Source organism: Candidatus Accumulibacter sp. ACC003 (assembly GCF_907163085.1).
GTDB lineage: Bacteria > Pseudomonadota > Gammaproteobacteria > Burkholderiales > Rhodocyclaceae > Accumulibacter.
In genome coordinates this window covers 229,152-286,822 of record NZ_CAJQTX010000007.1, presented here as the reverse complement: position 1 = coordinate 286,822, position 57,671 = coordinate 229,152, and the positions used below count along the sequence as shown (strand labels likewise).

Annotated in this window: 46 protein-coding genes (2 of these 46 cut by a window edge); 13 read left to right on the top strand and 33 right to left on the bottom strand. The window is 63.9% G+C overall.

The genetic code is table 11. The annotated features are described in order from the left end of the window. The 15 genes from QZ656_RS16690 to QZ656_RS16620 form a co-directional block, all read right to left on the bottom strand. Positions 1-352: the beginning of a nucleotide sugar dehydrogenase gene (locus QZ656_RS16690; protein WP_291994450.1), read on the bottom strand. Its footprint begins 965 nt before the window's first position; only the first 352 of its 1,317 coding nucleotides appear in the window; its start codon is at positions 350-352; its stop codon lies off the left edge, out of view. Between the two features lie 5 nt (positions 353-357). Beyond that, the gene (locus QZ656_RS16685; RefSeq protein WP_291994449.1) at positions 358-1,563 is read right to left on the bottom strand and encodes a TIGR03087 family PEP-CTERM/XrtA system glycosyltransferase; all 1,206 of its coding nucleotides are present in this window, start codon (positions 1,561-1,563) and stop codon (positions 358-360) included. Beyond that, on the bottom strand, positions 1,560-3,485 hold the full coding sequence (gene asnB / locus QZ656_RS16680) for an asparagine synthase (glutamine-hydrolyzing) (RefSeq protein ID WP_291994448.1): 1,926 nt from the start codon (positions 3,483-3,485) through the stop codon (positions 1,560-1,562). The genes QZ656_RS16685 and asnB overlap by 4 nt, the downstream gene beginning before the upstream one ends. Positions 3,486-3,500: 15 nt before the next feature. Further along, a complete protein-coding gene (locus QZ656_RS16675) occupies positions 3,501-4,718 on the bottom strand; it encodes a TIGR04063 family PEP-CTERM/XrtA system glycosyltransferase (RefSeq protein ID WP_291994447.1) in 1,218 nt (405 codons plus the stop codon). Beyond that, entirely contained in the window at positions 4,715-6,655 is a 1,941-nt protein-coding gene (locus QZ656_RS16670; protein WP_291994446.1) for an XrtA/PEP-CTERM system amidotransferase, read from the bottom strand. The genes QZ656_RS16675 and QZ656_RS16670 overlap by 4 nt, the downstream gene beginning before the upstream one ends. Before the next feature lie 21 nt (positions 6,656-6,676). Continuing rightward, positions 6,677-7,864 carry a TIGR03088 family PEP-CTERM/XrtA system glycosyltransferase gene (locus tag QZ656_RS16665; protein WP_291994445.1) on the bottom strand — a complete coding sequence of 396 codons (1,188 nt, stop codon included), beginning with the start codon at positions 7,862-7,864 and terminating at the stop codon, positions 6,677-6,679. Continuing rightward, a complete protein-coding gene (xrtA, locus tag QZ656_RS16660; protein WP_291994444.1) occupies positions 7,861-9,411 on the bottom strand; it encodes an exosortase A in 1,551 nt (516 codons plus the stop codon). Before xrtA ends, QZ656_RS16665 begins: the two co-directional genes overlap by 4 nt. A gap of 86 nt (positions 9,412-9,497) precedes the next feature. Next, positions 9,498-10,526, bottom strand: a complete 1,029-nt coding sequence (locus QZ656_RS16655; RefSeq protein WP_291994696.1) for a FemAB family XrtA/PEP-CTERM system-associated protein — start codon at positions 10,524-10,526, stop codon at positions 9,498-9,500. Positions 10,527-10,588: 62 nt separating this feature from the next. Continuing rightward, entirely contained in the window at positions 10,589-11,452 is an 864-nt protein-coding gene (locus QZ656_RS16650) for an XrtA system polysaccharide deacetylase (RefSeq protein WP_291994443.1), read from the bottom strand. A gap of 5 nt (positions 11,453-11,457) precedes the next feature. Next, the gene (locus QZ656_RS16645) at positions 11,458-11,736 is read right to left on the bottom strand and encodes a hypothetical protein (RefSeq protein WP_291994442.1); all 279 of its coding nucleotides are present in this window, start codon (positions 11,734-11,736) and stop codon (positions 11,458-11,460) included. Then, positions 11,733-12,836 (bottom strand): XrtA/PEP-CTERM system-associated ATPase, encoded by a 1,104-nt coding sequence (locus QZ656_RS16640; RefSeq protein ID WP_291994441.1) that lies wholly within the window; start codon positions 12,834-12,836, stop codon positions 11,733-11,735. The genes QZ656_RS16645 and QZ656_RS16640 overlap by 4 nt, the downstream gene beginning before the upstream one ends. Before the next feature lie 9 nt (positions 12,837-12,845). Further along, positions 12,846-14,501: a TIGR03016 family PEP-CTERM system-associated outer membrane protein gene (locus QZ656_RS16635; protein ID WP_291994440.1), complete on the bottom strand. Its 1,656-nt coding sequence runs from the start codon at positions 14,499-14,501 to the stop codon at positions 12,846-12,848. After that, positions 14,449-15,420 carry an XrtA-associated tyrosine autokinase gene (locus tag QZ656_RS16630; protein WP_291994439.1) on the bottom strand — a complete coding sequence of 324 codons (972 nt, stop codon included), beginning with the start codon at positions 15,418-15,420 and terminating at the stop codon, positions 14,449-14,451. Before QZ656_RS16630 ends, QZ656_RS16635 begins: the two co-directional genes overlap by 53 nt. Positions 15,421-15,429: 9 nt before the next feature. Further along, entirely contained in the window at positions 15,430-16,989 is a 1,560-nt protein-coding gene (locus QZ656_RS16625; protein ID WP_291994438.1) for an XrtA system polysaccharide chain length determinant, read from the bottom strand. A gap of 103 nt (positions 16,990-17,092) precedes the next feature. Next, a complete protein-coding gene (locus QZ656_RS16620) occupies positions 17,093-17,722 on the bottom strand; it encodes an XrtA/PEP-CTERM system exopolysaccharide export protein (protein WP_291994437.1) in 630 nt (209 codons plus the stop codon). A 507-nt stretch (positions 17,723-18,229) separates the two neighbouring features. On the opposite strand from QZ656_RS16620, the gene QZ656_RS16615 reads away from it, so the two are divergent. Then, positions 18,230-19,042, top strand: a complete 813-nt coding sequence (locus QZ656_RS16615) for a protein-glutamate O-methyltransferase CheR (RefSeq protein WP_291994436.1) — start codon at positions 18,230-18,232, stop codon at positions 19,040-19,042. Positions 19,043-19,096: 54 nt separating this feature from the next. Here QZ656_RS16615 and QZ656_RS16610 read toward each other — a convergent pair whose 3' ends face one another. From QZ656_RS16610 to QZ656_RS16570, 9 genes are all read right to left on the bottom strand, one after another. After that, positions 19,097-20,395, bottom strand: coding sequence for a TRAP transporter large permease subunit (locus QZ656_RS16610; protein WP_291994435.1), 1,299 nt, complete (start codon positions 20,393-20,395; stop codon positions 19,097-19,099). A gap of 13 nt (positions 20,396-20,408) precedes the next feature. Then, the gene (locus QZ656_RS16605; protein WP_291994434.1) at positions 20,409-20,927 is read right to left on the bottom strand and encodes a TRAP transporter small permease; all 519 of its coding nucleotides are present in this window, start codon (positions 20,925-20,927) and stop codon (positions 20,409-20,411) included. A 56-nt stretch (positions 20,928-20,983) separates the two neighbouring features. Then, positions 20,984-21,976: a TRAP transporter substrate-binding protein gene (locus QZ656_RS16600; RefSeq protein ID WP_291994433.1), complete on the bottom strand. Its 993-nt coding sequence runs from the start codon at positions 21,974-21,976 to the stop codon at positions 20,984-20,986. A 241-nt stretch (positions 21,977-22,217) separates the two neighbouring features. Further along, positions 22,218-22,904, bottom strand: coding sequence for a response regulator (locus tag QZ656_RS16595; protein WP_291994432.1), 687 nt, complete (start codon positions 22,902-22,904; stop codon positions 22,218-22,220). Then, positions 22,901-24,442, bottom strand: coding sequence for an ATP-binding protein (locus QZ656_RS16590; protein ID WP_291994431.1), 1,542 nt, complete (start codon positions 24,440-24,442; stop codon positions 22,901-22,903). The genes QZ656_RS16595 and QZ656_RS16590 overlap by 4 nt, the downstream gene beginning before the upstream one ends. Beyond that, positions 24,439-26,598 (bottom strand): urea transporter, encoded by a 2,160-nt coding sequence (locus QZ656_RS16585; protein ID WP_291994430.1) that lies wholly within the window; start codon positions 26,596-26,598, stop codon positions 24,439-24,441. The genes QZ656_RS16590 and QZ656_RS16585 overlap by 4 nt, the downstream gene beginning before the upstream one ends. Before the next feature lies 1 nt (position 26,599). Further along, positions 26,600-28,003 (bottom strand): alanine racemase, encoded by a 1,404-nt coding sequence (locus QZ656_RS16580; protein WP_291994429.1) that lies wholly within the window; start codon positions 28,001-28,003, stop codon positions 26,600-26,602. Positions 28,004-28,022: 19 nt separating this feature from the next. Beyond that, complete coding sequence (locus QZ656_RS16575) at positions 28,023-29,144, bottom strand: ATP-grasp domain-containing protein (protein ID WP_291994428.1); 1,122 nt, start codon at positions 29,142-29,144, stop codon at positions 28,023-28,025. Continuing rightward, on the bottom strand, positions 29,132-29,347 hold the full coding sequence (locus tag QZ656_RS16570; RefSeq protein WP_291994427.1) for a PqqD family protein: 216 nt from the start codon (positions 29,345-29,347) through the stop codon (positions 29,132-29,134). The genes QZ656_RS16575 and QZ656_RS16570 overlap by 13 nt, the downstream gene beginning before the upstream one ends. Before the next feature lie 341 nt (positions 29,348-29,688). Between QZ656_RS16570 and nirB the strand changes: the two genes are divergently transcribed. The 4 genes from nirB to QZ656_RS16550 all read left to right on the top strand — a co-directional run bounded on the left by nirB (position 29,689) and on the right by QZ656_RS16550 (position 35,486). Continuing rightward, positions 29,689-32,118 carry a nitrite reductase large subunit NirB gene (gene nirB, locus QZ656_RS16565; RefSeq protein WP_291994426.1) on the top strand — a complete coding sequence of 810 codons (2,430 nt, stop codon included), beginning with the start codon at positions 29,689-29,691 and terminating at the stop codon, positions 32,116-32,118. A gap of 17 nt (positions 32,119-32,135) precedes the next feature. Continuing rightward, on the top strand, positions 32,136-32,444 hold the full coding sequence (gene nirD, locus QZ656_RS16560) for a nitrite reductase small subunit NirD (protein WP_291994425.1): 309 nt from the start codon (positions 32,136-32,138) through the stop codon (positions 32,442-32,444). Between the two features lie 42 nt (positions 32,445-32,486). Beyond that, entirely contained in the window at positions 32,487-33,698 is a 1,212-nt protein-coding gene (locus tag QZ656_RS16555; RefSeq protein WP_291994424.1) for a nitrate/nitrite transporter, read from the top strand. Between the two features lie 105 nt (positions 33,699-33,803). Then, the gene (locus tag QZ656_RS16550; protein WP_291994423.1) at positions 33,804-35,486 is read left to right on the top strand and encodes a bifunctional protein-serine/threonine kinase/phosphatase; all 1,683 of its coding nucleotides are present in this window, start codon (positions 33,804-33,806) and stop codon (positions 35,484-35,486) included. Between the two features lie 29 nt (positions 35,487-35,515). Here QZ656_RS16550 and QZ656_RS16545 read toward each other — a convergent pair whose 3' ends face one another. From QZ656_RS16545 to QZ656_RS16515, 6 genes are all read right to left on the bottom strand, one after another. Then, a complete protein-coding gene (locus tag QZ656_RS16545; RefSeq protein ID WP_291994422.1) occupies positions 35,516-36,058 on the bottom strand; it encodes a hypothetical protein in 543 nt (180 codons plus the stop codon). Next, the gene (locus tag QZ656_RS16540) at positions 36,055-37,413 is read right to left on the bottom strand and encodes an AAA family ATPase (protein ID WP_291994421.1); all 1,359 of its coding nucleotides are present in this window, start codon (positions 37,411-37,413) and stop codon (positions 36,055-36,057) included. The genes QZ656_RS16545 and QZ656_RS16540 overlap by 4 nt, the downstream gene beginning before the upstream one ends. A gap of 38 nt (positions 37,414-37,451) precedes the next feature. Next, positions 37,452-40,754: a type I restriction endonuclease subunit R gene (locus QZ656_RS16535; protein ID WP_291994420.1), complete on the bottom strand. Its 3,303-nt coding sequence runs from the start codon at positions 40,752-40,754 to the stop codon at positions 37,452-37,454. Positions 40,755-40,777: 23 nt separating this feature from the next. Continuing rightward, a complete protein-coding gene (locus QZ656_RS16530) occupies positions 40,778-41,842 on the bottom strand; it encodes a restriction endonuclease subunit S (protein ID WP_291994419.1) in 1,065 nt (354 codons plus the stop codon). Further along, the gene (locus QZ656_RS16525; protein ID WP_291994418.1) at positions 41,839-44,094 is read right to left on the bottom strand and encodes an N-6 DNA methylase; all 2,256 of its coding nucleotides are present in this window, start codon (positions 44,092-44,094) and stop codon (positions 41,839-41,841) included. The genes QZ656_RS16530 and QZ656_RS16525 overlap by 4 nt, the downstream gene beginning before the upstream one ends. A 256-nt stretch (positions 44,095-44,350) precedes the next feature. Further along, the gene (locus QZ656_RS16515) at positions 44,351-44,602 is read right to left on the bottom strand and encodes a prevent-host-death protein (protein ID WP_291994417.1); all 252 of its coding nucleotides are present in this window, start codon (positions 44,600-44,602) and stop codon (positions 44,351-44,353) included. 392 nt (positions 44,603-44,994) lie between these two features. Between QZ656_RS16515 and QZ656_RS16510 the strand changes: the two genes are divergently transcribed. Both QZ656_RS16510 and QZ656_RS16505 read left to right on the top strand, forming a co-directional pair. Then, positions 44,995-45,165, top strand: coding sequence for a hypothetical protein (locus QZ656_RS16510; RefSeq protein WP_291994416.1), 171 nt, complete (start codon positions 44,995-44,997; stop codon positions 45,163-45,165). A 241-nt stretch (positions 45,166-45,406) separates the two neighbouring features. Continuing rightward, on the top strand, positions 45,407-46,744 hold the full coding sequence (locus QZ656_RS16505; RefSeq protein WP_291994415.1) for a dicarboxylate/amino acid:cation symporter: 1,338 nt from the start codon (positions 45,407-45,409) through the stop codon (positions 46,742-46,744). Between the two features lie 199 nt (positions 46,745-46,943). Here QZ656_RS16505 and QZ656_RS16500 read toward each other — a convergent pair whose 3' ends face one another. Continuing rightward, positions 46,944-47,045, bottom strand: coding sequence for a BBE domain-containing protein (locus tag QZ656_RS16500; protein ID WP_291994414.1), 102 nt, complete (start codon positions 47,043-47,045; stop codon positions 46,944-46,946). A gap of 238 nt (positions 47,046-47,283) precedes the next feature. After that, a complete protein-coding gene (locus QZ656_RS16495; RefSeq protein ID WP_291994413.1) occupies positions 47,284-48,636 on the bottom strand; it encodes an FAD-binding oxidoreductase in 1,353 nt (450 codons plus the stop codon). Between the two features lie 832 nt (positions 48,637-49,468). Between QZ656_RS16495 and QZ656_RS16490 the strand changes: the two genes are divergently transcribed. The 6 genes from QZ656_RS16490 (at position 49,469) to QZ656_RS16465 (ending at position 56,554) form a co-directional block, all read left to right on the top strand. Next, entirely contained in the window at positions 49,469-50,137 is a 669-nt protein-coding gene (locus QZ656_RS16490) for a response regulator (RefSeq protein ID WP_291994412.1), read from the top strand. Beyond that, positions 50,134-51,462 (top strand): ATP-binding protein, encoded by a 1,329-nt coding sequence (locus QZ656_RS16485; RefSeq protein ID WP_291994411.1) that lies wholly within the window; start codon positions 50,134-50,136, stop codon positions 51,460-51,462. The genes QZ656_RS16490 and QZ656_RS16485 overlap by 4 nt, the downstream gene beginning before the upstream one ends. A gap of 82 nt (positions 51,463-51,544) precedes the next feature. Next, the gene (locus QZ656_RS16480) at positions 51,545-53,017 is read left to right on the top strand and encodes a DegQ family serine endoprotease (protein WP_291994410.1); all 1,473 of its coding nucleotides are present in this window, start codon (positions 51,545-51,547) and stop codon (positions 53,015-53,017) included. 84 nt (positions 53,018-53,101) lie between these two features. Beyond that, the gene (locus tag QZ656_RS16475; protein ID WP_291994409.1) at positions 53,102-53,551 is read left to right on the top strand and encodes a tetratricopeptide repeat protein; all 450 of its coding nucleotides are present in this window, start codon (positions 53,102-53,104) and stop codon (positions 53,549-53,551) included. A gap of 154 nt (positions 53,552-53,705) precedes the next feature. Next, positions 53,706-54,830, top strand: a complete 1,125-nt coding sequence (locus tag QZ656_RS16470) for a chemotaxis response regulator protein-glutamate methylesterase (RefSeq protein ID WP_291994408.1) — start codon at positions 53,706-53,708, stop codon at positions 54,828-54,830. A gap of 140 nt (positions 54,831-54,970) precedes the next feature. Next, on the top strand, positions 54,971-56,554 hold the full coding sequence (locus QZ656_RS16465; protein ID WP_291994407.1) for a gamma-glutamyltransferase: 1,584 nt from the start codon (positions 54,971-54,973) through the stop codon (positions 56,552-56,554). Positions 56,555-56,641: 87 nt separating this feature from the next. Here the strand turns inward: QZ656_RS16465 and QZ656_RS16460 are convergent, their stop codons facing one another. Further along, positions 56,642-57,671, bottom strand: partial view of a DUF1302 family protein gene (locus QZ656_RS16460; RefSeq protein ID WP_291994406.1) — the 3' portion only. The gene runs 752 nt beyond the window's last position; only the last 1,030 of its 1,782 coding nucleotides appear in the window; the start codon falls outside the window, past its right edge; it ends in the stop codon at positions 56,642-56,644.

Genomic DNA, 57,671 nt, shown 5'->3' with positions numbered 1-57,671 from the left:
TGTGCGGCGCGCTCTTGGCGGCAATCGCCCGGCCCATTTCTTCGGCCAGGCGCAGGATCGCTCCCTGGTCCTGGCTACCGTTGGCCGCCGACGGCGTACCGACGCAGACCAGCGAAATCTCGCTGTCGAGGACCGCGCGCTGCGCGTCGGTGGTCACCGAGACGCGACCGCTGCTGGCCGCCGCGGCCATCAGATCAACCATCCCCTCCTCGACCACCGGCGTCTTGCCGGCCATGATCAGATCAAGCTTGGTGGCGTCGATATCGACGCCGATCACCTCGTGGCCGTCGCGCGTCAGACACGCCAGCGACACCGCCCCAACATAGCCCAAACCGAAAATGCTGATCTTCATGCGAGTTATCCTTTGCTTTCCCTAAAGTTCGTGATGCAGCGATCGATGATCCCATCCAGCCGCGCCATCGAGTGTGGCCAGGCGTGGTTGCTGAGCATCCGCTGTCGCCCGGCGAGCGCCAATCGCCGCCGTTCCGCTGGATCATCCAGGATCCGCAGGATGGCCTCAGAATATTCCTGTGGTGTATCGGCGACAAGGAAGTGCGTCACGGATTCGGCATCGACACCACCGGCGGCGACGCGGCTGGTGACCACCGGCACGCCCATCGCCATCGCCTCGAGGATCTTGTTCTGCGTGCCGCGGGCGATGTTCAGCGGCGCCACCATCAGTGCCGACTGGCGAATGAACGGCCGCACATCGGGCACCGAGCCGGTGACCGTCACGCCCGGCAGCTCGCCAAGCTTGCGCATCTCGGGTGAAGGATCGGCACCGACGATCAGCAGCTTGAGCGACGGTCGGCGCTCTTTCAGCAGGGGCCAGATCTGCTCGCAGAAGCGCGCCATACATTCCTGATTCGGGTAATAGTCCATGCGCCCGATGAAGCTGAGCGTCTCCGGGTCATAGGGCTCGTCGACCGGGCAGAAGAAGTCGGCGTCGACGCCGTTCGGGAACCAGTCGGTCGGCACGCCTGTGCGATAGCCTTCGAGGGTCTCCCACTCGGCGCGCGTGGTCGCCGTACATAGGTCGAAAAGTCGCGCCAGGCGTTTCTCGGCGGCGAGCATCTTGGTCCCTTCGAGGCGATAGCCGAGCGACAGCGGAAAAGGCTTGTAGTTGGCGTACTCGAGCCATTTTTGCGAGTCCATGTCGCCGAAATCAAGAATCTTCGGCACGTCGCGAACGTCCTCCACGTACTGCGCAACCGACGAGCAATGCACGAAAATCAGGTCCCATTTCTCGGCGCCCAGCAAGCGACGTACGCGCTGGCGCAACGATGGCGAGTAGAAGTAACCCATCGACGAAGGCGTCGTCAGCGGCAGACGCGTAATCATGCGCAGGGTCTGCACCCGGTCGCTGACCTGCGCCACTTCGAAGCTGGCGCAATGCGCGGCAATCCCCTGCCCCTCGGCGGCCTCTTCCGGTGAGCGGGCGAGCGAGCAGACCGTCACCCGATGGCCGCTGGCCGAGAGATGGCGAATCATGTTGAAAGGCCGAATCTTGCCGCCACGCTTGGGTGGGAACGGAAAACGGTGGCAGACGTAAAGAATGTTCATCGCACGTAGCCCTGCAGTTCTTCGGCCACATCGGCCGGGTCGCGGCAATCAAGAAAAATGCGGCTCCAGATCTCGAGGTTCATCATCGCCAGCAGGATGTCGGTGCCGTCGATCCGGTTGGCCTGGTGATCGGCCATCAGCCGATCGACCACCGCGTGCCGGTACAGGCCGCGCGCCTGCACGACCTCGGCAGACAGCAGTCGCTGCAGCAGCGGTGCCAGCTCGCGCTTGAGCCAGGCGCCCATCGGCGTGCCGAAACCGCGCTTCTTGCGGTTCAGGATGTCGTCGGGCAGGAGGTCGCTCAGCGACGCCTTCAGCAGGTGCTTGAGGCGACCGTCACGGACCTTGATCGACGCCGGCATGGCCGCCGCCAGTTCAACCAGTTGATGATCGAGCAGCGGCACCCGGCATTCGAGCGAGACCGCCATGCTCATCTTGTCGGTGAGCAACAGCAGGTCGTCGGGCAGCTGCGTTTCGGCGTCGACGGCGAACATCCGGTTCAATTCGTCGTCGTTGCCAGCGGCGGCAAAGGCCCGCTCCAGCGAGTCCGATCCGCTCGCCGGCGGCTCGAGCAGCAAAGCCGCGACGCCCTGACGATCGAGCACCTGCAGGTAGCTCCGATAACGATCGTCGTCGCTCATTTCGGCGCTGGCCAGGAAACCCTTCGCCAGCCGCAGGCGATTGAGCAAGCCGGAATGGCGGTCGGCGGGCAAATGCCGTGCGACGAAGCTGGCGGAATTCCGCAACCACCCCGGCCAGCGGCGATAGCGCTGCGCGTAGTGGCCGCCGAGGTAGCGCCGGTAACCACCGAAAAGCTCGTCACCGCCGACCCCCGAAAGGATCACCTTGACGTCCTGGCGAGCGAATTCCGAAACCAGATAGGTGGTAATGAAGGCGGTGTCCGACAAGGGCTCGTCCATATGCCAGAGCAGCTTCGGCAACAGCGCGACGACGTCTGGGCGGACGAGAATTTCGCGATGCTCGGTGCCAAACAGCTCGGCGACGCGGCGCGCGTACGGTAGCTCGTTGTACAGCGCCTCGGCTTCGCCGCCGGAAAAGCCGATGGCGTAGGTGCGTATCGGCTGCTGCGAGTGCCGCGCCATCAAGCCGACGACGGCACTCGAATCGACGCCGCCGGAGAGAAAGGCGCCGATCGGCACGTCGCTGACCATCTGCATGCGTACCGACTCCTCGAGCTGCGCACGCACGCGTTCGGTCCACTCGCGCTCCGAAACGTCGGGCGTGATCTGCGCCGGCAAGCGCCAGTAGCGCCACTCGCGCACCTGCCCGTTTTCGACCGCCAGCAGGGTCGCCGGCGGCAGCTTGCGGATGCCCTTGAAGATGCACCCCGGCGCCGCCACGTAGCCCAGGTGTAGATAGTCGGCAACCACCTGTCGATCGAGTTCGGCGCTGACCCCGGGCAGCGCCAGCAAGGCTTTGGCCTCACTGGCGAAAGCCAGCCGCTGCCAGTCCTGCAAGACGTACAGCGGCTTGACGCCGAGCCGGTCGCGACCGATCAGCAGGCGATGACGGCGCGCGTCCCACAGGGCAAAGTCGAACATCCCGTTCAAGCGCTTGACGAAATCATCGCCCTCGGCGTCGTAGAGGTGCAGCATCACCTCGCTGTCGGAGCCGGTCTTGAAGTGATAGCCCTTGCCCTGCAGTTCGCTACGCAATTCGCGGAAGTTGTAGATCTCGCCGTTGCACACCAACCACAGGCTCTGGTCGGCGTTCGACAGCGGCTGGTGGCCACCGGCGAGGTCGATGATCGACAGCCGACGCATGGCGATCCCGCAGGGGCCATCGACATGGCTGCCTTCGTCGTCCGGACCGCGGTGCCTGGTGCGATCGCCCATGGCAGACAGGATCCGGGGCTCGACACTGACCCCGTCAAAACGATAGATACCGTGGATACCACACACAATGGCGCCTCAGGGTCAAATGGATGGATTACGGTTACCGGCAAAGCCGGCCAGCGCCCGCCGATAGACGTCCCGATAGCGCGCCACACTGCTCGTCCAGGTACGCTCGACCTCGACGAAGCGGCGCGCCTGCGCGGCAATCTGTGGCCACTGCGAACGCCTGGCCAGGACGTCGTCGAGCGCTGTCGCCAGCGCCCCCGGGTCGCCGGCGGGAAAGAGGAAGCCGGTCTCGCCGTGCCGAACCAGCTCGCGGTGACCGCCGACGTCGGAAGCGACGAACATCCGTCCCTGCGCCATCGCCTCCAGAGGCTTCAGCGGGGTGACCAGTTCGGTCAAGCGGATCGGCAGGCGCGGATACGCCAGCACGTCGATCAGTTCGTAATAGCGCTGTACATCGGCGTGCGGCACCCGGCCGGTGAAAATGACATGATCTTGCAGACCGGCAGCTAGCGCCTGCGCCCTCAAGCGGGCCTCCTGCGGTCCGCCACCGACCAACAGCAGGCGCAACTGCGGCTGCTCGGGCAACATCCGGCGAAGCGCCTCGATCAACAGATCAAGCCCTTCGTAGCCGTAGAAAGAGCCGGCAAAGCCGAGGACGGTCGCGCCATCGAGTCCGAGTGAGCGGCGCAAGCCGGCATTAGCTTCGACGCCGAACCTGAACAAGGCGACGTCCACCGCATTCGGGATCACCGTGATCCGTTCCGGCGGAATGCCGCGGCCAGCAATATCGTTGCGCAGTCCTTCACAGATCGTCGTCACCTGGTCGGCACCACGCAGGGCCAGCGTTTCGAGGCCGCGCGACGCCCGGTAGCGCAGACTGCCGGCCACCGTCGTCCCATGATCGACCGCGGCATCCTCCCACGAGGCCCGCATTTCGTACACCACCGGCAATTTCCGACGACGGCCGACCCACAGACTCGGCAAGGCGTTGAGAACCGGCGAGTGGGCGTGCAGCAGATCCGGCTGCGTCGCCGTGACGACCTCCTGCAGGCGCGCGGCCGTCAAGCGCATCTGCGCCAGCAGGCCACGACCTTCGCCGTTCGGCGTGCGCTCGAACAACCAGCCGTCGACCTCCTGGCGGAGTGCCGTCCCGACTCCCTGTTTGGGCGTCGTCAGATGGAAGGTCTGCCAACCGAGCGCACGTTGCTCGCGCAGGATGGCCAGCGAGCGAAAGCTGTAGCCGCTGTGCAAGGGCAAGGAATGATCGAAAACATGCAGAACGCGCAGGCTCATCGCGGCCCCGGCGTGGCACCGAGCAGCACCGCCTGCTCGGTCGGTGCGTCGAGCACGTTGCGCAGGAAAGCCTCGAACATCAGCACCGTCCACAGCGGCGAACTGTAGTCGCTCGCTCCCGACTGATGCGCATCGACCAGGTGCCGGAGATAATCCTGATTGAACCAGCCGGTCGCGGCCAGGCGGGGGCCGAGCACAGCTTGCCGGACGCGGTCGCGCAGCGGCCCGCGAAACCAGCGCGCCAGCGGCACGGCGAAGCCCATTTTTGGCCGATAGAGAATGTCTTCGGGGAGGCTGGGCGCGAGCGCTTTTTTCAACAGATACTTGCCTTCCTGGCCGCTCACCTTCAGCGACGACGGCAAGGTCGCCATCCACTCGACCAGTTCGTGATCCATCAGCGGCTCACGAACTTCGAGCGAGTGCGCCATGCTGGCGCGGTCAACCTTGGTATTGATGTCGCCGACCAGATAGGTCTTGAGGTCGAGGTACTGGATCAGCGCCAGCGGGTCGTCGGTATCGGCGCGCTGGGCATGCGTACGGAACACCTCCTCGGCGCTGTAACCGGCGAGTTCACTCCGGAAGCGGTCGCTGAACAACTTGTCCCGCATCGGGCCCCGCAGGATCGACACCGAATGAAAGTAGGCTTCGACGGAATTCCTGGCCATCCCTTCGAAGGTCGTCTTGGCACGGAGGACACGCGGCGCCCAGTCGGCTTTCGGATAGACACGGCCGAGCAGGCCAAACAGCGGCCGGCGCAGCTTCTGCGGCAGCGCGCCGCGCAAGCGCTCTTCCATCAGGTGCATGCGGTAGCGCCGGTAGCCGCCGAAGGTCTCGTCACCGCCGTCGCCCGACAGCGCGACGGTCACGTGCCGACGCGCCAGCTGGCACACCCGGTAGGTCGGGATCGCCGAACTATCGGCGTAGGGCTCGTCGTAAAGCCTCGCCAACTCGTCGATCAGATCGAAATCGTCGCTGGCGACCAGATCACAATGGTGGTTGGTGTGATAACGGTCGGCGACCTTTTGTGCGAAGGCGGCCTCATTGAAAGCCGGGTCATCGAAAGCGATCGAACAGGTGTTGACCGGCTCGCCCGAGAGCCCGGCCATCAAGGCGACGACGGCGCTTGAATCGACGCCGCCCGAAAGGAAAGCACCGAGTGGCACGTCGGCGATCATGCGCAGGCGAATCGACTCACGAAGTTTTTCGTTGAGCTGTGCGCAGGCCTCGTCAAGGGCCAAGGGTTGATCGAGGCTGAAGCGCACGTCCCAGTACGCTTTCGCTGCCGCCGGCGGCTGCCCACGGCGCCAGCTCAGGGTGTGCGCCGGCGGCAGTTTCAGCGCTTGCCGAAAGATCGTTCTCGGCTCGGCAACGTAACCGAGGGCGAAGTACTCTTCGACCGCCAGCGGGTCGATATCGCGCGCCAGTCCGCCGTGCGCCAGCAGCGACTTGAGCTCGGAACCAAAGAGCAGGAAGCCGTCGGGCAGCAGCGCGTAGTACAGGGGCTTGACCGCCAGCCGGTCACGCGCCAGAAAAAGTGTCTCGCGATTGCGATCCCACAGGGCAAAGGCGAACATGCCGCGAAAGCGTCGAACGCAATCTTCGCCCCACGCCTCCCAGGCGTGCACGATGACCTCGGTATCGCTACGCGTATGGAAGACATGGCCAAGCGCCTGCAACTCCGGGATCAATTCCTGATAGTTGTAGATCTCGCCGTTGAACACCACGCAGACGCTCTGGTCCTCGTTGTACAGCGGCTGCTGGCCGGTCGACAGGTCGATGATCGACAGCCGCCGATGGCCCAGTCCGACGCCGGCTTCGACGTGCAGGCCGCCCTCGTCGGGGCCACGATGACGTTGCGACTCGTTCATGCGCGTGAGCACCGCGCGGTCTATGTCACGCCTGCCACGCGTATCGAAAATTCCGGTAATTCCACACATGTGCTTCCCTTCTGCGTTCGCCTACGGATAAATCAGTGCCTTGGCACCGGCCTTGCCGGTTCGCGACGCCACCAACTCGCCGTAGAGCCGCAGGTAGTTGTGGCTCATCGCTTCAATACTGAACTGCTGCTCGACCCGCGCCCGCCCGGCCGCACCGGCGGCTCGGCTGCGCTCCGGGTCGACCGCATAAGCAGCGATTTTCTGCGCCATCGTCGCGACATCGGCCGCCGGCAGCAGTTCGCCCGTGCGGTGACTATCGACCAATTCGCGATTGCCGCCAACGTCGGTGGCAATCACCGGCAGGCCGCTGGCCATCGCTTCGAGGATGGTATTGGAGACGCCTTCGGCCAACGAGGGCAACACGAAACAGTCGAGGCCGCGCAGTATTTCGGGGACGTCGTCGCGCGCCCCGGGTAACCACGCCCACTTTGCCACCCCAGCCTGATCCAGCATCGCCTGCGCCTTCGCCCGCAAAGGTCCATCGCCGATCATCACCAGCCGCAGCCGCGAAGCGAGCTCGGGGAACGCCGCCAGGGCGCGGATAAAAGCCGCCGCCAGCGTCGTCTGATCCTTGACCACCTGCATCCGCCCGACCGTACCGACCAGCCAACACGACGGGTCGGCAAACGGGCAAGCGGCAATCGGCTGGCGCGGACTCGCCGGATGGAATAGCCGCGTATCGACACCGTTGTAAATTTGCGCCACGCGGGTCGACGAGATGCCGACCCGGCCAGTCAGATAGTCGGCGAGATCGCGTGACAGCGCGATGTAATGCGTCACGAAAGGGCGATAAACGCGGCGCAGCCATTGGTACTTCTTGCTCAAGCCGTCGAGGTCGCCGACGTCGCGGCCGTGTTCGCCGTGGATCCGTACCGGAACACCCGCCGCCCAGGCCGGGACGAGCACTTCCAGCGCGGCCAGGTTGCGGCTGTGCACGATCGCCGGTCGTAACTCGCGGAACAGCTTGAACAAGCGCGGGTAAAGCCACAGCGTGTGCCCCGGTTTCTTGTTCAGGGCAATGAAGCCGACGTCGTCGCGGACGATCCGTTTTCGGAAATCGGTAATCTCGGTCAAGGAAATCACCACGTGCCGATAGACGTCGTGCGGCATGCGATTGATCAGATTGACGACGCCGTTTTCCAGCCCGCCGACGTCGAAGCGGAAGAGCACGTGCGCGACCAGCAGACGCGAGTCACCGGCGTCGGTCATCGGGCGCCCATGGTCTGCCGCAGCGCGGTCTCGATCGCCGGTCCGGCAGCCGCCGAGAAGGCGGCCAGCGCCGCCTCGCCGTCAGCCAGCCGATCGCTCTGCGCGTAGACGACCAGCACCGCCGAATCGTCGCCCTTGCCGCTGAGCCGTGCCCAGGCCGTGTAAGCCTTGGCCAGCGCGTCGCTGGCGGTCCAGCGACCGTCCACCCAATACCACTGCCAGACCAACATCTCGCGGTTGCCGCTGGCGCGAAAACGCGTCGTGCGAACCTTCAATGGCTGCTGGTTGAACGCAATTTCGCGCGTTCCGCCACCCACTCGGGCCCAAGTGTGATCCTGGCTGGTAACCAGAACGTTGCTTGAGCTGACCATCTTGCTGTGCTGATCCTGGTTGCGGTAATAGGCCACAAATAGCCCCACCGCACTGCCGTCCTTGGCGAAGATCGCTTGCGTTTTTGCCGCGTAGTTCTCGTACTTCGGTTGCCACTCGTCATCGGCTGCGGCGATGGCAGACCAGCCGGCAATCGGCTCGAGCGCGGCAAACTGAGCGATCGGTGGCGCCAGCTGGTGCTCGATTTGCCAAAGGGCAGCGCTCCAGCCGCCGCCGACCAGCACGGTGAATGCGGCAGCGATCAGCGACGGCGCAGTCACCGCCGCCGTCGCCGTTCCCGGCGCGACAACGGGCGCCAGCGGCTCGAGTTCGTCCTCGCGCCAGCGCGCGCCGACCCAGAACATGGTCACGATCACCACGCCAAAGAACACCCAGCCGTAGATCAGATGGTCAACGCCAACGGCAAGCGTGTTGCCCGACAGGTGCCCGAGCATCACGATCATGTAGGCACGCACCCAGTTGGCGACGATCGGCACGAGAAACGAAACGGCGACGAAGACCAGCCGCCGCGTCAGCGAACGATAGCTGAGATACGCGAAAAGCGTTCCGACGGTGACCGAAGCGATGAGATAGCGAACACCGCTACACGCCTCGACGACCGACCAGCTGCCGGTGGGAATAACGAAGCGCAGTCCCTCGCTGTGCACCGGTATGCCGCTCAGGCGCAGGCCGAGCACGGTGAAGTGCGCCGTCCAGTCCATCAGCGTCGGCAGCGCGAAATCGCCGAAAGGCACGGCAAAGAACAGGAACAGCAGCGGGAAAGTGATCCGCCGTGCGAGCTGCCAGCCAAGAACTGCCGGCACAGCCAGAATCAGCATCGCCACCAGGGCAAACTGGGCGACCACGTTGACCGCCGCCAACTCGCCAAGAAGCCAGGCAAAGCCGACGCCGGCAAACAGGAAAACGGCGCTATAGCTGTGTCGAGGCGGCAGAACCGCCAGACTGGAACGTATTCGCCAGATCAACCAGAGCGTGATCGGCGGCACGATGAAGCCATGCGCATAGGTGTCGGAGCGCTGCCAGATGCTGGCCATCGCCAGCGCCGTGTCGCGAAAAAGCAGCACCACGATCAGCTCGGTCAGGACAATCGCCGGCAGAGCGACTCGCCAGCCCGGGTGAGCGCTAAAGGAGGTCAGACTTGCTTCGGACGGCTTCATGAAGTGGCTTTCAGCATGCGGATACGATTCAGGAATCATCAGTTCGCGAACGACCACCCGCCGCAGGTGGCACGGCGCGGCAGCGACTAACCCAGGTTGCGCACGATGAACGGCCCCAGCCAGTTGGCCAGACCGATCGGCAACCGCCGCCAGGTCTCGATCAACAGGCGGTACTTGGCGTTCGACGGGTTGTTCTGCGGAATGGAATCACGACGATAAAGACAATACTCGTAGAACAGCGGCTGCGGCTCGAAGCCCCAATTCTTCTTGAATGAGTACGAGCCGGTACCCTGCTTGCTGCGGCCGTAATCGAAAACCTTGACGCCACGCTCACACGAGCGACGCAGCAACTCCCAGTATTTGAAGTCGTTGGCCGCCAGATTACGCGCCGACGGCTCGTCACCGGCGTAGTACGGCAGCACCTCGTCACGAAAATAAAAGCTCAGCACGGCACTCAGCGGACGCCCGGCGCCATCAACGACGGTAAGCGCCTCACAATCGGCGCCGAAAACGCGTTGCAGCGCCGCAAAATAACGCTTTGGCAAGGCCGGCGTCCCGTGACGATGAACGTTGTCGGCGTACAGCGCGAAGAAACGACCCGGATCGTCGTCGATTTCGCTGCGCAGGCCATTCTTGATTCCCTTGCGCACCATCGCCCGCTGCTTGCGCGGGATGGCCAGCATGTTGGCTTCGACCTCGGGCAGGATCTCCTTGCGAAAGCGCACATAAAGATCCTGCAGCGGCCACTGCGGATGACGCTGGCGAAGGTTGCGCAGTTCCAGGTGATCGACGCCCAGACGCTGGGCAATCGCTTGCGCTTCCAGTTCCAGCGCCTCGGCGGCTGCGGTGCTACTCGCCGCAACGCCGCCATAAACGGCAAACGGCAGCGACACCAGGGTATTGCCGAAGAGCACGCTCTTGACCTGCGCCAGCGGCAGCACGCCCTCGATGACGCCTGAACGCTCAACGTAGAGAAAATGCGTGCGATGAGAAAAGACCTCGGCGACGATTCGCTGCCAGCCCGCCTTGTGGAAGAAGGTCGCCTCCGGACACGCGTCGACAAAAGCGTCCCATTTGGCAACCGCGACGCGATCGTCCGGATTCAGGCTATGCATACTCAGTGGCGCACTCGCCGCGACCAGCCTGGCCACTTCTTCGATGGTCGTAGTCGTATTCATCAATTCACCGCTTTCGTCTGCGCGGGAGCGTCGAGGAACACCTCGTCCATTCGCCCCCAGCGGAAGTCGGCGAGCAAGCGTCTGAGCCGGCTTTCTGTGTGCTTCAGGTTAAGGTAGTGACGAAAACGCGTCTTGGCACTGATCCCGGGAACGCGCGGCTGCCCGGCGTCGATCTCCCAGGGATGGAAGTAGAAAATTGCCGCCTGACGATCACCTTCGTTGACTTGTTGCAGCAGCCACCGCGACAGCGGATACGGCAGCAAGCGGAAGTAACCACCACCACTGGCCGGCCAGTTGCGGTCGAAGAAACGCGCGGTGGTCACCGGCAGCTCGAGCAAGCCGGCGCGCACCTGGTGCGCGAAGCGCGGCGCGTCGGGCATCCCGTAGTGATCGTGGCGAATCGGGTAGATGCTCGAACTGTAGCGATAACCGGCGCGCTCGAGACAGTCGAAAGCCCAGAGATTGCCTTCGCCAATGGAAAAGCTCGGCGCCCGATAGCCTTTGACTTCCTGACCGGAGAGGTCTTCGAGCAGCCGCTTGGCCGAGCCGATATCGGCCGAGAACTCGGCTTCATCGAGCTCACTGACGCGCTGATGACCGTAGCCATGGCTGGCTAGCTCGTGACCCGCGGCGACGATCCGCCGGACCAGCTGCGGGTAGCGTTCGGCAATCCAGCCGAGGGTGAAGAAAGTCGCTACGGTCTGATGTTCGTCGAGCATCAGAAGAATGCGCTCGACATTGGCCTCGATGCGACACTCGCGCGAATCCCACTGCGCACGCGGAATGTACGGCGCCAGCGCGGAGACCTGAAAATAGTCTTCGACGTCGATGGTCATGGCGTTGATGATCGGCTGGCCTGACATTTCTCTCACCTCGCTGTCGCTGGCCGGCGCCATGCGCTCGCCGCCACTTCGGCGGCGATTCGCGGCGCCAGGCGGCCACCCGAGATCTCGGGATAGGGCAGGTGCAGGTCGGCGAACAAGCGATCGTTCATAGCCTGCTGGCTGGCGTGCACCCGCACCGTCGGCACGGCCGCGTGGCGAGCGCTGCCAGCGCGCAGAATCGCTGCCATCTTCATGAAACCTGGCTGGGCACCGACGCCACAGAGCACCGGGCCGAGCTCACGGGGCCACCGCGGATCGGTCAAAGTGATTTTCCTTGATCTTTCACGCGGACCGCATCGACCAGCTGCTGAATCAGCGAGAGAACGGCAGCATTGCTCCGTTCCAGACGGGCAATGCTGCGCTCGATGCGGATCAGTCGCTGTTCGACATGGCCATCCTTCAGCTCGGTGATGGCGCGTGACGCCCGCTCGGCGGTGCTGTTGTCGAGTTCGAGTCGCGACAGGTCGACGTCCAGAATGCCGCTCTCGGTCAACTGCGGATTCAGCGCGCCGCCGCCACCGACCTTGCTCGCCGTTAATGCCGGTGCAGACTGCGTTTCCTCTTTGAGTTCCCGGGCAACTTCTTCGACGTCGGCACGCGTGAATTGGCTTTTGCCACCCAGAAAGCCGGACAACAACAAGCGATCGCAATGCGCATTGATCCGTCGCGGAATACCGCCGCTGGCCTCGAAAACGGCCTCGAAAGCGCCCGCGTCAAAGTGTGGCGACCCTTGCGATCCGGCGCACTTGAGGCGATGCTCGATATACGCCTGCGTCTCGTCCTGATCCATTGGACCAATGTGACACGCGGCGATCACCCGCTGCCGCAACTGCTGCATCTGCGGGCTCTGCATGACGTTCCTGAACTCGGGTTGGCCGATCAGGAAACTCTGCAGCAAGGCCTGTGTGCCAAACTGGAAGTTCGACAGCATCCGCAGTTCTTCAACCGCCCGCGGCGTCAGGTTCTGCGCCTCGTCTACGATCAGCAGGCAACGTTTCCCCTGGCTGGTGACCTCGACCAGGAAAGCCTCCAGCGCCAGCAGCATCTCCGACTTGCCGACATTCTTGGTGCCGACGCCAAACGCCGCGGCGACCATCCGCAGGGTATCCTCGGCGTCGAGTTGCGTGCTGACCAGTTGTGCGGCGACGACCTTGTCGGAATCCAGCTCATTGAGCAGACCACGGACGATGGTCGTCTTGCCTGCCCCGATCTCGCCGGTAACGACGATGAAACCCTCGTTCTGATTCAGGCCGTATTCGAGGTAGGCCATCGCCCGCCGGTGCTGTTTGGAAGCAAAATAAAACGAGGGGTCGGGATTGAGTTGAAACGGCTTGCTGGTCAAACCATAGAAAGACTCGTACATGACGACCGATCAAAAACGGTGGGAGATGGCGCCGGTCAGCGCGCTCTCGGTGTAGCTGCTGACGCCACTGGAAACGACCCGGCGGGCGCCGATGTTGGCGCTGGTATTCGGCCCGAGGCGGGTGGATAGCAGCAGATAACCGCCAGTGGTCTCGGTTTCCAGCGAGTTGGCGGTGAAGTTGCTGCTGCGCTGCTGATTGAAGGAAAGCGCTAGCGACGACAGCCCCGACAGCTTGTGCGACCAGATGATCCCATAGCCACGTTGCAGGACGCGGTTGGGTAGCGCGTAGTTATCGGTCAAGCCGTTGACCACGCTCAGGTTCTGTTGCTCACTGCGCGTCGCGGTGAAGGTGACGGTGTTACGGACACCGATCAAGGCGCCCGTCAGCTGCATCAGATTCTGCAGGTTGGGGCGATCGGTCAGATAGCCGTTCACTACCGTCCCGTCGGCCGGAACGCCGCTCTGCAGGAGTATGTCGGCAACCTGCGCGGCAATCGCGTCGGGCGCCATTCCCGGGTTGGCCGCCGAGACGATCGAGTAAAAAGCATCGTAGTTGGTGCCCTGGCTGGTGTTCGTCGCGCCACTCGGCTGCAGCGAGACGTCCCTCTTGGCCCGGAAAGTGACCTGCGAAAGCGGCCGCCGATGGCTGAAATTGACGTCGTAGCCGGTACCGAAGAAGCGGTTCTGGGCGAACGCGTGCAGTGCCGTACGTTTGTCCGGAGTCCAGTCAAAGCCGCCCCCGCGCGTAAAGTTCGATTGCTGCGAGACGCTGACGTAGTCGTTCGACTCCTGCCCGCCGATCAGCGACACCTGAATCTGCGGATTGAAGCGGTACGAAACGGTCGCCATGTAGCGCGATGCGTTGTACGTCCGATTATTCAAATTATTCGAATACTCGCTGTGCGTGTCCATGGCATCGAGCGCCCAGGTCACCTGACTCAAGCGGGTGGTGCCCTTGAGCCCACCGGTCCATTCCGACGTATTCACGCCGGACGCCAGGCTCGACTGCGAACTGGTGGTCGTCGCACGATAGCGCAGGAGATACTCGGCCCAGGTGTCGATTCTCCCCTTGAGGTATGGCGACAGCGAGTAGTTCGACGTCTCGGTGCGGTTGTTGCTGACGTTGGCGTCGCTCGGCGAAACGGCGCCGAAGGCGGAAAGGTATTGCTGCGAGATGCGCCCCGTCGCGTCGACGAACAGGAAATCTTCAATCGCTTCTACCATACCCACTGCATTAAGCGAATTCTGGTGGTTGTTCGACGACGTTTCCCGCGCATAGAGCTGCTCGGTGATCGCGTAATTGAGGCGCAGCTTGGCGCGCGCGCCGGTGCCGTCGATCGCGATCGCCGGCGTGATACCGGTAACGGAATCGCTGGTCGGATTGCTGGGGGCGAGAAAGACGTTGTTGGTCAGAGTTTCCTTGACGGCCACGGTCGGCGTGATCTGCCACTTCTCGGCGCGTGCCGGGGTAGTCACGCAAAGTACAGCCAGGCCAAGCAGCGACAACGACCGCAGCGCACCCGGGTGCCGCTTCCTGCCGCCATTCCCGGCCGCTTGATCGGGCGTCGAAGGCGCCAGGGCTTGCCGGCCGCCGGCGGCCGCGCGAATCGCCTCAAGCGCCATCGGAAGAACCATCGCCGTAACCGTAGCCGTAACCATAGCCATAGCCATAGCCGTAACCATCCTGGGCACTTGATTTCGCCTGGTTGAGCAACATCAGCTTCAAGGGGCATGACTCAATGGCCGCCAGGGCGTGTTTGACGTCACTGCGAACGGTACTTTCGGCCTTGACGACGACGATTACCTGCCCCATGTGCGTCGCCAGGACACGCGACTCGGTGGTCATCAACAGCGGCGGTGAGTCAAAAATGATGATTCGGTCTGGATATCGGTTGGCCATTTCCTCGAGCAGAGCAACCATGGCATCGCTGGCCAGGAGTTCGGTCGCCCGCGCGTGCTGCGTACCACTCGGCAGAATACTGAGTGTTTCGACGTTGGTTTTCAGCAGCACCTGCGCGAGATCGACGCTGTCGTCGGTGAGCACGTCGAGCAAGCCACGCGATTGCGGCAAACCGAGCATCTTGAGCACCGATGGCTTCGGCACATCGGCATCGACCAGCATCACCGTATTGTCCAGCTCCATGGCGATGCTCATCGCCAGGTTTATCGCTGTAAAAGTCTTGCCCTCACCGGAAAGCGCGCTGGTAACCATGATCAGGTTGCCGCGTTTGACCGCTGTCGCGCCCTTGCCCATGGCATTGGCAATCAAGGGCCGTTTGATGACCCGATACTGATCGGCAAGTTGCGAGCGTGGCGCATCCGGACTGATCAGGCCGCTGGCGGCAAGCGCATTGAGGTCGAGATCAATCCGACGCGATGCCGCCGCCGCTGACTGAGACACCTGGCTACTCGACAGGACGGCCCTTTGGCGCCTGAGGTCTGCCGCCGACGCCGCTGGTGGGCGAGACTCGGTAGCCGCTTCGGCAGGCACCGGCGTGACCTCGCTGGCAGCCGATCCCGGGATTTCCACACCCGCCCTGCGCAGCTGTGCCAGACGCGTTGCCGCTTGTTCAATGAGACTCATCGCTTTTCCTCAGCCAGTACGGGCGGAAAGAAGGAACAAGGCCGCGAGTCCAGCGCCGTAGGCGCCGACCAGCGAGATACAGGCGGCGGCAAAGCGCAGCAGATCGCTTCTTTCACGACGCTTTCTCACTTCATCGGTGATCATCGATACCGTCCCCAACAGTGGCAAGCCACAGGCTTCCCGCAAAGAGCGCGAATCGAAAAACATCGGTCGCAGCTGACTGGCCGCAATGGTGGCTGCGACTCCGGCAGCGAGCGCCAGGAGGAGGGTCAGTGGGAGAAACAGGGCGCGATTCGGAGCGACCGGCTTCGGCGACACGCGTGGCGGATCGATCAGGCGAAAATCGACACCGGCAGAGCTGTTGATCTCGCTGCCCATGCTGGCCGACTCACGACGCTGAACCAGTTGTTCGTAATTCTTCTTGTTGATCTCGTAATCGCGGTTGAGTTGGGCAAACTCGGCCTCGATCTGCGGCATCAGCTTGACTTCCTGTTGCATCCGGTCGTAGCGCGCCTGGTATTCAGCGACGCGCGTCGTCAAGGCCGCAACCTTCGCCTCGGTTTCGGAAGCCGAGATGCTCAGCTGCTGATGTACCGGGTTGGTGCTCACCGACGTGGTCGGATTAGCAAGCGCCGCCGCACGCCGTGCCGCGAGCTCCTTGCGTTTCTGGTCTTCGAGATCCTTGATCAGGCGACGCGTGCTGACGACGTCCGGATGTTTTTCGGTAAAGCGCGACAGCATGTTGTCCAGATTCCGCTGCATGGCGTCCAGCCGCCCGTCTATTTCGGGAACCGACACCCCCGAAATAGACTCCTGGAATCCATTCGGCAGCAACTGCGGCTCCTCGCCGAGGAGCTGTCGCCTGAGCGCATCGCGCGATTGCTCGGCCTCGCGCAAGGCCAGCTTGCTCTGCTCGAGCACAGCGCCAGCTTCGGTCATCCGGGCAAAATGATCTTTACCTTCCGAATTCTGCGTTCCCAGATTGCGTAGCTTGAAGTCCTTGAGCCGCGCCTCCGCGTCCTCTAGCTTCTGCTCGTAAGTGGTGATCTGTTCGTCGATGAATTTCCGAGCCGACTCCGTGTCCCGGCGCGCGTCGCCGAGATTGGACTCGACGAAGATCGACACCAGCGACTGGACCACCCGTTTGGCGTTTTCGGGCTGGGTGTCGCGGAAGTTGATCGTGTAGATATTGTCACGCGTGGTGTTGGCGATTTTCAGCGACTTCATCAGCTCCTCGGTGAGTGCGTCTTTGTCGGCCTTGGACTCGATCTTGAGGTCGAGATCGGCCATCCGGATCAGCTTTTCGACGTTCGGCCGGGTAATCAGCGTGCGGCTCAACATCATCACCTGCTGATCAATATTCGGCTGCATGACCAGACCGGACATCAGTGGCCGGAGAACCGTCTGTGTATCGACGAAAATACGCGCTGAGGCCTCGTATTTGTCGGGAATGGCCAGGACCGCCGCAACGCTGGCCACGCCGACGACCCAGGCGACGGCGATCCCCAGCCAACGGCGCTTCCACATTCCGCGCATGATCGTTGCCGCTTGTCGAAGCAGTTCATCCATCGAATTCAGACTCTATCGGTATCGGTTGCAGGACTGCTGTTCGTCACGTCGGTGACGCAACGAACAGCAGAGGAATCGTCTTGGCAAGCAGGCAGCGGGCCGCTTAGAACCAGCTTTGCGGAATGATCAGCACGTCTCCGGGCTTGACGTCCACGTTGGCCGATATGTCACCGCGCCGGATCAGATCGTTCAAGCGAACGCTGTACTGCTTGTTGCCGTCCGATTGGCGCAACAGCGTCGCGCCATTGCCGTCGGCAAAATCAGTCAGACCGCCAACGGCAATCATCACGTCAAGCAGGGTCATCTGCTGCCGGTAAGGGAGCGCCTGCGGCTTCGACGCCTCGCCGACGACGCGAATCTGCTCGCTCTGACTGCCGACGAAGCCGGTCACGATCACCGTCACCACCGGGTCGCGAATAAACGTCCCCAGCGCTTTTTCCATGTCGCGTGCCAACATCGTTGGCGTCTTGCCCATCGCCTGCATGTCCTCAATCAGCGGACCGGCGATCAAACCGTCCGGGCGAACCGGAACGGTCATCGACAGCTCGGGATTGCGCCAGACAATGATATTCACACTGTCGCCCGGGCCAATGATGTAGCGATAGTCGGGCGAAGCGGCGTCAGCTGGTGCTGGCGGATGCGCTGAAGCACAAGCCACCAGCAGTGCCGCCAGTGCGCCCAACGCAAGCCAACGAAACGCGGCGCCGACAACATCGTGCAGGCGTGTAAGCATGATCCTCTCCTTTTTTAGTCGCCGGCCTGGAAACGGGTTGCGGCAGATCCACAAGACATTGCGCTGACGGGTATCGTGAAGCGCGCCACAGTATAGTTGAATTGTCCGTGCCGACAAAAGTGACGATCCCGGCCAGCCATTTCCTTCATTTCCTTCATTTCGTTCAATGCTCATCGCCACCGACCACCCGCAGAGCCGTGCTGCTGCTGCGCTGGATCAACAGCGGCGTGGCCGTAGCGCTACCCAGTAGCGGCCAGCCGGCGTATCGTAAACACCCCTTATCGCGTTTTTTGATCACGGCGATGCCGCTCTTGGACGAACGCAGAATACGTGTTTCGTTGCGCCCAACAAGAGAAATAACGCACACTTCGCGTCGTTTCTTTAGTCCGATTTCGCAAGATCTCGAAAGGCATTCTATAACATGCTGATATATATTGATAACTATCTCGCCGCCCGATTGCTGGCGGGCCAGGTGGCTGACGCCGGCTGCGGCGCTGCCTCGCGCTGATGGAGCCGGCGACGATCACCGACCAGGAATTCACGCTCTTTCAGAAGCTGATCAAGACGCTCGCCGGCATCAGTCTGGCCGACAGCAAGAAGCTCCTGCTCGTCGGCCGCCTGCAACGCCGCCTCAGGGAGCGACAGCTGGACAGCTTCAGCCAGTACTACCGCCTGCTGACCAGCGGCCAGCACCCCGACGAGGTGCAGACAATGGTCGATCTGCTGACCACCAACGAAACCTACTTCTTCCGCGAATCGCGGCACTTTGACTTTCTCCGTGACGAGGTCCTGGCAGGCCGCCGGCAAGGCGACAACTTTCGTATCTGGAGCGCCGCCAGCTCGAGCGGCGAAGAGGCGTTCAGCATGGCCATGCTGCTTGCCGAGAGCCTGCCGCAGACGCCGTGGGAAGTTTTTGCTTCGGACATCAGCACGCAGGTCCTGGCCAGGGCGCGGACCGCCCTCTACCCGCTGCACCGCAACGAAGGCATCCCGGCCGCCTGGATGCGCAAGTACTGCCTGCAGGGAGCAGCGGCCGGCCAGGGAAACTTCGTGATCGCGCCGCCGATCCGCCAGCGCGTCCGCTTCGCGCAGGTCAATCTGACGCAAGCCATCGACGCCGGAATCGGCTCTTTCGAAGTCATCTTCCTGCGCAACGTGATGATCTATTTCGATAGCGAAACGAAGCGCCGGGTAGTCGCCAACCTGCTGCCGCGGCTGCGCCCCGGCGGCTACTTCATCGTCGGCCACTCGGAATCGCTGCATGGCATTTGTGACCGGCTGTTGCCGGTACGACCGACAATCTACCGCCTGCCCGAGTGAGTCTCACCGTCGCTCGCCCGCCTCGGCGCCGTGCGCAGGCGCCGGCAACGAGGGTCAATGGATCATCTTCGCCGGCAACCAGGTGACAATTCCGGGAAACCAGTAAGTGATCGTTACCGCGACGCACATCAGCACGAAATACGGCGTCGCATAGCGCGCGATTTCGGTCATCTGGCGACCGGTCATGCCCTGCAGCACAAACAGATTGAAGCCGACTGGCGGCGTGATCTGGGCCATCTCGACGACCAGCACGATGTACACGCCGAACCAGATCAGGTCGATACCGGCGGCAGTCACCGTCGGCAGGAGAACGGCCATGGTCAGGACGACCATTGAAATGCCGTCGAGAAAACAGCCCAGAACGATGAACAAGACGCCCAGAACCAGCAGCAGCGAGCCCGGTTCGAGGCCCAGCGAAGCGACCCATGCGGCCAGTTGCCGCGGCAGGCCGATGTAGCCCATGGCCAGAGTCAGGAACGACGAACCCGAGAGGATCAGCGCGATCATGCAATACAGCCGGGTGGCTCCCATCAGACTGTCGCGGAAGCTTGACCAGTGCAGCGAGCGCTGCAGCAGCGCGATCAGCATACTGCCGACGACACCAAGGCCGGCGGCCTCGGTTGCCGTGGCGATGCCGGCATAGATCGAACCAAGAACGGTGACGATCAGCAGTAGCACCGGCAGCAGGCTGATCGACGCGGCCAGCTTCTGCGGCAGCGTCGTGCGGACGCTGATCGGCGGCACCTGTTCGGGATGGCGCAGCGCCCAAAGGATGACCCAGCCCATGAACAGGGCGGCCAGCAACAGCGCCGGCAGGACACCGCCGATGAACAGCCTGGCGATCGACACCTCCGCCGCGACGCCGTAAACGATCATGATGATCGACGGTGGAATCAGCAGCCCGAGCGTCCCGGCACCGGCCAGAGTGCCGATCGCCATGTGCTCCGGATAGCCGCGCTTGCGCAGTTCGGGCAGGGTGATCTTGCCGACCGTCGCGCAGGTCGCCGCCGACGAACCCGAAACCGCGGCGAAGATCGTGCAACCGATGATGTTGGCGTGCAGCAGGCGACCCGGAAGGCGCTCTAGCCACGGTGACAGGCCTTTGAACATGTCTTCCGAGAGACGGCTGCGAAAAAGGATCTCGCCCATCCACAGAAACAGCGGCAACGCGGTCAGCGTCCAGCCCGAACTCGATCCCCAGATGGTCACCGCCATCGCGTCGCCCGGCGAGCGCGGCGTGAACAGCAGCATGCCGACGTAGCCGACGCCAGCCAGCGCCAGCCCGATCCAGACGCCGCCGGCCAGAAAGGCCAGCAGCACGACGACCAGCGCGGCAGCGATCAGCAGGTCCATATAGCCAGCCCGCTCACTCGCTACGCACCGCTTCGTCGCCCGACTTTTGCAGGCGCGCCGGCGGCCGGCCGAGACTGAACAGCAACAGGTCGTCGATGAAGGCCAGCAACAGCACCACGGTGCCGATGGCCATCGCCAGTTGCGGGATCCACAAGGGCGTCGCGTCGACGCCCTGCGAAATGTCATTGAACTGCCGGGAGTTGAGTACCAGGCGTACGCTGTACCACGCCAGGGCGCCGCTGATCAGCGTTCCGAAAGCCAGCGCCGACCACTCCAGAACTTTCTTCGGCGTACCCGAGAGATGCTCGATGAGCAAGGTCACGCGGATGTGTTCGCCGTGCTTGAAGGTATAGGCGAGCGCCAAAAAACCGGCGGCCGCCATGCAATAGCCGGCGTAGTCGTCGGTGCCACGAACGTAGATACCGAGTTCGCGAGTGACGACACCGGTGATCACCATCAGCAGCACGCCGACCATGCACAGTGCCGCAGCGGCGCCACTACAGCGATAGATCAGGTTGAGCAGGGTGCGCATCGGCGGCCGCTGAACTCAGGCCAGCGCGACGGCTGCCCTGCCGTCCCGCGCCTGCCCTACTTCTTGACCGCCTTGCGGTACGCGTCGTAGACCTGCTGCCCTTCGGGACCCGCCTGCTCGAGCCATTCCCTGGTCATCCGCTGGCCAATCCCGAGCAGGTCGTGTTGCAGGTCTGCCGAAGCCGGCAGGACCTTCATGTTGTTCTTCTTCAGTTGTTCGACGTACCAGCGCGTCTTTTCCTCGGACGTCTTCCAGCCGCGCAACTCGGCGGCGGCGCCGGCCTTCAGCAGCGCGTCGCGGCTGGCTTTGTCGAGGCTGTCGAACTGCTTCTGGTTGACGATCACGATGTTCTTCGGTAACCACGCCTGGACGTCGAAGTAATAGCTCAACTGTTCCCAGCTCTTCGAGTCGTAACCCGTAGACGCCGAGGTGATGTTCGCCGAAACGACACCGGTAGTCAGCGCCTGCGTCAGTTCGGCGGCCTGCACGGTCACCGGCTGGGCGCCCATCAATTCGATCATCCGCGCCACCGTCGGGCTGTATGAGCGGATCTTCACACCCTTCAGGTCAGCCGACGAATTCAGCGCGACTTTCGAGTAGATTCCCTGCGGCGGCCACGGCACCGAGAACAGCACCTTCAGCCCCTGCTTGGCGAATTTCTCCTCGATCCTGGCGCGCGACGCCTGCCACAGCGCGCGCGCTTCCGGATAACTGCTGGCCAGGAAGGGGATGGTGTCGAGGGCGAACAGCGGGTCTTCGTTGGCCGCCCCGGAAATGATGATCTCGCCGATCTGCGCCTGCCCACCCTGCACCGCGCGCTTGATTTCGTTGGCCTTGTACAGGGCGCCGTTGGCATGCACCGTGATCTTCAGTTTGCCGCCGGTGGCGGCATCGACGGCGCTGGCAAACTGCTGGATATTCTCGGTATGGAAGTTGCTCACCGGATACGGCGTCGGCATGTCCCACCTGGTCTCGGCAGACGCCGAGAGCGCAAGACCGGCGGCAAACAGGGCAGCCGCGGAATGACGCAGCAGCGAAGGCAGTTTCATATCGTCTCCTCGTAGCGGGGGTTTGAGCAGCGTCGCCGGGATTTCGCTGGCCAATGGCCGACAGCAGCGCTGCCAAGAATGGAAGTGTCACCGCCGCTTGTCAAGCAATCGGCGGCAGCGGACGCGCAACGCGGCTGTTCCTGGCGATGATCGCCAGGCCGGCAAAGATCGCGACGAGGGTTTTGCTGATTCCCCGGGGCTTCATCGGCGGTCGGTGGCGTGCTCCGGCCCAGCGCCGTGCTTACGATTCGAAGGCAAAACCGACTCCGTAGATCGAACGGATCGGCTCCTCACCCGGGAAAGCCTGGACAAGTTTCTTGCGAAGGTTCTTCAGGTGGCTGTCGATGGCACGTTCTGAAACCTCGAGATGATCGTCGTAGAGCGCGTCGAGTAGTTGCGCACGCGAGAAGACGCGTCCCGGTTTGCCGGCCAGCGCCCGCAGCAGCCGGAATTCCTTGGGCGTCAGTTCAAGGCTCTTGCCGGCGACCCGCGCCTGCAAGGCGTCAGCGTCGATTTCCAGCGCTGCGCCGCCGATTTTCGGGCTGACGGTAAGGCCCGCCGCCGGCTGTATGCGACGCAGTACGGTCTTGACGCGGGCCACTACTTCGCGTGGCGAGTAGGGTTTGCAGACGTAGTCGTCGGCGCCGAGTTCGAGGCCGAGCAGGCGGTCGATTTCGTCGACGCGGGCAGTGACCATGATCACCGGCAAGTTCGATGTTTTGCGCAACTCGCGCAGGATCGAAATGCCGTCCATCCCGGGCAGCATCAGGTCGAGCAAAAGCAGGTCGGGCGGCGTTCGCCGGAGGACCGCCATGGCCGCCAGGCCGTCGGCCATGGTGGTCGTTGCGAAACCGTCGCGCTGCAGGTATTCGGCGAGGATCTGGGCGAGGTCGAGTTCGTCCTCGACGATCAGGATCTCTTTGCTCATGCTTTCTCCAGGGGTAATTCGACGCGGATGTGCAGGCCGCCAAGCTTTGCTGGCGTCGCGCTGATGCGGCCACCGTGCGCCTCGACCAGCGCCTTGCAAATCGCCAGGCCGAGGCCGGAACCGCCGAAGGCCCGGCTGCGCGACTCCTCGGCGCGAAAGAAGCGCTCGAACAGTCGCGGCAGCGCGGCCGCCGGTGGCCCTGGCGCGCTGTCGTCAAAGTCCAGCAGCAGCTGTTGCTTGCTGGCTTGCGCGGCAATCGCCAGCTGTCCACCGGCGTCGGTGTAGCGCAGGCTGTTCTCGAGCAGATTGGCAAATACCTGCGTCAGGCGTCCGGCGTCACCGCGCACCCACCAGCCGAGATCGACCAGGCGCGCGGTGTCAAGCCGGATGTTGGCATCGAGGTAGCGTTCGCGAAATGCGGCGACGGTCTCTTCGAGTATCGCCACCGGCATCAGCAGACGCTGCTCCATTTCGCCCCCACCGGCTTCGCGATCGAGTGTCAGCCGGAGGTCGTCGACCAGCTTCGCGAGCTGCAGCACCTGCTTGTGTAGCCGCGCCAGCGTCGCCGCGTCGGGCCGGCGCACGCCGTCCTGCATCGCCTCGATCTCGGCGCGCAGGACGGCCAGCGGCGTCCGCAGTTCGTGCGAGCTCTCGGCGATCCAGGCCCGGCGTGATTCCTCGACACGGCCCAGGCGCACGGCCATGGCATTGAAATTGGTGGCCAACTGGCCGAGCTCGTCTTCACTGCGGACGTCAATGCGCGTATCCAGCGAGCCGTCGGCGATCTGCCGCGCCGCTCGTTCCAGATCACCAATCGGCGCCAGTAGATGCCGTGCCAGCAGCCACGCGGCGAGCAGCGAGAAGCCCAGCGCCGCCAGTCCGGCGAAGAGCATGTTCTCGGTCTGGCTGGCCAGGAAAGCCGCGTCGAGTGCGCGTCCCGACGACGGTACGGCCTGCAGGGTCAGCTGACCGACGACCTTGCCCTGGTGGACAATCGGCGTTGCGGCACCGACGCCGCTCGCCCGGGCCTTACCCGCCAGCCACTGGCCGTCGGCGTCAAGCAGCGCAAGACGCTGGCCAAGGCGCAGGATGTCGCCCGGCGGCGGACTGCCGGGCGAGCCTTGCGGCGGCGTCGCAGCGGCGTTGGCTTCGCCCGCTGGCCGCCGATCAACGTCGGGCGGTAGCGGCCGCTCACCCCAGGGCGGACGGGCGGCGCCTGGCCCTGGCCCGAACGGCGGCGGCAAGCCGGGCGAAAAGCCACCCGCAGGCTCCGCAGCGTTCCCCGAACTCGGGCGCGACAGGCGCCGCCAGCTCTGCTCGGGTGCCGCGCGAACGAAGTCCCAGTTGCCGTGCCTGGCGTATTCGGCCTCGATGTTGCTGACCATGCCGTCGAGGCCGGCCAACTCGGCGGCACTCGTGTAGCGCTCGAAACCGTCGCCGAGATTCCAGCGCATGACCAGGGTGAGGAGCACGGCCATACTCGTCGCCAGAGCGAAGCTGGCGAGAAAGACCTTGCGTTGAATGGTTAGGCGGATCATGACATCGATGTTTGCGGGTAGGCGGCCGACCAGGCCGGAACGCCATGATCGCCACGATTGCCGTAGCCGACAAGCGCCGCGTCGACGATCGTCTGGCCGTCGACCACCAGCGAGAACGCCACCGGACCACACGCTTCGGAGAGCCAGCCGATACTCTCGCCGTCGACCTCGCCAAGAGCAGTCGTCAAGCGGTGACGCGAGCGCTGACACCAGAGGCGGCGAGTAGGGTCCCAGCTGCGCTCGCAAGCGCTTTCGAGATTGCCGCCAAAAGGATGACGCAAGCGCCGCGCCAGCCGCAGCGCCAGCGGCAGTGGCAACAGCGACGCGTCGGGCGCGTCGCCCCACTGCAAAGCTTGCGCGGCAAAGGGCGTCATCCCGAAAGCCAGGACAAAGGCATCGAGCAGGCGGTCCGGCGAACCCCGCCGCTGATGGAGAGCCAGCAGGCTGCGCGCGCTGTTGGCCTGGACGCGGCCACCGCCGGAAGAGAGCAGGCTGGTTTCACCCAGCAAACCGACTTCGGCAGCCAGCCGCCACTCGTTCGCCCGCTCCTCGAACAACCATTCGCGGCCTGCCCTGGGGGCACAGGCCGCCGCCATCGACGGGTCATTGAGCACCGCCTCGACCGACTGACCCTCCTGCGGATGGCCGTCGAGCGCGTATTCGCGGCCGTCGATCAGGCAGTGTGCGAGATGAAATGGCAGCGTCGGCGAACCCAGGCGGGGTCCGCGCTGGACGTGCAAATGCAGGTGCGGCTGTGCCGAGCGGCCCGAATTGCCGCAGTGACCGAGCAGCGCACCCGGCGCGACGCGCTGTCCCGGCTCGACCTTGATACTGCCGCGACGGAGATGCGCCAGCAACACATAAAGGCCAGCGCCGATGTCGATCAGGACGTGGTTCCCCCAGTTCTCGAGCGAATTCATTTCACCCGGCCGGTTGTCGGCAATATCGCCGCGACACGCCGTCACGTAGCCGTCGGCCGGCGACAACACCGGCTCGTCGAAAGCATGGAAATCGTTCAGCCTGGCGCCGTCGCGGCGATAGCTCTGGCCGTCAACGAGACGGACGAAATCGAGCGCATAGCGCCATTCGCCGCGATGCGTATGCGGACCGTCGACCGCCTGCGACACCGCCATGCGGCCGGCGTACGGGGGTAGCAGAGCAACGCTGCCGGCGGCCAGCCCGCGCGCCCTGGCCAGGCGTGCGTTGACCATACTGTCTTCGGGAGACGCCGGTACCGACAGCCAGAAGCGTGCCCAGAAGAAGCTGCTCTCGGCTCGCAAGGCCGCGCTGGCCAGCCACACGGTGAGCACGAACGGCGCCGACAGGGGCGGCACGCCGAGCACTATCGACAGCGCGAACATCCCGGCCGAGAGCGCGCTGGCGACCAGCACGGCGCCGGCCGCAAGCAGCAGGGTACGTCTGCCTGGCACGGCCAGCGTGCCACCGACAAAGATCGCCACCAGTGCACCGTTGAAGACTCCCAGCATGGCCAGGCTCGAGGTCGGCGAGCTGCTGGCCACCGACAGCACGCCACTCGCCAACAAGCCGCCGGCGATGGCCAGCAGGGCCAGGAGCGGCGAGGTCAGGAGTACGGCGGCGAGGACCAGCACGCCGGCCAGCGGATTCGCCACAAAAAACAGCGCGCCGACGTGCGCCAGCGCCGTTGCGCTGGCCGCCGGCAGCCAGTCCGGAAAGACCGGCCAGACCGGCCACAGCGAGCGCAACGGCAGGCCGATGGTCTTGGCCACCGCGAGCAAGGTCCAGGCGGTGACCAGAAATGGCGCACCGAGCAGCGGCAAGCCACGCGCGCCGAACGGGCCGGCGAGCATCTGGCGCAGCGCGGTCGCCAGCGGCACGGCCAACAGGCCGCCAAATGCGGCCAGCGCAAGAGTCCGCGGCGGACCGCCGTAGAAGGCGCCTAGGGCCAGACCGGCGTAAATGGCGTTGAGGATCTCGGCCTCGCCAGCCATGCCCGGCAAACGCAGCAAGGCGCGCGTCAGCAGTGCGCTGACGCCCGCCAGCAGACCGCAGAGACCCGTTTCCGGATCGCTCAGCGTCGCCGCCAGGAGCAGCGCACCGACGACGCGCTGGCGCGCCAGGAACAGCGCGCCATAGGCGTCGAGCAGGCTGTTCAGGCCGTCGATCAGGACCTTCATCTCAGCCTCCAGCGGCGCGCAGGGCGACGACAGCTGCCGCCGTTTTCGGCGCCAGATGCGCCGGTAGCCGTTCCTGCGCGCAGACCACTTCGAGATCCTCCGCCGCCCGGATCAGGCTCAGCTCGCGGTCACCGTGGATCAGCACCACGGCCGGACGGTATTCGATGAACTGCATCGACTGGGTGGTGTTGTAGGCGCCAACCGGCGCGAACACCAGACGATCGCCGACGGCCAGTGGTGGCAGTTGCACCGAGTGCCGCAGCACATCGATGTTCATGCACAGCGGGCCGTAGAGCACGGTGTCGCGCAGCTCGCCGCGCGCCGGCGAAGCAAGGCGCACCGGCTGGTCGTACCACAATGCCGTAAACAGGGTGTTCAGACCGGCGTCGAGGATCGCGGCCGGGCGACCGTCGGCGGTTTCCTTGCGGCCGACCACCGAGGTGATCAGGCTCTGCGCGTCGTCGATCACCGCCCGGCCGCTCTCAAAAAGCAGCGCCGGACGTTCTTCGCCCTGGTCGAGTCGGTACGCCGTTCCGTCCAGAAAGGCGCTGCAGATCGCGTCGGCATATTCCTCGAGGTCCGGCGTGGACTGTTCGGGCGGCAGATAGATGCCCTGCAGGGCGTTATTGGACGGCAGGCCGCCGCCAATATCGATGTAGCTCAGGCGCGTGCCGTCGGCCTCGATCTCGCGGGCCAACATGCAGAGCGTGCTCACTGCGGCGGCGTAGGCGCGCGGATCGAGGATGAAGGTGCCGATGTGGCTGTGCAGGCCGTTGAGGCGCAAGTGTCGGCTGACCTTTACCCGCTTGATTGCCGCGCGCGCCGCGCCAGATTCGAGATTGAAGCCGAAGCGACTCCAGGGCTCGCTGTAACCGGTCTTGAAATTCAGGCGCAGCGTCACCGGAACGCACTCGCGGCGTTCTTCGGCGATGGTTTCGATCAATGCCAGCTCGTCGGCGTGATCGACGTGGATCAAGGCGCCTTCGGCGATCGCCCGTTCGAGAATCGAACGCGGCTTGTTCGGGCCGTTGAAGATGATGTGCTCGCCCGGCACGCCAAGCGCGCGCGCCTTTTCATACTCGAAGCGCGACACCACTTCGGCCCACGAGCCTTCCTGGTGGAGGATCGAACAGACCGCACCGTTGTAATTGGTCTTGTAAGACCAGCCATGAATCACCTTCGGGTAACGACTGGCAAAAGCCTGCGTGATACGCCGGACGTTGGCGCGCAGACGTGACTCGGAGGTGACGTAGAGTGGCGAGCCGTAGCGCTCGACCAGCGTTTCGACCGCCACGCCGTCGATTGCCGACTGCGCGTCGGCAGCCAGCCGGCGCCGGCCAAACCTGTTCAACGCGGGCAGTGTCAGGGGTTCTATACGCGGGGCTTGCCAGGTCATCTTGCTCATTCTTTTCTCCTTGCGGGTTTCAGGCGGCGCGGCTGGCGAGCGCGTGCGGACGCGCCGTGCTGCCACTCATCGCCAGGCTGGCGATTTCATCGAGGGCGACGATCGTTTCCTGCGCGTGACGGATGAAGCTGGTGCCCGGGCACGGCGGCGCCAGCTTCAGCTGCGACGGTTTGACGCCGTCCATCAAGGCCAGCAGCGCGGCCGGCAGATTGCGGCCAACGCCGTGCGCAAGATAGATCCAGGCCGGAAAGCGCGGATTGATTTCGATCAGCTGCAGGCGGCCGGCCTGGTCGCGAAGCATCTCGATTTCGAGCGGCCCGCGCCACTTGAGGGCGTCGAACAAACGCCGGCCGGCCGCCTGCAGATCCGGGTCATCGATGGTGACACCGGCCCAGGCCTTGCCCTTGTCGGTGAGCGCCTGTTTCTTCATCATCACCTCGCCGATCATCGCGCCGCTGCCGTCGCCAAGCGCCGTCAGGTTGACTTCCTCACCATGGACGAACTTCTGGACCAGCACCGGGTAGCCCCAGGTGGCGACTATCTGCCGGTAACGCTGGCGAGCTTCGGACGCCGAATAGACGACGTACGCGTCGTAAAAAACGCCTTTGACCAGCAGCGGGTAATCCCAGCCGTCGGCGTCGCAGTCGTCGAAGAATCGCTCGTCGACCAGGCTCTGCACGGCCGGCGTGGCGACGCCGGCCGCTGCGCACAGCGCTGGCAGGCGATCCTTGTCGCGGCGGCGCAATTGCGCACGCTGCGGCAACAGGAGGCGAATGCCACGCCGCTTGAGCTCGCCTTCGACGGCAATGAAGTTGGGCAGTTCGGCGTCGAGACACGGCAGCAGAGCATCGACCGGGTCGTGCGGCAGGATCTCGTCGAGTCGCTCGAGTAGCGCCGCCGCGCCGGTCGCTGGATACGGTAGCAAGTGACCGCTGTCGCAGGTTTCCCGCTGATAAAGACCGGCGTCAAGCGTCTCGTAGGCGAGGCCGATGATGCGGCCGCGAAAGCCCGCCGCCTGCCGCAGGCAACGCGCCACGGCACAGCCCGGACCGGGGTTGTCGGGCTTGGCGTTGATACCCGTGAGCGCGACATTCCAAGCCGTCCAATGCGGCTGATCGGCGTGCCGGATCACGACACGCACCTCGTAAGCTGCTGGATAAAATCGTCGACGCCGGCCTCGACGACGGCACGCGGCTGCTGGCAAGCAGCGACCAGCGCATCGATCATCGCGCGCCGCGATTTCCCGTCCTGCATAATCAGCAAGGCGATCATGCCGGGCGGATTGACGCTGTAACTCCTGCCGGTGCGGGTGTCGAAGGTGTAGCCGTTGGCGTTCAGGATCAAGTCCCCGAGTCGCCGAGACCCTGGCAAGGGTGCTTCCATCGCATTCTCCTGTGCTTGGCGATAGCGCTGGTGGCCATCGATGGACGCTATTCTGGAGAGCGATCTGGTAAGCGCGAGGGAGAAATCCGGGAGGAATTGCGGAGGCTGCCAACGCTCTGAAACGGTGCCCGCGCCGCACCAAATTCCGCACCAGCTCGCTCGCTTGCGCCCCGAAATTGTGCGCCGCATCATTGCGCGTCACCCGCAGCACTCGAAAATTCCCGGCAAATCAATGAGCACGCTCATTGGCACGGCAATTGCTTTGACGCATCCATCAAGACGCATCGACTGGAGTCGCGAAAATGAGCAAGAAGAAACTGGTGATGGTCGGCAACGGCATGGCGGGCGTGCGGACGCTCGAGGAGCTGCTGAAAATCGCCCCCGATTACTACGATATCGCGGTGTTCGGCGCCGAGCCGCACCCCAATTACAACCGCATCCTGCTTTCGCCGGTGCTCGCCGGCGAGATGACGATCCAGGACATCATCCTCAACGATCACCAGTGGTACGCCGAGCACGGCATCACCCTGCACCTCGGCAAGAAGGTCAGCCGCATCGACCGCGTCAAGCGGCGGGTGATCGCCGAAGACGGCACCGAGGAAGCGTACGACCGGCTGCTGCTGGCGACCGGCTCGACCCCGTTCATGCTGCCGATCCCCGGCAACGAGCTGCCGGGCGTGATCTCGTACCGCGACATCGCCGATACCGACGCGATGATCGACGCCGCTCGCCGTTACGGGCACGCGGTGGTGATCGGTGGCGGTCTGCTCGGCCTCGAAGCGGCCAACGGCCTGAAGCTGCGCGGCATGGACGTGACCGTCGTGCATCTCGCCGACTGGCTGCTCGAGCGGCAGCTCGACGAGACCGCCGGGCGGATGCTGCAGAAATCGCTGGAAGAGCGCGGCCTCAAGTTCCTGCTCGGCAAGCAGACCGAAATGCTGGTCGCCGGTGAAAGCGGCCGCGTCGCCGCCGTCCGCCTCAAGGACGGCGTGCAGCTGCCGGCCGACCTGGTGGTGATGGCCATCGGCATCCGTCCGAATGTCGCCCTGGCCGAGGCGGCCGGCATCCACTGCAACCGCGGCATCGTCGTCAACGACACCATGCAGACCTACGATCCGAAGGTGTACTCGGTCGGCGAGTGCGTCGCGCACCGCGGCATCGCCTACGGCCTCGTCGCGCCGCTGTTCGAGCAGGCCAAGGTCGCCGCCAACCACCTCGGCAACTACGGCATCGGCCGCTATACCGGTTCGGTAACCTCGACCAAACTCAAGGTCACCGGCATCGACCTGTTTTCGGCCGGCGACTTCTTCGGCGGCAAGGATACCGAGGAGATCATCCTCAACGACGCCGCCGGTGGCGTGTACAAGAAGCTGGTGATCCAGGACAACAAACTGGTCGGCGGCGTGCTTTACGGCGACACCGCCGACGGTCCGTGGTACTACCAGCTTCTGCGCGACGGCCAGGACATCCACGAGATTCGCGACCACCTGCTGTTCGGTCAGGCGCACGTCGGCGACGTCGGCCACCAGGGCCACAGCAAGGCCGCGGCGATGGCCGACAGCGCCGAAGTCTGCGGCTGCAACGGCGTCAGCAAGGGGACGATCGTCAAGGCGATCAAGGAAAACGGCCTGTTCACGCTCGACGACATCAAGAAGCACACCAAGGCGGCGTCGTCGTGTGGCTCGTGTGCCGGACTTTGCGAACAGCTGCTCTCGGCGACCATCGGCGGCGCCTACACGCCGGCGGCGTCGAACCGCAAAGCGGTCTGCGGCTGCACCGACTTCTCGCACCAGGAAGTGCGCGACGCGATCCGTCAGCAGCGCCTGCTGAGCATCGGCGAAACGATGCGCTTCCTCGAATGGACGACTCCCGATGGCTGCGAAAAATGCCGCCCGGCGCTCAACTACTACCTGATCTCGACCTGGCCGAAAGAGGCCAGGGACGATCCGCGCTCGCGGCTGATCAATGAGCGCGCGCACGCCAACATCCAGAAGGACGGCACCTACTCGGTGGTGCCGCGGATGTGGGGCGGGCTGACCACTTCTGCCGAGCTGCGGCGCATCGCAGACGTCGCCGAAAAGTACCAGGTACCGACGATCAAGGTCACCGGCGGCCAGCGCATCGACCTCCTGGGGATCAAGAAGGAAGACCTGATCGGCGTCTGGAAAGACCTCGACATGCCCTCGGGCCATGCCTACGGCAAGTCGATCCGCACGGTCAAGACCTGCGTCGGCGCCGAACACTGCCGTTTCGGCACGCAACTGGCGATGGACATGGGCGTCAAGCTCGAAAAGATGCTCTTCGACATGTACGCGCCGCACAAGGTCAAGCTGGCCGTTTCGGGTTGCCCGCGCAACTGCGCCGAAGCCGGCATCAAGGACGTCGGCGTGATCGGCGTCGATTCGGGCTACGAACTGTACGTCGGCGGCAACGGCGGCATCAAGACCGAGGTCGCGCAGTTCTTCGTCAAGGTCAGCAACGACGCAGAAGTGATGGAGTACGCCGGCGCCTTCCTGCAGCTCTACCGCGAGGAAGGCTTCTACCTCGAACGCACCTGCCACTACCTCGAACGCGTCGGCCTCGAACACGCCAAGAATCGCGTTGTCGACGACGCGGAAAACCGCAAGGCGCTGCACGCTCGTCTGCTGGCCGAGCTGAAAGACGCCAAAGACCCCTGGGCCGAGCGTATCGCCGGCGTCGAGAAGAACGAATACGAACTGCTTTCGGTATAGAGAACTGGAGAACGGAAATGGCTGAATGGAAATCGATCTGTACGATTGACCAGATCCCGCGACTGGGTAGTCGCGTCGTCCGCGCAACGAGCGGCGATATTGCGGTCTTCCGCACGTCGACCGACGAGGTGTTCGCGCTGCGCGACCGCTGCCCGCACAAGGGCGGACCGCTGTCGCAGGGAATCGTGCATGGCCAACAGGTGACCTGCCCACTGCACGGCTGGAAACTGCAACTGGATTCCGGTGAAGCCGTCGCCCCCGACCAGGGCTGCTCGCGCCGCTACCCGATCCGCGTCGAAAGTGGCACCGTTTTCCTCGAAATCTGAGTTTTTTTCGCTCCATCTACCCGCAACCAACGGACTACGACAATGGACAACTCGTTCTGGAAGGCCGGCCACCGGCCGACACTGATCGCCTCATTCCTCTACTTCGACCTGGCCTTCATGGTCTGGGTGATGCTCGGCCCGCTCGGCGTGCAGATCGCCAGCGATCTCGGCCTGACGCACGCCCAGAAGGGAATGATGGTCGCCACGCCGGTGCTGGCCGGCGCCCTGCTACGAATCGTCATGGGCCTGCTGGTCGACCACCTGAAGCCGAAAATGACCGGTGCCATCGGCCAGATTGTCGTCATGGTGTCGCTGTTCTTCGCCTGGAAGCTGGGCGTGCATAGCTACGAGCAGACGCTGATTCTCGGCGTCTTCCTCGGTGTCGCCGGCGCCTCGTTCGCCGTCGCGCTGCCGCTCGCCTCGCGCTGGTATCCGCCCGAGCATCAGGGTACGGCGCTGGGAATCGCCGGCGCCGGCAACTCGGGCACCGCGCTGGCGGCGCTGATCGCACCGAGTCTGGCGATCGCCTACGGCTGGACCAACGTCTTCGGCCTGGCGCTGGTGCCGCTGTTTCTGGTCTTCGTGTACTACATGATCGCCGCCAAGGACTCGCCCGAATGCCCGCCACCGAAGTCGCTTGCCGAGTACCTGAAAGTGCTCAAGGACAGCGACGCGTGGTGGTTCATGTTCTTCTACTCGGTGACCTTCGGCGGTTTCGTCGGCCTGGCGTCGTCGCTGACCATCTACTTCAACATCCAGTACGGCCTCGACGCCAAGACCGCCGGCTTCTTCACCGCCGCGTGCGTCTTCGCCGGTTCGATGGTGCGGCCGATCGGCGGCAACGTCGCCGACCGCATCGGCGGCATCAAGAGCCTGTCGGTGATGTACGTCTTCGCGGCGATCTTCCTGGCCATCGTCAGCGTCGGCCTGCCCGAGGCGTGGATGGCGCTGCTCGCCTTCGTCGGTGCGATGCTGGCGTTGGGCATGGGCAACGGCGCCGTCTTCCAGCTGGTGCCACAGCGCTTCCGCAAGGAGATCGGCGTGATGACCGGCCTGGTCGGCATGGCCGGCGGCGTCGGCGGCTTCTACCTGGCGTCATCGCTCGGCTACGCCAAGCAGCTCACCGGCAGCTACCAGGCCGGCTTCCTGATCTTCGCCGCGCTGGCGCTGCTGGCTCTCGCCGGGCTGAGCGCCGTCAAGAACCGCTGGCGCACCACCTGGGGTGCCGCGCACCTGACGGCGGCCAAGATCTGATCGGCTCAGCGGACGGACGAATCCGACGACTCCTTTCAACAGCCCGGGGCGGCAGGGTACATTGCGTACCTGCCGCCCCTTTATCATTTCCGGAGCCGCATCTGCATGCCGCTAAGAGTTGACATTGGCCATTCGTCGCTGACCGGTCCGCGCCAGCGCAACGAGGATTTCTGCGGCATGGTCACGCCACACGGCGCCGAGCTCGAAAACAAGGGCCTGATCGCAGCGCTTGCCGACGGCGTCGGCGGCCATCAGGGCGGCCGCGAAGCCGCCGAATATACCGTCCGCGGCCTGCTCTCCGATTACTTCGCGACACCCGACACCTGGAGCGTTCCGCACGCGCTGGAAAAGGTCGTCGTGCCGCTCAACCGCTGGGTGATGGCCCAGGCCAGCCGCCAACCCGAGCTCACCGGCATGGCGACGACGCTGACCATGCTGGTCCTGCGTGGCCGCCGCTACGTCAGCGGCCACGTCGGCGATTCGCGGCTCTACCTGTTGCGCGATGGCAGCTGCACGCAACTGACCGTCGACCACCTCTGGGAACACCCGGAGCTGAAGAACGTGCTGTCGCGCGCGGTCGGCCTCGACCGTCATTTCCGGATCGATTTCGCCGACGGCGAACTGAAAGAGGGCGACTGTTTTCTGCTCTGTTCCGACGGCGTCTGGGGTGTCCTCGGCGACGCGCGAATCCGCGCCACGCTGCTCGCGCATCCCGATGCGCAGCAGGCGGCGGCGTCGCTGACCAGCCTGGCGCTGGCCGCCGGCGGCCAGGACAACGCCAGCGCCGTCGTCGCACGCATCGAAGAGCTGCCCGCCGAGAACCTGCGCGACTCGCTCGAGGGTACGGCGCGCCTGCCGCTGCCGCCGCTCTTCAAACCTGGCCAGGAGATCGACGGGCTGCTGATCGACGAAGTGCTGCACGACTCGCGCGCGACGCTGCTCTACCGGGTCACCGACCAGGCGTCTGGCCAGCAGCTGGTGCTCAAGACGCTGCGCCCGGAGTTGGCCGACGACGCTGACGAGATCCGAGCGCTGATCATGGAGGAATGGCGCGGACGACGCATCTCATCGCCATTCTTCGCGCAACTGCTGCCTGCCGAAGGACGCAGCTACCTGTATTATCTGCAGACCTGGCACGAGGGCGCGACGCTGCAGCGGATGCTCGACGCCGGCCTGCACTTCACCGTCGCCGACGCCGTCCAGCACGGCGTCCGGCTGATGAAAGGACTCTCGGCGCTGCACCGCCTCGACGTCGCGCACCGCGATATCAAACCCGACAACATCCACGTCGGCCGCGACGGCCGCCTGCGCATCCTCGACCTCGGTGTCGCGCTCAGCCTCTCGGAAGACGACCGCAGCGTCGGCAGCCCGGGCACTCCCAGCTACATGGCGCCGGAATTGCTCGCCGGCGAACAGGCCGGCCAGGCGCACGACCTCTATGCCGCTGGCGTCACCCTGTACCACCTGCTGACGCGCAAGTACCCCTACGGCGAGATCGAGCCCTTCCAGCATCCCAAATTTGGCGAGCCGGTGGCGCCGACGCGCTACCGACCCGACATCCCCGGCTGGCTGGAGAACGCGCTGCTCAAGGCAGTCGCCAAGGATCCGGCGCAGCGCTTCGAAACCGCCGAGGAATTCCTGCTGGCGCTCGAACGCGGCGCCAGCCGGCCGCTCAACCGGCCACCGGTGACGCCCCTGGCGATGCGCAACCCGCTGGTCACCTGGCGGATCATCGCCGGCGTTTCGCTGCTGCTCAACCTGGTTTTGCTGATGTTGCTGGCGCGTTGACCTGTCCTCTCAGACATGCCGTATCGAAGTCACACCGCTTTGCTCATCGCCGCCAGGGTCCATTGCCGTTCGCTCTCGTCCGCTTTCAGCAAAGCCTTTACCCCTGCCGGATTTGTGACCGGATTAATCCAGACAAGACCTCTCAGTTCGGCTATCCTTTTTGACTCCTCGCTGAATAGCGCCTTGACTCTATCGTCCAGAGCAATGATTCGCTCATCTGTGGCAATTGCCGCCTCCACCAAAAGCATATCCTTGATCATTGCGGACTTGTCTTTGTTCGATGCTGGCCCATCATCAATCGCCACCCTCAAGCCGGGCATCTCGGGCAGGTCAAGCGCGACCAGCTTTTTCCGGGAAACCATGGATCTTCGCCATCTTCTTGCAAAAGCAGATTCGTGCTTTTCCCATTCGAGCCGTATCGCCGGAGTCATTACCGCTCGGTGGCATATTATCAGCACCTGTTGCAGGAAATCACGCACGGCCGTTGCTGTGGGATGAACGGCCTCGACACCACCCGAAGCGCGCGCCACAGACGCATCAATCACCAGGCGGCTTGTGCGATTTTTTTTCATAGCCTGGCGTTCCGGAATAATTTTTCTTCGGCGGCGGAGAGATACTCGTTATCGGCATCCAGCTCCACCTCGTCGAAATCCTCGGGCCAATCCCCGAAGGCGCCAGATTCATCGAGGTCTGAACTCACAATTGAGGTCTTCCCGAATTTATCACGTTGAAACCAGTGTAATTTCACCAGGTCCTGCGGTAATTCATCTTTCGCAACCAGGGTTTGAATACCGCGCAGCAGCAGCGCACTGTGGGTTTCCACTATGACAATTACCCCTCGCCTGGCGGCCTCTGCCAGAACGGTGGCCAGGGAGCGTTGCGCGCTCGGATGCAGGTGGATTTCGGGTTGCTCCACATAAACCAACTGCCCCGGCTCAGCCGCGAGCAAGGCAACCAGAACAGGCAAGGCTTGAGAAACGCCGAAGCCGACATCGGCAATACTGACCAGATCGTGCGCGCCTCCTCGCTGTCCGTGTGGCAAGCGCCCGACTTTCAATTCAACTTGCGTCTCATCCTTTTGCTCGGCCATGACCTTCCATGTCAGCCCGAGGTTTTCCAGTTGCTTGTTCAAATGTGACAGCCGACCGTCTCTGCTGGTCTGCCAATCCTGGATCACGCTGGCCACATAGTTTTCGAACGTCCCCGGGAACGAATCGCCAACCGCGGTCGTCTTGTAGTTGCGCTCCGGGTTTCCACGCAAGCCAGGAACATGTATCAGCTTTGCGATCAATGACGCAAGCCGTTCTCCACCGTGCAAAGGTGGCAGTTTAAACTCACCGTGCGACGTCACCAGTGCGACTGCGAGAAAACATCGGTCACGAACCACCTTCGGTTCCGCATTCTTAAATATTTCTTCCGGCAATCCATAGTCAGAAAGAATTTTCTGGATATCCCCTGGAAATTCATTTTCCAAAGTCAGAACGATATCTGATTCTCCATCCGAAATGGTATTACTGAATATCTCCAGCCCCCTGCGCGGAACCTGCCGAAAGCACAGCCCAATTTTCTTCTTGCCGATCTCGAAGTCGATGGAAAATTCGTCAACGGTACCCGAACGCGAACTCGATGTTTTTGACAATAACTGGCTTGCGGAAGTCAGGCGCACATTTGGCCCACCCAAAAGGAGACTACCAGAATCGTAGGGAGCATCTATAGTCTGCTTGAGGAGCAATACGGGCTGCATGACGCTGGACTTGCCACCGCTATTGGCGCCAGCCAGCAGTGTCAGTGGGCGTATCTCCATTCGCTGCTTGTCTGTCAGTGATTTGTAGCCGACAACTGAAATTGCAGTCAGCGTATTTCCAAGGGCCTTATTCACGTTCCGCTTTCCCGGTTTGTTTGGTGAAGCATCATCATTTACAGCCATAGATTAACTCCTGAAAACATTCAGCACTCTAGTCGACGTCAATGCACCCTCGCCGAGTGCATCTGTTGCTGCACGTACTGGAAGATCACCTCGGCCCGCCGCTCGATGTCCTCGTTTGAAAAGTCGTCCGGCATGTCTGCGAGCAGCCGGTCAATGATCGCCGCCTTCATCTGTGCCTGCGCTGAAGCGCGGTCGCGCAAGTCGCCCATCTCGTGGCGGCGCTGCTCGACCGTGGCCATCAACTGCCTCGCGAGCTGCTTGATCTTCTCGACATCGCTTTTCTTGATGCTCGCCTTGTCCTTGCTCAGCAGGTCATACACGGTCAGCTCGCGCTCGCTCTCAAAGCCTTCTCGCACATAGCGTCGCTCCTCGACGTCGAGCAAATCATGGACCCTCAGCAAGTCTGCGAAGACCCGCTCGATTTGGGCGGCATCCTTGTCGCGGTTGAATGCGTCGATGATCTCCCGATAGCGTCTGTAGAGGTCAACACGGCTCGGGTTCTGAGCAAGCATCTGCTCAAGCCGCGCCTGAATCCTCTCCTGCAGCGTCAGGACGGTGGTGTTCTTGTAGGGCGACCTGGCGAACTCCGCGCGCAGGCGTTCAAAGTCGATACCCGACAGGTCGTACTGCTTGTTCGGCGGCTGCTTGAACCCGTCCCGCGGGGCAAGCTCCAGCGCGCTGTCGATCAAGCCGCGAATCTCCTGCATGATCGCAGTGATGTCGGCGCCTGATTTCTGTTTCTGCAGGAGATTGTAGATTGCCGAAATGGCTCTCTCTTGGGGCTCGTACTTGAACAGGCCCGGGTTCGGAAACAAGCCGCGGAAGCGGTCGGCCGCGTCCTCGGCCAGGACCTGGAAGGTCTTCTTGTTCTCGGCTGAACGGCAAACGGCGTTCTGTGCATCCAGCAAGGCCTGCCAGCTTTCCTCGCCCTTTTCGGCTCCGATCAATAAGCTCAGGTCAAAACCGACGCTCGCGAGATACGCCTCTACCTTGGCGATGGCTGTTTCGTATTCGGCCAAGGCCTGCTCTTCATCCAGCAGCGGATCGGCAGCGGCACCCTGGTCAGCTTGCGCGAAAGTCGCCAGGGCCTTGCGCAAGCTCTTGAGCATGCCGTTGTAGTCGATGATCAGGCCGTTCTTCTTGTGTGGCGTCACGCGGTTGACGCGCGCAATGGCCTGCATCAGCGTGTGCCCCTTCATCGGTTTGTCCAGATACAGGGTGGCCAGCGATTTGACATCGAAGCCGGTCAGCCACATGGCGCAGACCACGGCCACACGGAACGGGTGGCGGCCATCCTTGAAGCACTCGTCGACATCCCTGCCGCCGATGCCTTTGGCGATCACCTCGCGATACGGACGAACGTCGATACCCTCGGCAGCGAAGTCTTTGACCTCGTTCTGCTCACCACTGAACACGGCGTGAATCTGCGTTTCGGCCATCCACGTCAGCTGCTGACGCAAGCGCTCGACGTAGGCTGTCTCCGGCTTGCCGGCCCTGGCAAAGAGCGCCTCCTCTACCTGCAGTTTGCTGCGCAGCGCCTGCAACTTCTCCTGCCACCGGAGCTTGATGCGTTCAGTCATCCGGACGCAGGTGATCTTGTCGATACACACCAGCAGCGCCTTGGCGTTGCCGCCGTACCGGGGGGCATGCCCAGCTAGCGTCGGTGGCTCCAGCAGGCGCCAGCGCTGGTGGTAATGCTCGACGAAGTCCGTCGCCACGTCGTTCAGGTGCGTCTCCGAGGTGAACACGGGATACTCGCGCGCCAGTTCGCGGTAGAGCTTCGCCTCCTGCTTTTCGTCCAGCTCGCCGTCTGCACGCGCGGCGTCGATGCGCTCCTCGATGCGTTTGTTCAGACTGGCGTCGACGAGGTGCAGCTTCTCGCCGCGGTTCTCGTAGTACAGCGGCAAGGTCGCGCCATCCGCCACCGCCCGCTGGAAATCGTAGACCGACACATAGCGGCCGAACACCTGCTCGGTGACGCTGCGCTCCGGGCCATCGATCAGGGGCGTGCCGGTGAAGCCGATGAAGCGGGCGCCGGCCAGCGCCATACGCATGTTCAGCGCCAGGCGCCCGTACTGCGTGCGATGCGCCTCGTCGGAGACGACGATGATGTCGCTGCGCTGGTTCCAAGGGGTCGTCACCGGCTTGCGGAACTTGTGGATCAGGCTGAACACGTAGCGGCGGTTCTCGTCGCGCAGTAGACGTTCGAGTCCTTCGGCGCCGCTCGCCTTGTCACTCTTGTTGGTCGACACGCCGCAGCCGACGAAGGTGCGGTAGAGCTGCTCGTCGAGTTCCTTGCGGTCGGTGAGCAGCACGAAGGTGTAACCGGCCGAAACCTTGCGGTGCACCTTCTGGCAGAAGAAGACCATCGAATAGCTCTTGCCGCTGCCCTGCGTGTGCCAGAAAACACCGAGCTTGCCCGCCAGCACGTCGCTAGCGCCAGCCTGCAGCCGGGCGATGGCCTTGTTGACGCCGATGTACTGGTGGTTGCGCGCGACGACCTTCACCGTGCGCTCCTCGCTGCTGTCGAAGAGCGTGAAGTTCTCGACGATGTCGAGCAGCGCGCCCTGGCTGCAGGTGCCGCGCAGCAGGATCGGCAGGATCGGTGTCAGCGGCGCCTCGTCGTGCCTCGGCGCCGTGTCGGGGTCGTCTTCGTTGAGCCGTTTCCAGCGACAGAAGTGCTCCCAGCTACTGCTGATCGAGCCGAAGCGCGCGTCGAGGCCGTTCGACACGATCACCAGCGCGTTGTAATGGAAGAGCAGCGGGATGGTGTCGCGGTAGTCGCGGTAGTTGTCGTCGAACGCCGCCTTGAGGCCCTTGTCGTGACGCTTGAGTTCGATGAACAGCAGCGGCAGGCCATTGACGAAACCGACCAGATCGCAGCGCCGCCGGAACGGCCCGCTGTGCACCCACAGCTCGCGCACGACCAGGAAGTCGTTGGCCGCGGGCGCGGCGAAGTCGATCACCCGCACATGCACGTCTTCGGCGGCGTTGCCACCAGGCGACTGCAGCGTGATGCCGTCGCGGATCAACCGCCACTTCGCCTCGTTGTGCTGCAGCAAGGTCTTGCTCGGATCGGCGTCGAGCAGGCGATCGCGGGCGACGGCGAGCTGCTGACGCCCCTGGCGCGTCGCCGCCAGCTTCGGATTCAGCCTGGCCAGCGCCTTGTCGAGTTCCCGCAACAGAACGACTTCGCTGGCGCCCCTGCGGCCGAGCAGCGAGTCGGCGCCAAAGGTCTCGGCGTTGAAAGCATAGACCGATCGCCAGCCGAGGTTCTCCGCGAACAGCCTGGCGGCGGGTTCCTGAACGTTGTTGTCTTCGGAGTAGTCGGCGCGGGGCATGGGGGGGCTTTCTGTCTGGGGTGTCAGACCCGGATGGCGCCGGACATCAGTTTGGGGAGCAATTCGTCGCGAGCGTGTGCTGCTTGCGTGTTGGCGTTCTGCAACGTAGTGAGTTGCTTGAAAACCGGCGCGGCGTACTGCTCGAACAGCGTCATTACCTCAACAGGCGGAATAGTCACCCACTCTGCATGAACGACCTTGCGATCAAGTGTGGGCACCGACGCGCCGGAGTTGAATTGAGCAAGATTCAGCTCAGAGAGCATAAAGAAAGCGACGATCGGGCGCACCCTGCGAAACTCCTTTACCCACAGTACCGTATTCAAGGGCCAATAGTCCTCAGGTACATAGCGGACGACGCCCAGCGTGCCGCTCCTCCCCGTTACGACGCCAGGACCTTTCACTCTCGCTTCGTTGTGAAATCCGCCAACACCTGTGGACGCATAGATGGGAATATCTCCTGCTACGCGAGCGCCATTCGGCAGATCGAATCCGCGTTGCAAGAACAGCGCTTGATCCAGACGCTCTCGGCACCAACCTTCAGGCAGTCCATCTTTCTGTAGGGCCGTCTCATGCCCCGGAAACCGAAGATCGACAAACCACTCGCGGTATATCCGCCGTGCCGACTCTTCCAGCAGAGCAATGCGGCTGCGGTTGGTTTCGATCAGTTCGTCGTACCGCCCAAGTCGATCAGCCATTGCGACTTGAGTGCCAACGTCCGGCACCTTAATCAGCAATTGATGGAGGGCATTTCTATTGACTCCCGGCACGGCACCGGCTGTGTTTTGCGTACCCAAGTCCAATGTCTTCAGTAAATAGGCAACGTACCTCGGATGGTTTCCTCTGAAATCTTCAACGTAGAGCGCAGTATTGAGTGGCCAGTACGGTCCATCGATGTAATGTACTTCGCCAAGCGTTCCATATCGACCCGTCACCACACCCGGACCGTCGACCTTGGCTTCCGCGTGAAAGCCCGTGACACCTGATGACGAAACGATCGGAATATCCCCCGAAATCCGGCGGCTGGCTGGTAGATCATGGCCCCGCTTCAGCCGGATGACATCCCCAAGGAGGGCTTCGCGCCAGGTCATATCTGCATTTCCGCGAAGGCCGTCTGAATTTCGCCGGCGAGCAAGTTGGCCCTTTCATTCAACTCCGCGAGTTCGCCATGGACCTCCATCATCCGAGCACGAAAGCCCTCGCCATCGTCGTCGTCCAGGATGGCCGCGGCCGAACCGACATACCGCCCCGGCGTCAGCGACCAATCATTCGCCGCAATCTCCGCCTGTGTCACTGCCTTGCACAAGCCCGGCACGTCGTCGTACCAGGCGTTCGGGAAGCGGCAGAGCAGCCAATGCCCCTGCGCGATGAAATAGCTGGCGCGCTTGCAGGCTTCCACGGCCAGGTCGCGCACCGTAGGCTTCTCGCGTTTCTTGACATCACGAGGAAGCAGCGCTTTCCGGGCTTCGCGCGCCGTTTCGCCGACGAAGCCCGGCCACTGGCGCGCGCGCAGCTGTTTCTCGGCGGTCTCCAGCAGCTTGAGCCAGGCCTTGTGGCGCGCTTCCAGCGCCGCCAGCGCTGCTTTTACTGGCGGATTAACGGCTTCGATGCTCGCTTGCAGCACCTTGTGCGCGGCGAAACTGCTGCCCGGACCACAGCTCCGGATTTCGGGCAACAGCGCCCCGGCCGCGTCGATCGCCGCCTGCAAAGCGCCTTGCCAGGCGTCGGCCTGTGCCTGCAGCCTGGCCAATTCTTCGCGGAAGCCCGCCAGCAACTCGTCGGTCAAGCCATGCTCGTCGCCGAGCTTGTCCCGCAGCACCGCTACCACGGCGGCATCGTCTGTCTTCTTGCCGAGATCGGTCAGCACGTCGGCCAGCGCGCCCACCGCGCCGGTGTCCGCAGCCAGGCGCGCAGGCAGCGCCGCCAGCCAGTCGCCGACTTCCGCCTGGTAGTGCCCCAGCAAGTCGACGAATTTTTCGTTCTCGCCACGGTACAGCCAGGTAATCGCGCTCAGGTTCGCCAGTTGCTCGTCGGTGAAGATATGCGACCGAGCCGAGACCACGGTGTAAACGTTGCGTGCGTCGATCATCAACACGCTGTCGAGCAGGTCGGCCGGCTTGCCGCGGTCGAAGAACCACAGGGTGCACGGCAGGCTGCGCGTGTAGAAGAACTTGGTGCCGATCGAGATCATCACATCGACGTGGCCCGATTCGACGAGTTTCTGGCGGATCTCCTTGTCCTTGTTGCCGGCGTCGGAGGCGCTCGCGGCCATCACGAAGCCGGCGCGGCCGCGATCGTTGAGGTAGCTGTAGAAATACTGAATCCAGAGGCTGTTGGCGTTGGAGATCGTCTCGCCGGCTTCTTTCTTCCGGCTCTTGGTAGTGGTTCCCGGCAGGCCGAAAGGCAGGCGGCCGCTCTGCTGCTCGCCGACCTGGCTCTTGATTCTGGCGACCTGCACGCCGTCCACGTTGAACGGCGGATTGGCCATGACGAAGTCGCAGCGGCCGAGCAACTGGTGATGATCCTCGTAGAAGGTGTTGCCGATGCGGATGTTGCCCTCCAGCCCATGCACGGCGAGGTTCATGCGCGCGAGCTTGCTGTTGAGGTCGGCTTTCTCCTGGCCGTAAAAGGTGATATCCACCTCCTGCATGCTCCGGTGACGTGCGTCTTCGATGAAGTGGCCGGTCTGCACGAACATTCCCGCCGAGCCGCAGGCCGGGTCGAGGACGACGCCGTGGTCGGGTTCGATGACGTTGACGATCATGCGCACCAGACTCGGCGGCGTGAAGAACTCGCCGCCCTCCTGCGCGCCACTCTGCGCGAACTGGTTCAGGAAGTACTCGTAGATGCGACCGAAAACGTCGCCCCTGGCGGTGGCCAGCAAGGGGCTATTGAAGATCTTGAGCAGTTCGGCCAACAGCTCGGGTTCCAGGACCAGGTAATCCTTCGGCAGTGCGCCGGCCAGCAGCTTGTTGCCGTTCTGGTCGGTGACCGACTCCTCGATGGCGAGCATCGCGTCGCGCAGCGCCACGCCGACGTTGGTGTCGGCCGGCAACGCGGCGAGGTAGTCGTAGCGCGCCACCTCGGGCAGGTAGATCGCCGCCTTGCCTTGAAAACCCAGTTTGAGACGCTCTTCGCGTAGCGCGCCGCTGGCGCGCGCGGGAATAGCCTTCTCGACGGCGGGCAGCAGCGCGTTGAAGCGCGTCGTCGCGTGCCGCAGAAAGATCAGCCCGAGCACGGGCATGGCGTATTCACTGGCGGTCAGCCGGGAGTTGGCGCGCAGCTGGTCGGCGGCCTCCCAAAGATCGTCCTCAAGCTGTTTGAGTTCCTGGTAATCGTGCACTGGCTTGTTGGCCTATCCTGAAAATTTGTTGCCACGTCGACGAGACCGTGCGGCGGTCAGCGTTGCCATAGCGATTCGAAATCAAATGAGAGCTGTCGATGGTGGTGGATCGACAGCAGGTAAATGCTCGCAGCGAAGCGCGCGTAGAACAGCAGCTAGTCCGGCAGGATGTACTCGCGAAGCTCGCGATCGCTTCGAGATTACTCGCGAAGTTGGCGGTCGTCCTGACGCTGACCGGCACCTCGGCCTCGGCCGCTCAGTCGGCAGACGACGCCGCGCGACGGCGCTTGATCGACTGCAAGGACGTCCGCGCATCCGTCACCCGGCCAGCAGCCACGTCGTCGAGCCCTTTGCCGGCATCGTCGATCAGCCGCAGATGGATGTGCTCGCGCTCCAGCTGGTGGTAGTCGTCGAGGCGCTCGGCGCCGGCTTTGACCTGCTCGGCCAGATCGGAGAGCGTCGCGCGCGCCGGCGAGCGAGAGATCACGTCGCTGACCAAAAATGGCATGGCGCCCTCCGGGTTGGAAGATGTACAGAATTGCCGCCATCATACGCGTCACTTTTCGGGCTGAGAAGACTGATGGGCAGCAATCATCGAGCAGAGACGGCCAGCCAAACACCCGACTCACACCACGATCACCGCAGCGCCGAAGGGGATCGCGCCGCACGCTATCCGCAGCGCGAAGCACCCGCGTCTGTCGTCAGCCTTTGCCAAGGCTGCTCCCGGGTTCGCATGCGGCAGGGGTAGTGAGACGATGGCACTGGATTGCCGCGTCGGCTACGCCTCCTCGCAATGACGGCGTCTGCGCGGATTGGACCAATTGCCTGAGTGGCCAGGCATCGCCAGCTGGATGGAGAAGATTCCTTCTCAAGACGAGCGCCAAAAATCCGGCGCCGCGCTTGGCGACCGCCGAGAAATCTCTACTGGCACTCGAACGCAGTGCCGATCGACCGGTCGAATATCGGTTGATGACGCCGCTGGCGATGCGCAGGCCGCTGATTAACTGGCGGATCATCGCCGCCATTGCGCAATTCCTCAAACTCGTGCGGCTGCTTTTGTTGACCCAATGAAGGGGTGACGGCTTGCCGCGCCAGCGCCTGCCAAGAGCAAAAGCATATCCTCTGAGGGTATTTAAAGCCCGGCCGGTGTGAACGTTACGTGTTATGGTCGCCAACTCAAGACCCATAAGAAGAGTCTGGCATCAAGCGGGGCAGCGCCGCCCAGCTGCGAAAGGAGTCGAAAGCGCGGATCAAGCTCAGTGTTTCGCACGCTGAACTCGTGCAGGCGCTCCGCCGACGACAGGAGGTAGACATGAACTTAACGGTCAAGGTATTGCTGGGAATGGTGCTGGGTATTGTCGTTGGCCTGGTGATCAACCTCGGAGGCCTGAGTCCCGCGGGCTCGTTCATCAACGAGTACGTGGTCAATGGCTTGTTTCTCGTTGTCGGCAAGATGTTTGTCAACGCCTTGAAGATGATGGTTGTTCCACTGGTGCTGTTTTCACTGATTTGCGGTGTCTGCGGTATTGGCGATATCAGACTGCTGGGGCGTATCGGCACCAAGGCATTCGTTCTGTACATGCTCACCACCGCGGTGGCCATCGCCACCGGCATTCTGCTTGCAGCCGGCCTGGGAATCGGCCATGGAATGAACGCCAGCACGACAACCGAATTCAAGGGCAAGGATTCGCCACCCTTGTCCGAGGTGCTGATTAATATCATCCCTTCCAACCCGATCGATGCCATGGCGCAGGGCGAAATGCTGTCGATCATCTTCTTTGCCATTCTCTGTGGCATTGGTTTGTTGATGGTCGGCAAGAAGGCCAAGAACGTCGTCGAATTCGTCGAGTTGCTCAATGAAGTGATGATGAAAATGGTCGGCATCATCATGGCGCTGGCACCTTACGCGGTCTTCTGCCTGCTCGCCAAGGCGATCTCCAGCCTCGGACTCGATTTGCTGGGGCAACTGATCGGCTATGTCGCCGTGCTGATTTTCGTCCTGCTCTTCCATCTGTTCGTCACCCTGCAACTGGTACTCAAGATATTCTCCGGGCTCGGCTCGAAAATCTTCTTGAAGAAAATGCGCAATGTGCAGGTTTTTGCTTTCAGCACCTCGAGTTCCAATGCCACCATCCCGGTGACGCTGCGAACCGTCACTGAACGCCTGGGTGTCAAGAACTCGGTCGCGTCATTTACCGTTCCCTTCGGCGCCACGATCAATATGGACGGCACGGCGATCATGCAGGGTGTGGCGACGGTTTTCATCGCCAACGTCTACAACGTCGATCTCGGCATGAGTGGCTATCTGACGGTGATCCTGATGTCGGTCCTGGCGTCGATCGGCACGGCGGGGGTACCCGGGGTCGGGCTGATCATGCTGTCGATGGTTTTCGCGCAGGTCGGCTTGCCGATCGAAGGCATTGGCCTGATTCTCGGTGTTGACCGCTTGCTGGACATGATCCGGACCGCCGTCAATGTCTCGGGTGACGCGGTGGTATCGGTAATCGTCGCGAAAAGCGAAGGCCAGCTCAACCTGGACATTTATAACGACCCCGACGCTGGCGCCTTCAGTAACGAGGAGGTGCATCTCGACGAAGAAGTCGAACGCGAGATGGCGCAGGTGGTGAACAGCACGCACGACCACAAGTAGCACCGCTGTCCCGGCCGCTGGCCGGGACGATGAGCACTCCCGTGTCATCTGCGCGGGGGAGCATCAAGACGACCACGAGCCTGCGCACGCAACCCGTGGTCGTTTGCTTGCCACCGTCCTCACTAGCCCGGTCGCGGGCGCGCGTCGTGCACTCGCTATCGCTCGGTGCACTGAGGCACGGACGGTGGTGCCCACCGCCTCAGTCAGCGATATTCTTGGTGTGGCGAAAGAGATTATCGGGGTCGAGCTGTTTCTTCAGCGCCGCCAGGCGCTCGAGATTGGCCTTGCCGTAAGCCCTCAACGCTCACAAAAACTGACCCTTTTTCGCTCACGGAAATTGACCCACCGTTGGCGCGCGCCAACACCCAGGTTTTCGCCTCGGAGCGGGGTCAAGGGCGGGCTGCGGTTTTTGCAGCCCGGCGCAGCGTACCCTTGACGCCGTGTAGAGGCGAGTACGCTCGGGAATGGCTGTGTGCGCGGCATTTTCGCGCGCACAGCCATGACGACTAGGCGGGTCCGGTTTTGTGAGCAAAAGTGGGTCAATTCCTGAGAGCGTCAAGGTAAGCGGCCTCGATACGCTCGGCGCCCTCTTCCTCGGTGAGGAAGTTGACGTAAGTGCCACCGGTCGAGAACGCCTGCGTGGCGTCGAAACAATCGCGCGCCCAGCGCATGTTGGCGGCGTCATCGGTGGCGTTCTCCCACGCGCCCGCGATGTTGAGGACGAAGGCGGCATCGCGATTGCCGGCCGGCGAGTGCTCGGCGGGCAACTCGGCCAGCGCTCCATCGAGCTGAAAAAGCAGGATCGCCGAGTGCGGCGAAGAGATTCGCTGCGCGTGTTCGATCAGCACCGCCGGCAGTTGCGCATCGACCGCCGGCAGGTAGTGCGACTTCCAGTAGTAACGCCGGCCTTTCGGTTGCGTCGCGTCGAGCAGGCTCTGCATCTGGGTGTAGGGACGGCGGCTGATAATGTCCGCCACCGGCTTGCCAAAGGCGCGTAGCGGCGCGACGACCTTCTCGCCGTCAGCAATGCTGCCGCTGTGACAAACGAAGATGGCGACGATCGGCTGGCCGTGCATCTCCCTGGGCAGCCAGGGAGCGGGCGGCGCGATGCGCAGCGCGGCGACGCAGGTCGTCTCGCGCGGCGTCTCGGCAGTGAAGCGACGATAGAAGTCGAGCACTTCGCCGGCGTCCTCGGCACGCCAGGCGATGGCGCCGCCGAGAATTTCCGGACCGACCGGGAAGAGCCGGTACTCGAATGAGGTGACGATGGCGAAATTCCCGCTGCCGCCGCGCAGCGCCCAGAAGAGCTCGGCATTCTCGTCGGCGGCGGCGCGCACGACGTCGCCGTCAGCGGTCACCACCTGCATCGAGAGCAGCGTGTCGCAAGTCCAGCCGTGCTGGCGCGTCAGGTAGCCGAAACCGCCGCCGACCGTCAGACCGGCGATGCCGGTGGCCGAGACGAAGCCGAGAACCGCCGCCAGGCCGTGCACCTGCGTCTCGCGGTCGACGTCGGCGAGCGTGCAGCCCGCCAGCGCCCGCGCCGTCCGCGCAGCCGGATCGACCCACACGCCGGTCATCGGCGACAGGTCGATCATCAGGCCGCCTTCGCAAACCGCCAGCCCGGCAATGTTGTGACCACCACCGCGTACCGAGATCAGAAGCTGGTGCTGGCGCGCGAAGCGCACCGCGCGCACGACGTCCGCTGTGCCCGTGCAGCGGACAATCAGGCCCGGACGACGATCGATCATCACGTTCCAGACCTTGCGCGTCTGCTCGTACGCTGCATCGTCCGGGCCCAGCATGCAGCCAGCGAAGCCGGCCTTGAATGCCTGCAGGATCTCGGGCGAAACCTGCACCCTGCCGCCGTCGGCGACTTTCAGTTCGATGGCCATTGTGGACACTCCCGCCAAGGCCTGGACACGCTCGCAGTGCCAGCAGCGGCGGCTGTCCGCTGCCGACCCAAGGGCGAACGTCTGGCCCGACCACGCACCACCGGCCTGGAGTTCAACGGCAACGCGCAGCGGCCGGGAAACCGCGCCTGCAGCAAGCAGTCTGCGCCGTCGACGCGCCAGGCCGCAATAGTCAGCCCTGACTATGCAAGCGGCAGCAGCGCAAGGAGCGTTGGCGCCTGTGCGCTGTCGTCGAGCCAGATGCAAATCTCGGCAAGATAGGCGATCTTTCGACAAGTCATGACTGCTGGACGGCTTGACGACGCCAAGCGACTCAAGTCCATAGCTCGGAGCCTCGAGTTCGAAGCTCAGAACCTCAAGTTCGAAGCTCGAAGCCTCAAGTTCGAAGCTCTGAGCCTCGAGTGCGAAGCCCGGAGCCTCAAGTCCGAAGCTCGGAGCCTCAACTTCATAGCTGAGAGCCTCAAACTCATAACTCTGAACGTTAAGGGTGGCTCGCAAAGGCTCACCATCATGACTCCGGTAGTCAGCTGTGAGTCTCAGAGAGCGCGCTTCACTCCTGCGGCAGCTCACCCTTGAGCTGTCGGCTGCGGTGATCGAAAGGCCATCTTGAGAGCCGCACTGAGCGCATCGGCACCCTTGCCGCCAATCGGCGGCGCTTCGCGGGTTCATACTGCAAAGCTGAGCCCGCTTACGGGCCATTGACAGCCGCTTGTTGGCGCCCTTAACCTACGTCGCTTCCTGGTCTTGGCAGGCGGCTGCCTGCTCCTTCCGGTCATTCAGCCGTGCAGCCGTTCATGGCGGTCAGCGAAATACGATGCGTGTGTTACTGGTCGAAGACGACCCGATGATCGGCAAGAGCGTTCAGCAGGGCCTGCGCCAGGATGGCTATACGGTCGACTGGGTGCGTGATGGACGCGCCGCCGAAGGGGCGCTGGCAGCCGCGCCCTATGAGCTCGTCCTGCTTGACCTCGGCCTGCCCGGCAAGTCGGGGCTCGACATTCTCGCCAGACTGCGCGCTTCGGCGAACAGCATTCCGGTGCTGGTGATCACTGCCCGCGATGCCATCGCCGACCGCATCAAGGGCCTCGATAGCGGCGCCGACGACTACCTGGTGAAGCCCTTCGACCTCGACGAACTGGCCGCGCGCATGCGCGCACTGCTGCGCCGTCATGCCGGCCGCGCCAGCCCGGTGATCGAACACGGTGACCTGCGAATGAATCCGGCGACGCACGAGCTGACGCTGAACGGCCAGCCGGTAGCGCTCTCGGCGCGCGAGTTCGCGCTGCTGCAGGCGCTGCTCGAACAAGCCGGGGCGCCGCTGTCGCGGGCCAAACTCGAGGAGCGCCTGTATGGCTGGGGCGAGGAAATCGAAAGCAACGCCGTCGAAGTCTATATCCACGCCCTGCGACGAAAACTCGGCGCCGAGCGGATCAAGAACATCCGTGGTGTCGGTTACCTGGTGCCACCGGGCCCAGGCCAATGACGTCGATCCGCCGCCAATTATTGCTGGCCCTGCTGTCGGTGATCACGCTGACCACCCTGCTCGGCGCGCTGGCGACGTACCGGACGGCACGCGACGAGGCCAACGCGATGTTCGACTACCAGCTGCGGCAGCTGGCGCTTTCTTTTCGCGATCAGGTCTTCCCGAGTGGTCGCCAGCACGACTTTGCCTTCGACGAAGACGTTCAGGACTTCTCGATCCAGGTCTGGCGCCCGGACGGCACGCGGCTATACCTTTCGCACCCGCGCCAGGGACTGCCCGACAGAACACCGCTGGGCTTCGCGACGGTCGACGGCGCCGGCGGCAAGTGGCGCGTCTTCGGCATGCAACAGGGCGGCCAGACGATCCAGGTAGCGCAGCCGATGCACTCGCGCAACGAACTGGCGCTGGCCGCCGCCTTGCGCACCGTCGCCCCTTTCCTGCTGATGCTGCCCGTACTCGGGGTGCTGATCTGGGTCGTCGTCGGCCGCGGCCTGCGCCCGCTCGACGCCGTCGCCCGCGCGGTGACGACACGCACTGCGGTGGCGCTCGACCCCTTGCCCGAAGATCGGGTACCCGCCGAAGTGGTGCCGCTGGTGCTGGCGCTCAACGATCTGCTCGAGCGCCTCAAGCGGGCGCTGCAAGCACAGCGCGAGTTCATCGCCGACGCCGCCCACGAACTGCGCACGCCGCTCGCCGCCCTGCATCTGCAGGTGCAACTGGCCGAGCGCGCCGCCGACACGACGGCGCGTACGGAAGCCTTCGCCGAACTGAAAGGCGGCTTGCAGCGCACGACGCATTGCGTCCAGCAACTGCTGACGCTGGCCCGCCAGGAACCCGGCGGCGGTGACCTGGTAAGGAGGCCGGTGAAACTGGCCGAGCTGGTGGCCAGCGTCATCGCCGAGCAGCTGCCGCTGGCCGAAGCGCGCTCGATCGACCTCGGCGCGGCGGCCAGCGCGGACGAGGGTGCGCGCGCCGGCGTCGTCAGCGGCGACGCCGACGCGCTGCGCATCCTGCTCGGCAACCTCGTCGGCAACGCCATTCGCTACACCCCGCCGGGTGGCAAAGTCGACGTCGCGGTCGGCGAAAACGCTGGCGGCGCCTTCGTCGAGGTCTGCGACTCGGGCCCGGGAATTCCCGCCGACGAGCGCCAACGCGTCTTCGACCGTTTCTATCGCCGCGCCCAGACCGATCAGCCGGGCAGCGGCCTCGGACTGGCGATCGTCAAGATCATCGCCGAGCGCCATCGTGCGCAGGTGCTGCTCGACGACGCCAAGCTCGGTGGCCTGCGCGCGCGACTTCAATTCGGGCCAGCGGCAGCGCCTTAAGTGAGCTTTAAGTGGTGGCCGTCTATCGTACGCTGCACGGGAAGCCACACGCTTCCAGTCGGCAACGAATCAGGAGACCCTCATGCAAGCAATCCCATTCAAACGTAGTCTGCTCGGCCTGGCGCTGATCGCCGCGGTCGCTACCGGCTACGCGACGCTCGGCGGGCGATTCATCAATACCGCCGACGCGGTCAGCGGCGGCGCAGCGGCTGCGGCGGTCGAGGCACCGGCGGCGGCAGCGCCGGCCAGGAACAGCGTCGGGCTGCCGGACTTCACGACGATCGTCACGCAGAGCGGTCCGGCGGTGGTCAATATCAGCGCCACCGGGCCGTCTAAAACAGCTCTCTCGGGACGCGAGCGTGATCAGCAGCGCCAGCAGATGCCCGAGCTGTTCCGCCACTTCGGCATTCCCATGCCCGACGACGACGCACCTGCGCACGGCATGGGCTCGGGCTTCATCGTCCGCGCCGACGGCGTCATCCTGACCAACGCGCACGTCGTCGACGGTGCCGAAGAAGTCACCGTCAAGCTGACCGACAAACGCGAATTCAAAGCCAAGGTGGTCGGCATCGACAAGCTGACCGATATCGCGGTCCTGCGCATCGACGCCAGCAAGCTGCCGGTCGTCCGCCTCGGCAATCCGGGCAGCGCCAAGGTCGGCGAATGGGTGCTCGCCATCGGTGCACCGTTCGGCTTCGAGAACAGCGTCACCGCCGGCATCGTCTCGGCGAAAGGGCGCTCGCTGGCCAGCGACAGCTACGTGCCGTTCATCCAGACCGACGTCGCCGTCAATCCCGGCAACTCGGGCGGCCCCTTGATCAATCTGAACGGCGAAGTGATCGGCATCAACTCGCAGATCTACAGCCGTAGCGGCGGCTACCAGGGCGTTTCGTTTGCCATCCCGATCGACGTCGCGATCAACATCCAGGAACAACTGCTGAGCAGCGGCAAGGTCAGCCACGGCCGGATGGGCGTGACCATTCAGGAGGTTTCGCAGTCACTGGCCGAATCCTTCGGGCTGAAAAGCACCGCCGGCGCACTGGTCAGCTCGGTCGAGAAAGGCAGCCCGGCAGCCACCGCCGGCCTCGAAGCGGGCGACATCATCCGCAAGCTGAACGACACCGAAATCAGCCGCTCGTCCGAACTGCCGCCGCTGATCGCGGCGCTCAAACCGGGCACGCGCATCACGCTGCAGATCTGGCGCAAAGGTGCCAACCACGACGTCGCGCTGGCGCTTGGTGAAATCCCGAACGCCACGCTGGCGGCCAACGACGCCGGCGCCAGCAACAATCCGCGCCTGGGCCTGGCCTTGCGCCCGCTGACGCCGCAGGAACGCGGGCCAAGCGGCGCCCCCGGTGGCCTGCTCGTCGAAAGCGTCAGCGGTCCCGCCGCCAGGGCCGGCATCCGGCCCGGCGACATCGTCGTCGCGCTCAACGGCCAGCCGATTGGCGACGTCGCGCAGTTGCGTGCGCTGCTCGACAAGTCAGGGAAAACGATCGCCCTGCTGATCGAACGCGACGACGCGAAGATCTTCGTGCCGGTCGATATTGGCTGATCGGCCGCTGCCCCTGGCAGCAACTCCAGACAGCGCGCCAGCGCTGTCTGGAGCACCGGCCACTATTGGCAAGGAGGCGCAGCAATGATCGACGCGCTGTTCGACCTGCTCGGCACTTTCTATCAGAGCGGCAACCTGGAACAGGCCGAGTGGATCGCCCGCAGCATCTTGCAGGCGATCCCCGACGACATCGTCTCGCTGCAGTTTCTCGGTCTGCTCTATTACCAGACCAGGCGCCGCCCGCAAGCGATGCAGGCTTTCAGCGCTGCCGGCCTCGATCAACAGCACGCCATGCCAACGCCAGGCGGCGACCAGCAGAACCTGCGCGCATCGGCGCAATGCCTGCGCGCCGCCAGCGGCCACGGTTCGACGCTGGCCGGCGCGTGGTACGACCTGGGGATGCTGCTGTTTCGCCTGCGCCGCTACCCACAGGCGCTTGCGGCCCTGCACGCCGCACTGCGCGCACGCCCCGATGACGTTGTAACGCAACGCGCCATCGCTCGCGTCGAGGGTCTTGCCGCGCCGCGGCCGTAGGCGACCCAGACCACCGGACGCACAGTCCACCGAGCCAGCATCGCGCTGGCCAGGCAAGCAATCGGCACTGCGCAGGAAGCTCCCGGCAGGCTACACTTCCACATTCCCCCGTTGCCAGGCCCGGCTACGCGCAAGCTTGCCAAACGACACGCCGATGAGTGAACGCCGCATCAAGCTGATGGTCGCCGATGATTCGACGCGCTATCGACAGTTTGTGACGCAGGCGCTGGCCAGCGACCCGGCGATCGACGTCACGGCGATTACCTGCGACGCCTTGCTGACCATCGCTCAGATGCGCAAGTGCTGGCCGGACGTGCTGTTGCTCGACATCGAGACGCCGCGCATGGACGGCCTGGCCTTCGTGCGCCGCGTGCTGGCCGAACGCCAAACGCCGATCGTGATCTGTTCGTCGCCGGCGAATCTGCGCTCGCCAGCGACCCTGGCGGCGCTCGCCGCCGGCGCCGTCAGCGTCGTCGGCAGGCCTGGCGACGGCCCGCCTGCAGCGCTCGAACGCTCTGCCGCCGAGCTGGCGCGCACGCTGCACGCCGCCGCTGCACCGCCGCGCCGCCAGGCGTCGCCGGCAGCGCCGACAGCCGAGCGCCTGCGCGCCAAGTACTCGGCCGACGTGATGCTCGCCGCCGCTCGCCCCGGCGCGGTGGTGCAGCGCAGCGAACAGATCGTTGCCATCGGCACGTCAGCGGGCGGCACGCAGGCGCTGGAAGTCGTTCTCACGCAGCTGCCGAGCACCTGTCACGGCCTGGTGATCGTCCAGCACATGCCCGAGCGCTTTACCGCGATGCTCGCTCAGCGCCTCGACGAGCTGTGCCAGATCGACGTCCGCGAGGCCAGCGATGGCGATCGCGTTCGCCCCGGCCTGGCCTTGATCGCGCCCGGCGGCAAGCACCTGCTGCTCAAACGCAGCGGCACGCACTATCAGGTCGAAGTCGCCGACGGCCCGCTGGTCAGCCGCCACAAACCGTCGGTCGATGTGCTCTTCCGCTCGGTGGCCCGGTTTGCCGGCGGCAATGCGCTGGGCATCATCATGACCGGCATGGGCGACGATGGCGCGTGCGGACTTCGCGAAATGCGCGACGCCGGCGCGCGCACGATCGCCCAGGACGAAGCCAGCTGTGTGGTCTTCGGCATGCCCAAGGAAGCGATCAAGCTTGACGCCGCCGAGCGCATCGTCGGCCTGCAGCAAATCGCCGGCGCCATCGTCGCCTTCGGCCGGCTCGGCGCCACGCCGGGAGTTTCGGGACGCCTTCCGGATAGCGGCTGAAGAGCCGCCACGGCGAGCGCGCAAACTGTCTGCGGCTTCCGCCTGCAGCTTCCCGTTCGCCAGCGCTTGGCGTATGCTCCGCGAATTGCCGCGCGCGTCGGCGCGTATCCTTGTTTTGCTGTTCTATCGATGATCCGGAAATGACTTCCCAGCTACCCAAATCGCGCATTCGAGGCGTCATCGCGGCGTCCGAACCGCATACGGCCGAAGCCGGAGCACAGGTTTTGCGGCAAGGCGGTAACGCCGTCGACGCGATGGTCGCCGCCAAGCTGGCGGCGACTGTCACCGAACTGCCGCTGACCTCGCTCGGTGGCGGTGGCGCCTGCGTCTGGGGCAATGCCGACGACGGCTACCAGGTCCTCGATTTTTTTGCGGCGACGCCGGGTCTCGGCGTCGCCAGCCGCGCCGCGCTTGACTTCGCGCCGGTAACCGTCGATTTCGGTCAGACCACACAGGTCTTCCACGTCGGCAAAGGCGCCGCGGCAGTTCCCGGCGAGCTGCTCGGCCTGCTCGAACTGCACCGTCGCGGTGGTCGAGTTGCGCTGCACAAACTCGTCGCGCCGGCGGTGGCCCTGGCGCGCGACGGCTTCGTGGTCAGCGAACAGATCGCGACGATCATCGCCCTGGTGGCGCCGATCGCCCGCCGTTCGCCGGCCGTCGAGCGGCTGTTCTTCCCCAAGGGCGTGCAGCCGCAGGCCGGCGACCGCCTGGCCAACCCCGATCTTGGCGACTTCCTGCAGGCGCTGGGCGAAGGCGATCCGGCGACCCAGGTCGCGCGTTATTGGGCGTCGCTGGTCGAGCACTTTGGTCCGGCACACGGCGGCCTGATCACCGCGCAGGACGTCGCCGCGTACGCGCCGGTAGTCCGCGAACCGCTGCGCGTCGGTATCGGCCCGTACACCGTGCTGACCAACCCGCCGCCGTCGGCCGGCGGTGGCCTGATCGGCGCCGGCCTGCGAATCGCCGAGCACCTCGGTATCGGCGAAGAGCAGTTCCTGTCCGGCGAACACCAGCTGGCGATGGCGGCGCTGCTGGCAACGGTATCGGATATCCGCCAGTCGGGCTACGACCAGCGACTGCACGCCGACCCCGATTCGATTCGCGAACTGGTCGCCGGCGACGGCATCCCGGCCTGGATCGAACGCGCGCGCGCGCTGCTCAGCGAGAATCGTCTCGGCGCCACGACGCACATCTCGGTGATCGACGCCGACCGCATGGCGGTGGCGATGACCACCAGCAACGGCGAAGGTTGCGGCCAGGCACTGCCGGGGCTGGGAATCCAGGTCAACAACTTCCTCGGCGAGGACGACATCAACCCGGCGGGCTTTCATCAACTGCCGCCCGGAACGCGGCTGAGCACCATGATGTCGCCGACCATCGTCGTCGCCGGTGACCGCCCGTGCTTCGCGCTCGGCAGCGGCGGTTCGAACCGCATTCGCAGCGCCATCCTGCAGGCGCTGCTCAATCTCCTGGCCTATCACCGGCCGCTCGACGAGGCGGTGAACGCCTCCCGTCTGCACGTCGAAGGCGGCAAGCTGTGGTTCGAGAGCAGCGGCCTCGACGCCAAGGTCATCGCGGCCCTGGAAAAAGCCTGGCCGGATTGCACGCGATTTGAGCAGCCGAGCCTCTTCTTCGGTGGCGTCAATTGCGTCGCTTACGGCCATGACCATCCGTATGGCGCTGGCGACCGGCGCCGTGGCGGCGTCGTCGTCGTCGCCCAATAAGCCCAGGGTGCACCAGCGCTTGCACGGCGGCCAGGTGCGCGGCGCGGCGCTACTGATGGCGGCCGGAGTGTGGGCTGGCAGCGCGCTTCAGAAGCTGTAGCGGAGCTCCGAATAGACGCGGTCGCTATTGTCGTAGCGACCAAAGAATCCCAGCGGCGGCCCGTTGAAGACATCAACGCCGACCGCCAGCGCCCAGTTCTTCTCGAAGTTCCAGTTCACCCGCGGGCGCAACATCCAGTCGCTGCTATCGTTGATGCTGGCGATCCACAACGCCTGCAGCTCGATCTTGCCGCTCAGCTTGTGGCTCACCAGCAGGCTGTAGCCGTACTCGTTGGCCGCCGGAATGATATCCGGGTCATGGTCGTAGAAATGGCTCTGGAAGATCTGGGTGTTGATGCGCGTATCGGCGAACTGCGTGAAGTCCAGACCGAGCACCCAGGTCAGCGTGTTCTGCGGGACGACGCCGTTCGGGTCGGTGAAGTTTGTGACCTGATATTGCAGGCCGCGCGTATAGACCGCCTCGCCCTTGAGGACCACCGAACCGAGGTCCTTGGCCAGGGTAGTACCGAACTGCTTGATGCGGTCGTGTTGTGCCTGGTAGACCACCGTCGGCTGCGCCCCTCCGATGATCTGCCGATAGAAGGTTGGTGCGACGCTCATGCTGCTGTAGGCAAAGGCCGCCACGTCCCAACCGTTCTGCAGGACCGACATGCGCAGGCCATAGTTGGTGTTGGCCAGGCTACGCGAAGGCAGCTCCTCGTTGAGAAAGGTCGTCGTGAAACCAGGCGGGGGCGGCAGCGTATAGGCGAAGAACTGCCCGCCCGGCTTGCCGATGTTGTCGTAGCTGGCAACCGGAATCCAGATCGCTTCGGCGTGGAAATCACCCTTGAAATATTCGGCCCTGGCAGCCCACTGCGGGATCCGCAGGATGTCGAATTCCGGCAGAACGAAATGCCGCATGTCCTTCGCCGAAACGACGTCGCCAAACAGCAGGCCGACCATTTCGCCCCAGATGATGTGCTGCCGGCCCAGGCGGAAATCCCAGTCGCCGGCGCCGATGTCGAGGTAGTTCTCGCGCAGCATGAAATTCAGCGTCTGGTTGTCGTTCACCGCCTGC

Coding starts and splice junctions, on each gene's coding strand:
- QZ656_RS16625 (WP_291994438.1), bottom strand. CDS start 16,989: ATGGATGAACTGCTTCGACAAGCGGCAACGATCATGCGCGGAATGTGG.
- xrtA (WP_291994444.1), bottom strand. CDS start 9,411: ATGAAGCCGTCCGAAGCAAGTCTGACCTCCTTTAGCGCTCACCCGGGC.
- QZ656_RS16635 (WP_291994440.1), bottom strand. CDS start 14,501: ATGGCTATGGTTACGGCTACGGTTACGGCGATGGTTCTTCCGATGGCG.
- QZ656_RS16475 (WP_291994409.1), top strand. CDS start 53,102: ATGATCGACGCGCTGTTCGACCTGCTCGGCACTTTCTATCAGAGCGGC.
- QZ656_RS16670 (WP_291994446.1), bottom strand. CDS start 6,655: ATGTGTGGAATTACCGGAATTTTCGATACGCGTGGCAGGCGTGACATA.
- QZ656_RS16620 (WP_291994437.1), bottom strand. CDS start 17,722: ATGCTTACACGCCTGCACGATGTTGTCGGCGCCGCGTTTCGTTGGCTT.
- QZ656_RS16675 (WP_291994447.1), bottom strand. CDS start 4,718: ATGAGCCTGCGCGTTCTGCATGTTTTCGATCATTCCTTGCCCTTGCAC.
- QZ656_RS16630 (WP_291994439.1), bottom strand. CDS start 15,420: ATGAGTCTCATTGAACAAGCGGCAACGCGTCTGGCACAGCTGCGCAGG.
- QZ656_RS16595 (WP_291994432.1), bottom strand. CDS start 22,904: ATGAGCAAAGAGATCCTGATCGTCGAGGACGAACTCGACCTCGCCCAG.
- QZ656_RS16615 (WP_291994436.1), top strand. CDS start 18,230: ATGGAGCCGGCGACGATCACCGACCAGGAATTCACGCTCTTTCAGAAG.
- QZ656_RS16480 (WP_291994410.1), top strand. CDS start 51,545: ATGCAAGCAATCCCATTCAAACGTAGTCTGCTCGGCCTGGCGCTGATC.
- QZ656_RS16640 (WP_291994441.1), bottom strand. CDS start 12,836: ATGTACGAGTCTTTCTATGGTTTGACCAGCAAGCCGTTTCAACTCAAT.
- QZ656_RS16555 (WP_291994424.1), top strand. CDS start 32,487: ATGGACAACTCGTTCTGGAAGGCCGGCCACCGGCCGACACTGATCGCC.
- QZ656_RS16535 (WP_291994420.1), bottom strand. CDS start 40,754: ATGCCCCGCGCCGACTACTCCGAAGACAACAACGTTCAGGAACCCGCC.
- QZ656_RS16665 (WP_291994445.1), bottom strand. CDS start 7,864: ATGACCGACGCCGGTGACTCGCGTCTGCTGGTCGCGCACGTGCTCTTC.
- QZ656_RS16515 (WP_291994417.1), bottom strand. CDS start 44,602: ATGCCATTTTTGGTCAGCGACGTGATCTCTCGCTCGCCGGCGCGCGCG.
- QZ656_RS16610 (WP_291994435.1), bottom strand. CDS start 20,395: ATGGACCTGCTGATCGCTGCCGCGCTGGTCGTCGTGCTGCTGGCCTTT.
- nirD (WP_291994425.1), top strand. CDS start 32,136: ATGGCTGAATGGAAATCGATCTGTACGATTGACCAGATCCCGCGACTG.
- QZ656_RS16485 (WP_291994411.1), top strand. CDS start 50,134: ATGACGTCGATCCGCCGCCAATTATTGCTGGCCCTGCTGTCGGTGATC.
- QZ656_RS16655 (WP_291994696.1), bottom strand. CDS start 10,526: ATGCATAGCCTGAATCCGGACGATCGCGTCGCGGTTGCCAAATGGGAC.
- QZ656_RS16490 (WP_291994412.1), top strand. CDS start 49,469: ATGCGTGTGTTACTGGTCGAAGACGACCCGATGATCGGCAAGAGCGTT.
- QZ656_RS16545 (WP_291994422.1), bottom strand. CDS start 36,058: ATGAAAAAAAATCGCACAAGCCGCCTGGTGATTGATGCGTCTGTGGCG.
- nirB (WP_291994426.1), top strand. CDS start 29,689: ATGAGCAAGAAGAAACTGGTGATGGTCGGCAACGGCATGGCGGGCGTG.
- QZ656_RS16585 (WP_291994430.1), bottom strand. CDS start 26,598: ATGAAGGTCCTGATCGACGGCCTGAACAGCCTGCTCGACGCCTATGGC.
- QZ656_RS16550 (WP_291994423.1), top strand. CDS start 33,804: ATGCCGCTAAGAGTTGACATTGGCCATTCGTCGCTGACCGGTCCGCGC.
- QZ656_RS16580 (WP_291994429.1), bottom strand. CDS start 28,003: ATGAGCAAGATGACCTGGCAAGCCCCGCGTATAGAACCCCTGACACTG.
- QZ656_RS16685 (WP_291994449.1), bottom strand. CDS start 1,563: ATGAACATTCTTTACGTCTGCCACCGTTTTCCGTTCCCACCCAAGCGT.
- QZ656_RS16540 (WP_291994421.1), bottom strand. CDS start 37,413: ATGGCTGTAAATGATGATGCTTCACCAAACAAACCGGGAAAGCGGAAC.
- QZ656_RS16495 (WP_291994413.1), bottom strand. CDS start 48,636: ATGGCCATCGAACTGAAAGTCGCCGACGGCGGCAGGGTGCAGGTTTCG.
- QZ656_RS16650 (WP_291994443.1), bottom strand. CDS start 11,452: ATGTCAGGCCAGCCGATCATCAACGCCATGACCATCGACGTCGAAGAC.
- QZ656_RS16465 (WP_291994407.1), top strand. CDS start 54,971: ATGACTTCCCAGCTACCCAAATCGCGCATTCGAGGCGTCATCGCGGCG.
- QZ656_RS16605 (WP_291994434.1), bottom strand. CDS start 20,927: ATGCGCACCCTGCTCAACCTGATCTATCGCTGTAGTGGCGCCGCTGCG.
- QZ656_RS16505 (WP_291994415.1), top strand. CDS start 45,407: ATGAACTTAACGGTCAAGGTATTGCTGGGAATGGTGCTGGGTATTGTC.
- QZ656_RS16590 (WP_291994431.1), bottom strand. CDS start 24,442: ATGATCCGCCTAACCATTCAACGCAAGGTCTTTCTCGCCAGCTTCGCT.
- QZ656_RS16530 (WP_291994419.1), bottom strand. CDS start 41,842: ATGACCTGGCGCGAAGCCCTCCTTGGGGATGTCATCCGGCTGAAGCGG.
- QZ656_RS16600 (WP_291994433.1), bottom strand. CDS start 21,976: ATGAAACTGCCTTCGCTGCTGCGTCATTCCGCGGCTGCCCTGTTTGCC.
- QZ656_RS16470 (WP_291994408.1), top strand. CDS start 53,706: ATGAGTGAACGCCGCATCAAGCTGATGGTCGCCGATGATTCGACGCGC.